Source organism: Salinihabitans flavidus, assembly GCF_900110425.1.
In the GTDB taxonomy this organism is placed as follows: domain Bacteria; phylum Pseudomonadota; class Alphaproteobacteria; order Rhodobacterales; family Rhodobacteraceae; genus Salinihabitans; species Salinihabitans flavidus.
In genome coordinates this window covers 1-47,074 of sequence record NZ_FODS01000026.1, presented here as the reverse complement: position 1 = coordinate 47,074, position 47,074 = coordinate 1, and the positions used below count along the sequence as shown (strand labels likewise).

The following is a 47,074-nucleotide window of genomic DNA, read 5'->3' as shown; positions in this document are numbered from 1 at the left end:
CGTGTTCTGCTGGAGAATTACTACCTGCCCGGTCATCTCGAGCGACAGATCGGGGACTTCGTCGACTACTACAATAACCAGCGCTACCACGAGAGCCTGAAAAACGTCACACCCGCTGACGTCTACTTTGGTCGGGACAAGGCCATTCTGAGAGAAAGGGAGAAGATCAAGAACCTGACGATCCGACAGCGCCGCTTGCAACATCAAAAACAAGCAGCATAATCAATCACACAACCGAACCAGAGCCTCCAATGTTCAAGCCGCTCTGATGTCCCATTTTATATGACGACGGACACTTGCTCGTAATCGATCCCGTCGAATGGCCGACGAGGGCAGCAATTGTGCTTTCTGTGAAGCCAAGATCATTCGCCGTGCTGGCGAAGCTATGCCGAAGAATGTGGGCGGTGAAGTCGGGAATCCTGCGTCCGCCAAAGATCCTGTTCCAATGGTTTGGAAAACTTCCAAAGGTCTGTGACGCTCGTGTCCCAAGAAAAACGTAGTCGCCAGAAACCGTCTTTCGGCGGTCTTCGAGCAATTCGATGACAGGTAGTCCGATCGGTCTAGTCGATGCACCTTCCTTGGAGTCCGCAAGTCGCAGGCAGCTGTTCTCAAAATCGACTTCGCTCCATTTCAGGCCAAGTATCTCGCCGCGTCGACAGCCGGTGAGCGCGAGAAGCCGTGTGATAGCGATTGTAGGAGCGAGTTCATGGTCCTCGCCAGCCTCGCGAAGCATCCTGCCAAGCTCGCGGTATTCGTCATCGCTCAAGCGCCGATCCCGCACCTGATCTTTCGGCTTTCGAATACCATGGGCGACGTTGTGTTCGATGATCCCGATGTTAATTGCATAAGTAAGCATCGAGCCTGTCAGGCCGACGCATTTGCTCGCCGTTCCACGACCGCCGCGCAGAATAGAAACACCTCGCTTCTTGCCAGTCCTTTTGACAGCGCGCGTTTTCCCGGCAATCACGTCGTTCATCATTTTCGTCACGTCTGCCTTGGTGAGGTCACGCACGCGGCGTTGGCCGATCAGGGGGATGATGTGTCCGTTCAAAGCACCGATGTTCGTATAAATCGTGGACGGTCGTTTTGGGCGTCCGCCTTTGCCCATGATTAGCCCGGCTTCCATGGCCTTGACGTATTGCTCGGCCAGTTCCTTTACGGTCATCGCTTTGCGGTCGAGCTGCCGGTTCTCGGCAGGGTTCTCACCGCGGGCGACCTGGCCGAGCTGCGCCATCGCTTCCTTTCGGGCGGTCTCGGGCGTCCAGACTCCATGAAGGCCGATCGCGTAGCGCCGCGAGCGACCGGCTGCACGATATTGTATCACGTAGCTGCGTCTTCCTGAGGCGAACACGCGCAGCCCGAAGCCAGGCAACTCATCATCCCATACGACATAGTCCTTGTCGCGGATCTCGACCGCATCGACGAAACGTTTCGTAAGTTTTGCCATCCGAATTCAGACCTTTCCGATCGGCCGACAGCCTTCTCACGTAAGCACTACGTAAGCACACGGGCGAAAGCTGCGACCTGTTTCTGGATAGAAGCTTCGGAACAGCGAAACGGAAATACAAATATATTCAGTATCTTATCGTGCTCCGTCGCGCTCTATCGCGCAATTAGGAAAGGTGTCAATAGCGCCTCCGAAGGCAGAGGCCATAGGTTCGAATCCTATCAGGTGCACCAAGTTCCCGAATACACGAATCATCTGGCGATTGGGTTTGCCGGGAGTCGGAGCCGGTCCGCCATCCCTTCGGCGTCGTCGCTTCAAGCGCGCCCTTTGTCATGAGCCCTGTCGAATCCTGAATGCGCGGCGATGGGCCGACATGACGGCTTGTGGCCAAGCCAATGGATCTCTTTGACTATATTGCCCTGATCATGGAGACTGAGAGAATGAATATGAATGGAGGTTTCACCATGCGCATGACATCGCTTGTCGCGGCTCTCGGCCTGAGTGCCGCGCCGGTTTTCTCCGAAGAGATGCCTGTCGGACTCGAAAAGGGTGTACCCTCTGTCACGGTCCCGACGGACGACGGGCCGGTTGAGATCTCACGTATTCAGGACACCGACAACGAGATCACCGGCGATTGGGCGCGTACCTCGCGGCCGTGCCCCGATTTCTGTATTCAGCCCATGGTCGCGGCAGAAGGCGTCACCACGATCGGCGAGCTTGAACTCATCGAAATGCTTCAGGACCCGGACGCGATTGTCGTGGACAGCCGGACGCGCGACTGGTTCGAAGGAGGGACCATTCCCGGCGCGGTTTCGATCCCCTACACGCAGATTGTGGATCACCTCGCGGATCTGAACTGCGAGATTGACTTTGACGGGTGGGACTGCACCAACGCCCGGCCAGTGGCCCTGTTCTGCAACGGGATCTGGTGCGGACAGTCGCCAAGCGCGATCCGGAACATGATCGCCGAAGGATACCCGGAGGAGCAGATCTTCTGGTATCGCGGCGGAATGCAGGTCTGGCGGCTTCTGGGTCTTACCGTGGTCGGTGACGAGGAGTAAATCCGCGACCTTCCCAAGCCGAAATGCGTGACCATTCAGGCCGCGCAATTCGGTGGGAAGGTGGCGATTCCTGTTGCCGGGCAGGCTTTATCGCTTTTGCCTTTTGGGCGGTTCCTGTCCGGCGCCCTGCTTCGGTTTCCGGCTGACGGATTTCGTCGCGGCGGCTTTTGCCTTGGCCGGTTTGCCCGGGCGCTCCATGCGCTTTGAGGTATCCGCTGCACCGGGACGCGCCGTCGCGGGTTTTCCGGTAGCCTTTTGTTTGGAATATCCGCTGGACGGGTCGGCGGGTTTTCCCGAGGGCTTACCGGAGTGGGGTGCCCCGCTTCCCCCCTTGCGATCTTTGGCCGGGGCGCGTTTGGCACTTGCTGGGCCGTGCGCCGCGTCCGCGTTGGGGTGGGATCGCCGTGGTTTGTCGGCCTTCTCGGGGGCTTTCTGACGCGGCTTATCTCCGGGCGGATCGTTTGCTGGCTGGTGTGGCTTCGCTTTTCGGTCCGGGGCGGGGCGCGCGCTTGTATCTCGCGCCTTCTGCGGCCCTGGGCCGCGCGACTGCGGCGACAGATCCGGCGGCCCGTCGAGTTTCCGGGCGGTGATCCCTTCTTCAAGCTCTCCGTTCGGACCGAGGGCCGAGAGAAAGCTCTGAAGGCTGCCCTCGGACAGTTCCACGAAAGTTTCGGACGGCTGCACCCGGATCGCACCGATCGCATCCTTGCTCAGGTTTCCCGCACGGCACAGAAGCGGCAACAGCCATCGGGCCTCGGCTTTGTCCTTGTGCCCGACCGACAGCGAAATCCAGACACTCGGGCCGAAGGGTTTACGATCCTTTGGCTCGGATTTCGCGTCCGGCGGGCTGAGGTCCTCTGGCGCCGACTGGCGGGCGCGGTAGAGGCGCAGGTAGGCTGCGGCGATCTTCTCCGGTGTGTGCAGATCAAGAAGTTTCGCGGCGAAGGCGTCCTGTTCTTCGGTCGTATCCTCAGTCCAGACAGGATCGGACAACAGACGCTCTTCGTCGCGGCGCAGGATTTCCTCGGCCGTCGGGGCGGTGGACCAATCGGCGCGAATCTTGGCGAATTTCAAGAGCCTCTCGGCCTTCTTTGTGGTTCGCGGTGTGACGATCAGGGCCGAGATCCCCTTGCGACCCGCACGGCCCGTCCGGCCCGAGCGGTGCAGAAGGGCCTCGGCGTTGGTGGGCAGATCGGCATGGATGACCAGTTCGAGCTTGGGCAGGTCGATTCCTCGCGCGGCGACATCGGTGGCCACGCACACACGCGCGCGCCCGTCGCGCATGGCCTGAAGCGCGTGTGTCCGCTCTGTCTGGCTCAACTCACCCGACAGGCTGACCACGGAAAACCCCCGGTTGGAAAAGCGCGCCATGAGCCGGTTGACCGCCGCGCGGGTGTTGGCGAACACGAGCGCATTCTGCGCGTCGTGAAAGCGCAGTACGTTGATGATCGCATTTTCCGCGTCGGTCTCGGCCACGCGAAGAGCCTGATAGGCGATGTCGGCGTGCTGGCTTGAGCCGGTTTGCGTGGTCACGCGCACCGCGTCGCGCTGAAACTGCTTGGCCAGTGTCGCGATCATCGGCGGCACCGTGGCCGAGAACATCAGCGTGCGGCGATCCGCGGGCGCGGCCCCCAGCATGAACTCCAGATCCTCGCGAAATCCCAGGTCGAGCATCTCGTCAGCCTCGTCGAGCACGACGGCGCGCAGGTCACCCAGATCGAGAGAGCCGCGCTGGATATGATCGCGCAGGCGGCCCGGTGTGCCCACGACGATATGCGCCCCGCGTTCCAATGCGCGGCGTTCGTCACGCATGTCCATCCCGCCGACACAGGAAACGACCCGCGCGCCCGCACCCGCATAGAGCCAGCTCAGCTCGCGCATCACCTGAAACGCAAGCTCGCGCGTCGGCGCGACCACCAGCGCAAGCGGGGCGGCCGCCGGTCCCAGGCGTTCGGCGGTTCCCAAAAGGGTGTGCGCGATGGCCAGGCCGAAACCGACCGTTTTGCCCGATCCTGTCTGCGCCGACACCAACAGGTCGGCCTCCTGAAGTTCGGGGGCGGTGACGGCCTCCTGAACCGGGGTCAACGTGTCATACCCTCGCTCAGCGAGTGCATCTGAAAGTGTCTTGATCATGGGAAGGTGTATCCGTGAGTTTAAGGCGCGGCACAGGCCGCGAATCTGCAAGCGGCGCCGCAGGAGAAATGTCCCCTTAACGCCGACGGCGCCGGATGTATACAGACAATCCGACGCGGGCGCAGCCGCCTGCTATCGCGGGTCAAGGCGCGCACCTGCGATGCAGGCGCCCAACACTCGACCGGGGTTCGTAGCCGTTGGAACTGGCGCTCAGCCGCCCCAACTGCGGACCGGGCCACAATCCATATGCACAAAGTTGGACCTGGAATAACGCCCGACACCTCCGGCACGGCAAGCCTGTGCCGCCTTCGCCATCTGGTTGACGGACCGGGACGCCAGTCTCAGATCGGCCGCCTCTCCCTTCATGTGCAGGGAGTTCTTTGCGACACCGCGTGACCGGCGGCGCAGCATGGCGTTGGTCTCCGGACTGCGATAGCCCGAAAGAAGCATATAGGGCTCGCTCACATCCAGAAGATTATGCGAGGCCGCCATGATATCGATGGTACGCATGTCGATCGGTTTGACCTTATCGTTGCGCCAGTCCCGCATGAAATGAGTGATTTCATTGACGGCATCGCGGATATAGTCACCCTCGATCCAGTAGATCATGTCCAGTTTCTCGCCAGTGCGGGGGGAATACATGCGAAGCCTGCGGATATCGCCTCCGCCTCGTAGAAATCCTGCCGCGTTCGAGAAAGTGGGGGCCGCCGCAATCGCGGATGCCGCAAAGGCGCGCATCAATCCGCGCCGAGTCATGCTCAGAGAGCTTGAATTTGCCATGTTTTAGCGCCTGTCCCGTCGCTTGCCTGCCGCCACGATGTTACGCAGCGATCAATTGTCATCCCCAGATGCCGTTTTTGTATGGCATAACGCGAATCGCAAACAAAGTGCCGAATCCGCAAAACCTGTCTCTCTCAAGAGCTTTAGGCGAATTTTTGCTGAATTTTCGTTAATCGTGTCTTCGCTGCGCAGAGCCATCCACGGGCGCGGTCTGGTTGCATCACCTTCAGAACGATCGTGGGCAATGTCCGAATTGTGAATGGACAAGTCGCGGTGACGACCTGAAAACTTGGACATTCATACTCTGTATTGCGCGAGGACAATTCATGCTGCTGCTGCTTCGACGGGCCGGATTACTTCAAATCATGATCGTGACTGGGGCGATTTTGATCATGGCGCTGACAACACTGTCTCCAGTGTCGGCGCAGGACAGGAGCATGGCATTCCGTCAAGCGGTGGCGGAAGCGGCCGCGCGCGACGATGACCTGTCAGCCCACTACCGCGAATCGGGATATGAGCCGGTCTGGACTGGTGCGGGCGACGCGGATCGCGCAAGGCGCAAGGCGCTGATCACGGCGCTGCGCGAGGCGGAGAACCACGGGCTGCCGGGCGTCCGCTATGATGCCGACGGGCTGCTTGCGAAAATGAGCGAGGCCAGAACGCCGCGCGATCTGGGGCTGGTCGAGGTGGCCTTGTCGAAGGTGTTCCTGACCTATGCGCGCGATGTGCAGACCGGACTGGTTGTTCCGGGCCGCGTCGATGACGGAATCAAGCGCGAGCCTCCCTATCGCAACCGCCAAGCCTATCTGGGCGCAATCTCGCAAAGCTCCCCCGAGGCCGTCATGCGCGCGTTGCCACCGCAAACGCCTGAATACGCGCGCTTGATGAAAGAGAAGATGCGGCTTGAACGTTTGATGGCGTCCGGCGGCTGGGGGCCGATGGTGCAGTCGGGAACACTCAAACCCGGTGAAACCGGGCAGGGGGTCGCCGCGCTGCGGAACCGGCTGATCCGCATGGGGTACATGAAGCGCAGTATTACAAATACCTACGATTCCGCGATCCAGAAGTCGGTGCAGAAATTTCAGTCGATGCACGGGCTTGAGGCCGATGGCGTCGCCGGTGAGAGCACGATGGAGGAACTCAACAAGAGCGTCGAGGATCGCCTCAAGTCGGTGATCGTGGCGATGGAGCGTGAACGCTGGCTCAATCATGAGCGTGGGGCACGGCATGTTCTGGTCAACCTGACCGATTTCACCGCGCGGATTGTGGATGATGGCAAGGTCAGCTTTGAAACCCGCTCTGTTGTGGGCAAGAACGCCCATGACCGGCGCAGCCCCGAGTTTTCGGATGAGATCGAGCACATGATCGTCAATCCGACATGGCATGTGCCGCGCTCCATTGCGACCAAGGAATATCTGCCCATGTTGAAGCGCAATCCCAATGCGGTCAGCTATCTGCGGCTTGTGGATGTGCGCGGACGGACGGTCAATCGGTCCAACGTGGATTTTTCGCAGTTCAACGCGCGCAACTTTCCATTCGACATCAAGCAACCCCCAAGCAGAAGCAACGCGCTCGGGCTGGTGAAGTTCATGTTCCCGAACAAATACAACATCTACCTGCATGACACCCCGGCCAAGAACCTGTTTTCAAGAGAGGTGCGCGCCTATTCACATGGCTGCATCCGCCTTCAGGATCCGTTCGACTTCGCCTATGCGCTGCTGGCGCCGCAGGAGGCCGACCCCAAGAACGTGTTCCATTCCGCGCTGAACACGGGGCGCGAGACGCAGATCGACCTTGAGACGCATGTGCCGGTTCATATCATCTACCGCACCGCGATTTCCTCTGCCAAGGGGCACATGGAATACCGCCGCGATGTCTATGGTCGCGATGCCCGAATCTGGGACGCGATGGCGAAGGAAGGGGTGGAATTGAGGTCCTATCGCGGATAAACCGTCCCCTGACTGGCAGGGGATATGATGGCCTATTCCATTCAGGAGATTGCGGTGGCGCTCGGGGCGGAGGCTCTTGGTGACACGGAGCTATTGATTTCGGCCCTGGCCGAACCTGTCGATGCGGGTCGGCACGATCTCGCCTTGGCGACAAACCCCAAATACGCAGAGACATTGGCGCAGGGCCACGCGCAGGCGGCGCTGCTCTGGCCCGGGGCGGATTGGCAGGCGCTGGGGCTGCGGGCCGCGATCATCGCGCCGCGTCCGCGCTATGCCATGGCGGGCCTGACGCGGATGATGGATGCCGGGCAGGGCTTCGGCACCGGCATTCACCCCACGGCGGTGATTGACCCCACGGCCGAGATCGCCGATGGCGTGAGTATAGGGCCGCTGACTGTGATAGGCGCGCGCGCACGGATCGGCGCGGGCACCATCATCGGACCGCAGTGCCACATCGGCATGGATGCGACACTGGGCGAGGGGGTCTTTCTGCGCGAACAGGTGAGTATAGGCGCGCGTGCGACGCTCGGCGCGCGCGTTATTGCGCAACCCGGCGTGCGGATCGGCGGTGACGGGTTTTCCTTTGTCACGCCCGAGAAAAGCACCGCCGAGCAAGCGCGCGAGACCTTGGGCGATACCGGAGAGGCCGCCGCACAACCCTGGGCGCGGATTCACAGCCTCGGCGCGGTGACGATCGGAGACGATGTGGAGGTCGGCGCCAATTCATCGGTGGATAACGGCACGGTCCGCGATACCGTGGTGGGCAGCGGCACCAAGATCGACAGCCTTGTTCAGGTGGGTCATAACGTGGTCATCGGACGCGACTGCCTTCTGTGCGCTCAATCGGGGGTCGCGGGATCGACGACGCTTGGCAATAACGTGGTGCTGGCCGGCCAGTCGGGCGTCGCGGACAATCTTGTCATTGGCGACAATGTGGTTGTCGCCGCCTCAAGCGCAGTGTTGTCGAATGTACCGGCGGGACGCGCCGTCATGGGATATCCGGCGGTCAAGATGGACAACAACGTGGAAATCTACAAGGCAACGCGCCGCCTGCCGCGTCTTCTTTCCGATGTCGCGGCGTTGAAGAAAGCTGTTCTCAAGGCTGGCGGCAGCAGTTAAATCACGCCTGAGGGCGGATCTGGAAGGATGGAAGTCATGGAGATCAGGGACAAGGTGATCGCAATCATCGCCGACCAGGCCGTGCTGGAGCCTTCGGATGTGACGATGGACAGCACGCTCGAGGATCTGGGAATCGACAGCCTCGGACTGGTGGAAAGCATTTTCGCGATCGAGGAAGCATTCGACATCTCTGTGCCGTTCAATGCCAATGATCCGCAGGAAAGCGATTTCGACATCTCGTCGGTCGCCTCCATCGTTGCCGGAATCGAGAAGCTCGTGGCGGAACAGAAGTGAGCGACAGGGCAGGGGGCCGACAGGCATGAAACGGGTGGTCATCACCGGCGCGGGCACGATCAACGCGCTGGGGCACGACGTGCCCGAAACGCTTGAGGCGATGCGCGAGGGGCGATGCGGTATCGGCCAGCTTGAAATGCGCGATCTCGACCGGCTTGCCATTAAGATCGGCGGTCAGGTCAAGGGCTTCGAGGCCGAAGGCATTTTCAACCGGCAGCAGATGGCACTCTATGATCGATTCACGCAGTTCACGCTTGTCGCCGCGCGTCAGGCCATCGCGCAGGCCGGGCTGGAGTTTTCGGGCGAGATGGCCGCGAAATGCGGCGTGATCCTGGGCACATCGGGCGGGGGGATGACCACGCTCGATGACAACTACCGCTCGGTCTACGAGGACGGCAAGAACCGGGTGCATCCCTTTGTCGTGCCCAAGCTCATGAACAATGCCGCGGCGAGCCATGTGAGCATGGAATTCAACCTCAAGGGGCCGAGTTTCACCGTCGCCTCCGCTTGTGCGTCCTCGAACCATGCGATGGCGCAGGCGTTTCAGATGATTCGCTGCGGCATGGCGCCGGCGATGGTCACGGGCGGATCGGAATCCATGCTCTGTTTTGGCGGCGTCAAGGCATGGGAGGGTCTGCGCGTGATGTCACGCGATGCCTGCCGTCCGTTTTCGGCCAACCGCAACGGCATGGTGCAAGGCGAAGGGGCGGGTGTCTTCATTTTCGAGGAATATGAGCACGCCAAAAAGCGCGGCGCCGAGATTATGGCCGAGGTGGCAGGGTATGCCATGTCCTCTGATGCCTCCGACATCGTGATGCCGTCAAAACGCGGCGCAGCGCGAACAATCGCCGGAGCGCTGGCCGATAGCGCGATCGACTGCGAAGAAGTCGGTTACATCAACGCCCACGGCACCGGCACCGCCGCCAATGACAAGACCGAATGCGCCGCCGTGGCCGATGTGTTCGGACCCCATGCCGACAAGCTCATGATCTCCTCCACAAAGTCGATGCACGGGCACCTGATCGGCGGGACCGGGGCGGTGGAGCTTCTGGCCTGTATCATGGCGCTGCGCGACGGGGTGATCGCGCCCACCATCGGTTATCAGGAGCCAGACCCGGAATGCGCGCTCGATGTTGTTCCGAACGAGGCGCGAGAGGCGAAGGTCAACGTCGCTCTGTCCAACGCCTTTGCCTTTGGCGGGTTGAACGCCGTGCTGGCGCTGCGCCGGGTGTGACCGGCCAACGCAAAGGGCCACCCCAAAGGGTGGCCCGGTGGTCTTTCGACCTCAAGAAATGGTCACGGATCAGTTTTGGGTTGGCGTCGGGGCGGGCTGCTCGACCGGGGTGGACTCTTCATAAGCCTTGGTGAAACCGGACAGAGAGATGTCGAGATCCACCGTCTGATCAGGCGCCACGGCGGGCACGATGGTCGCCAGGGCGACCTGCCCCTTCTTGTAGGCTTCCAGATCCTGCTCGGTAAAGCCGATGCGCGCGACACACCCAACCTGCGTGCAATAGGCGAAGGGATAGCGCTTCGCGGCACCACCATCGATCGCGATGGTAAGTTGCGCGGTCAGCAGCGTCTCAAGCGGCACGATGATCGTGGCCCCGGCTGCGGCCATGCCGCCGTTGGCCAGCCGGAAGATATTGACCTCGGCCACCGGGTTCTCGTTCTCATCGAGAAGTAGCTGATGCATCGAACAGGGCCCCTTTTCGCCATCGATCATCTGGCACTGCAGTTCCCAGTCACCAATCGCCTCTCGGCTGATATTCTCGGCGTCGTCCTCGGCTATGGCCTCTCCCATCGACAGGTCGGAATCGGTCTCGACGTCTTGTGCGATGGCACCGCCGCCCAACGCGACAAGTGCGAGTGCGGGCAGGAATTTGAAAATGCTGGACATGGATCGCCCCCGATTATGTTGATGTCAGAAGTCACCCTGCCTCTAGCACGATGGCAACGATCTGTCATGCAGTTGATGGCCGTCAGTATGGTGCATGGAGCAACAATCCGCCAGCCTAAACGCCTTTGAATGAACAATGAAAAAGGGGCCACGACAGCCCCCTTTCCTTTTCGCTCCCCGTCGGACTGGCCGACTTATTCACTGATAGAACGCTACGAAGAATGGGGGCGTCCGTCAATATGTAATATGGCCACTTCGGCACCAACTCCGGTGTCCGGGTAGCGAAAAAGACCGTGCCCGGGGGCACGGTCCAGTCTGACAGGGAGGAAGATGGCCCCACGGCCAAGAGGACAAGGCGACGGGACCGATTGAACCCTCGCAGAGAATGGTTAACGTTGTCTTCGAAAGCGCCGTGCGCTGCACAGGGTAGAAGGGAAAAGTCGTGGAAAATTCGATCTTTATCGGTGGCGGTGGTCCCGACTACGGGCAAAAGCAATATCTCGCGCTAAACTATGCGAACCGCCACGGGCTGATCGCCGGGGCGACGGGAACGGGCAAGACGGTGACGCTTCAGATTTTGGCCGAAGGGTTTTCCAATGCCGGCGTGCCGGTGTTTCTGTCGGATGTGAAAGGCGATCTTTCAGGGCTGGCGGAAGCTGGATCGCCGGATTTCAAGCTGCATGGCGCCTTCACGGAACGCGCGGAGAAAATCGGTTTTGACACCTACGCCTATCAATCCTTCCCGGTCACATTCTGGGATCTCTTCGGTACGCAGGGCCACCCGGTCCGCACCACAGTGGCCGAAATGGGGCCGCTCCTTCTGTCCCGTCTGCTTGACCTGAGCGAAGCGCAGGAAGGCATCCTTAACATTGCGTTCCGGCTCGCCGACGAGGAGGGGATGCCGCTTCTCGATCTCAGGGATCTTCAGTCGCTGCTGGTCTGGGTAGGGGAGAGCCGTGCCGATTTTTCACTGCGTTATGGCAATATCGCGGTCTCGTCCCTCGGCGCGATACAGCGACGGCTTCTGGTGCTCGAGAACCAGGGCGGGGACAGGTTGTTCGGAGAGCCGGCGCTTGAATTGTCTGACATTTTGCGCACCGATTCCGACGGTCGCGGTCGCATCAACATCCTGGCCGCCGATACGCTCATGCGCTCACCGCGCCTCTACGCGACTTTCCTGCTCTGGCTGTTGTCGGAGCTTTTCGAGGAATTGCCTGAGATCGGCGATCCGGACAAGCCAAGGCTGGTGTTCTTTTTCGACGAGGCGCACCTGTTGTTCGATGACGCGCCAAAGGCGCTGATCGACAAGGTAGAACAGGTGGCACGCCTGATCCGCTCCAAGGGGGTGGGTGTCTACTTCGTCACGCAGTCCCCCGATGACATCCCCGAGGATGTGCTCGGACAACTTGGCAATCGGGTGCAACATGCGCTGCGGGCCTTCACCGCGCGGGACCGCAAGGCGCTGCGGCTTGCCGCGCAAACCTACCGGGAGAATCCGCGCATCGACACCGAAGTCGCGATCCGCGAGGTCGGCGTGGGCGAGGCCGTTACCTCCATGCTTGAAGACAAGGGCGTACCCGGCATCGTCGAACGTACCCTGATCCGACCGCCCTCGTCGCGGCTCGGTCCGATTGAAAGCCCGGCGCGCGCGGGGTTTGTCGCCACATCGCCGATTGCCGGGAAATACGAGACGCTGCGTGATCGTGTGTCCGCGCTTGAGATGCTCAAGGATCGGGCCGAACGTGCGGCGGCAGAGGCCGAAGCCGCCGTGCAAGACGAAGAGGCAGCCTCCCCCGCTGAGCGGGAATACAATGCCGCGCGCCGCTATTCTGGCGCGCGCGTGACCCGCTCGGGATCGGGACGCAAGACCGCCGACAGCTTCGGCACCGCCATGGGAAAAATGGTGGCGAAGGAACTGACCGGCACCACTGGTCGCCGTATCGTGCGTGGCATCCTTGGCGGTCTGTTCAAAGGCCGCTGAAGTGTCAGACAATTCGCCACGTCGGCTTCGCACCCGTCAGCCACCCGTTTACCTATTTCTCGGGGATCAGCCCCCGTGGACTGAACCGCAGCATCAGCAACAGGATTAACCCCATTGTCAGAAGCCGCATATGGGCCACGCTGTCGATCAGATGCAGTTTCAGCGCGTTGTCATCGGCCATTCCGGAGGTGAGAACAGTCATCAGGAAGGCGCCGATCGGCTCGACTTGCACCCAGAGGAACCAGATCAGGAATCCCCCCAGCACCGCGCCTAGATTGTTGCCCGATCCCCCGACAATCACCATCACCCAGATGAGGAAGGTGAACCGCAGCGGCTGATAGGTGCCGGGCGTGAGCTGCCCGTCCAGCGTGGTCATCATCGCCCCGCCAATCCCGCAGACGGCGGAACCGAGAATGAAGACCTGCAAATGCCGGCGTGTGACATCCTTGCCCATCGCCTCCGCCGCGACCTCATTGTCGCGGATCGCGCGCATCATCCGGCCCCAGGGACTCTTGAGGGCGAGCTGTGCCAGAACGAAAATGATCACCAAAACCACGACGAAATGCACCGAATACCCCAACTTCACGAACAAGGAGGACGCCGGAACAGGGTCCATGCCAATGGCCTGCACCTGATCGACGAAGGTGGGGGTGTTCTGAAGGTCCACCTCATCGGGCACCGGGCGCGGCAGGTTGCTCACGTTCTTGACCCCGCGCGCCAGCCAATCCTCGTTCTTGATGACGGCAATGATGATCTCCGCGATGCCGAGCGTTGCTATGGCAAGATAATCGGAGCGCAAGCCAAGCGCGGCCTTGCCGATGATCCACGCCGCACCGGCGGCCAGGACGCCGCCCACGGGCCACGACAGCAGCACCGGAAGACCCATCCCGCCAAGATAGCCGGTCGCCGACGGGTCCACCGATTCAACGGCCTGCACACCGCCGTCAAAGACCGCGCGAAACACGAAGAAGCCGACGGCGAGCAGGACCAGCATTGCCAGTACACGATTTCGCCCCGGCGGCATCCGGTTATAGGTCAGGATTGCCGCGACGATGGTGGCGGCCCCCAGCGCCAGACCCAGCAGGATACGTAGCCCGCCGGCGGCCCAGGCTTCCGCCACCGGCGGCATGGAGATCAGGACCACGGCAAGCCCGCCAAGCGCGATAAACCCCATCACGCCGACGTTGAACAGCCCGGCAAAGCCCCATTGCAGGTTCACCCCCATCGACATGATGGCCGAAATCAACCCCATGTTGAGGATGAACAGCGCGGTGTTCCAGCTCTGAAAAATTCCGGTGATCACGATCAGCGCGGCGACGATCACGAACAGAAGGGTGTTTTTCACGCTCTCACTCATACTGATTTCCCCCGGAAAAGGCCGGTCGGCCGGAACAGAAGAACGATCAGCAGGATCACGAAGCTGACCGCGAATTTGTATTCTGTGCTCAGAAGCTGGACGAGCCCCGATGGTTCAAGGCTCTCGAATGGCACAAGGTAGACGATCACCTTCTTCCAGGCATAGGTCACCATCACCTCGGAAAAGGCGATGATGAACCCGCCCGCGATGGCGCCGAGCGGGCTGCCGAGCCCGCCAACGATGGCTGCAGCGAACACCGGAAGCAGAAGCTGGAAATAGACAAAGGGTCGGAACGTTTTGTCGAGTCCGTAGAGAACCCCGGCTATCGTCGCCAACGCAGCCACGATCAGCCACGCATACATCACCACGCGTTCGGGGTTGATTCCCGACAGAAGCGCCAGATCCTCGTTATCGGAATAGGCGCGCATGGATTTGCCGGTGCGTGTGCGATTGAGGAACCAGAACAGGAGAGCCACTGCGATCACGGCGACCACGACGGTGATCCCCTGCGTGGTCTTGATCGCCATCCCCTCATCAAGGCCCGTCATCGTCTTGAAATCGCCCGCCGTGATGATGAAGCGTTCACCATCGGCAAAGCGTTGATCGTCCGTTCCGATGATGAAGCGCACCAGACCATTGAGAACGAACATCACGCCCATCGACACGATGACAAGGATAACCGGCTTGGCCTTCTGCGCCCGGTAGAAGCGGTAAACGACCCGGTCGGTGAACAGCAACAGCGCCATGCAGCCGACGATCCCCAGCGGCAGCGCCAGAAGTGCCGTGGGCAGGGGGCCGAAGCTGATCCCCATGGACTGGAACCACCATGTGACCAGAATCGTGACCATCGTGCCAAAGGCCATCGTGTCGCCATGCGCGAAATTGGAGAACCGAAGGATGCCGTAGATCAGTGTAACGCCGAGCGCTCCAAGCGAGAGTTGGCTGCCATAGGCGATCGCGGGGATGAGAACGTAGTTCGAAAGCGCCACGATAGCGTTGAGAAATTCCATACCTCAGCCCCCCAGGAAGGATTTGCGCACTTCGGGGTCGGCCAGAAGTTCCTTGCCCGTGCCGGAATAGGCGTTCGCCCCTTGCACCAGCACATAGCCCTTGTCCGCGATCTCAAGCGCCTGCCGCGCATTCTGTTCGACCATCAGGATCGGGATGCCGGTGCGCGCCACCTCTATGATACGGTCGAAAAGCTCGTCCATGACGATCGGTGACACGCCCGCCGTCGGCTCATCGAGCATCAGAACCTTGGGCTGGGTCATGAGCGCCCGGCCAAAGGCCACCTGCTGACGCTGCCCGCCGCTCAGCTCTCCGGCGGCCTGATTGCGTTTTTGCTTAAGGATGGGAAAGAGATCATAGATTTGCGCCATCGTGCCCGAGAAGTCGTCGGTGCGGATGAAAGCCCCCATCTCCAGATTCTCCTCCACCGTCAGTGAGGTGAATATGTTGGAGTTCTGGGGTACGAAGCCCATACCCCTGACCACCCGGGCCTGCGGCGAAAGATCCGTGATGTCCTCGCCGTCCAGACGCACAGAGCCTTGACGCAGGTCCAGCATCCCGAAAACGGCCTTCATCGCGGTGGATTTTCCCGCGCCGTTAGGGCCCACGATCACCGCGATCTCTCCGGGGTTCACCGCCACCGTGCAGTCATGCAGGATATCGGGCCCCTTGCCATAGCCGCCGGTCATGCTGTCACCGACAAGAAAGGCCTCGGATGTGGCCATCACCTTGCCCGTCCCCGGATGCGCGCCCAGTTCCGCGCCGCCTTCACGAGTGATCGTCCGGTCCTTGTTGCCGCGATCGTCCTGATAGGGATTGGAACCGCTCATGTCTGACCACCCGGTTTCGACACCGACACCATACCGACGCGATACCGACGTTCTGCAGACAACAATCTCATGCGTCGGCCCCCACCATTTTCCTGTTCTTCAATCCTGTTCCCAGATAGGCCTCGATCACCTGTTCGTTGGCTTTAATCTCGGCGAGCGATCCCTCCGTCAGCACCTTGCCCTCGGCCATGCAGATCACCGGATCGCAGAGGCGTTCGATGAAATCCATGTCGTGCTCGATCACCACGAAAGTGTAATTTCTCTCTTTGTTCAGACGGATAATGGCATCGCCTATGGTATTGAGAAGGGTTCGGTTCACACCGGCCCCGACTTCGTCAAGAAACACGATCTGCGCATCGACCATCATTGTGCGGCCCAGTTCCAGAAGCTTTTTCTGCCCGCCCGAAACCTCCGCAGCCTTTTGGTCGGCCAGATGGGAGATTGTAAGAAATTCAAGCACTTCATCAGCTTTTGCCCGAAGCGCCCGCTCTTCCTCCGCGATCCGCTTGCGCCCGAACCAGGTGTTCCAGAGCTTCTCTCCCGTCTGATTGCCCGGCACCATCATGAGGTTCTCTCGGCAACTCATGGAGCTGAATTCATGCGCGATCTGGAAGGTCCGCAACAGTCCCTTGTGGAACAACTCATGAGGCGGCAGACCGGTAATGTCGTCGCCAGCCATTGTCACACGGCCTGATGTTGGTTTGAGAACGCCGGCTATTACATTGAAAAGGGTTGTTTTTCCCGCTCCATTTGGCCCGATCAAGCCCGTGATGCTTCCCGCTTGGATCGATAGCGTGGCACCATCGACCGCATGAAACCCACCGAAATGCTTGTGAACGTCCTCGACGACGATCATCGGTATCTCCCCCTGAATTATTATTCCCGACTGTGAATCGGTTTGGCGCGCTCATTATATATCGATATGGAGTGGTTCAATCCTAAAATACCTGCGGTCCCTCTCCGAAACGAAAACAGCCCGGCAGAACCTGCCGGGCTGAACCTTCAAAGTCTCACATGATCAGCGATACTGGACCGTCGTGATCTTGCCGTCCTTGATTTCATACTGACGGTAATTACCGGCGCTTTCGCCGCCACCAATCAGTTCCACCGCCGTGGCGCCGACATAGTCTATTTCGCCGCCATTCTTGAGGATTTCCAGACCCTTGGCAAGCTCACCGGGATAGATTTTCTCGCCCGGTGCGTTGGCCACACCCATGACTTCACCCTTGTAATCTGCCGATTCAACCGAACCTGCGGCCTGCATCGCGAGCAAGATCAGGGCAGCGGCATCATAGGATTCGCCGACGAAGGAAGAGGTGCCGTCAAAGTCGTTGGCCTCACCGAGTTCCTGCATGACCTGAGCACCGGGGCTATCGGTGCCGGGCACCTGACCCGTCGAGCCGTTGATTTCGGTCCCGAAGTTGGTTTCAAGGTTCGCGCCATACATCCCGTCGGGGAAGTGGAACGTGTCAAACGCCCCCGTATCGAGCGCGGCGCGCACAATACCGGACCCACCGCTGTCGAGGTAGCCAGCCACAACCAACCGCTCACCGCCAGCTGAAGCCATCGCCCCGACCTCGGCCGAATAATCCGCTTTCTGATCTTCATGCGAGGAGCTGATTGTAATGGTGCCACCAGCGTCCTTGAACGCCGTTTCGAAGCTGTCGGCAAGCCCCTTGCCGTAGTCGTTGTTCACATAGGATACGGCGACTTCCTCGATGCCCAGATCCATCAAAATCTCGGTCATCACAACGCCCTGGCGCGCATCCGATGGTGCGGTACGGAAGAACAGGCCATTGTCCTCCGTCTCCGACAGCGCCGGGGACGTGGCCGAGGGCGAGATCATCACAACGCCATTGGGCATCGCCACATTGGACAGGATTGCACCCGTCACGCCGGAACAGTCACCGCCGACGATACCCTTTACCCCGTCCGAGGTCAGCAGTCGCTCGGCCGCAGCCGTTGCCGCGCCCGAATCGATGCAGGTCGAATCCGCCCGTACCGGAGACACCGTCATGCCGTCGAGCAGCATTCCGCTCTCGGAGATTTCACGCATGGCCAGTTCAGCCCCGTCAGCCATATCCGGAGTCAGCGATTCAATCGGGCCGGTAAAACCGAAGATGATCCCGAGTTTAACTTCATTGGAATGGCTACCTGCTCCTGCGACGGACGCCATGAGCGCGGTCGCGGCAGAGGCCATAAGCAGTTTTTTCATTATCTCTCTCCCAGTCTGGTGTTGCTTGTTCCGAACATTCCATGCGTGAGCCTAAGCGGGCTTCCGCCAAAAGAAAAGAGTGGATCGGAAAGGGGATGCCGACAGCGAAGACGCGCGTTCAGGCTGTGGGCATGCTATGGTAAATGCCACGAAGAAGGAGGAACTGAGCAGGAGAAGGACCATGCACAAGACGATCCTTTTGGGTGCCGCCCTTGTTCTGTTGACATTTCAGGCGATGGGTTCAACGATTGAAAGTGGCGATAATCGCATGCGGATCACGCAGGTCGCTGATGGCTTCGATACGCCCTGGGCCCTAGCCTTCCTGCCCGAAGGGGGCGTGCTGGTGACAGAGCGGGAAGGGCGCCTCTGGATTCTTGGTCCCGATGACGGGCGCACGCGAATCGATGGTGTTCCGCGCGTTCGGGCGCAGGGGCAAGGCGGGTTGCTCGACGTGATGGTGCCGCGTGATTTCGGGCAAAGCAGAGAGGTTTTCCTGAGCTATTCCAAGCCACAAGAGAATGGGGGCGCGGGAACCGCGCTGGCCGTGGGATGGCTGAATGCAGCCCGGAACCAACTTGAAAACCTACGGGTCCTTTTCGAGATGCGTCCCGGAAGCCGTGGCGGACGCCACTTCGGCAGCCGCATCGTGGAAGCGCCCGATGGCACGATCTTCCTGACCATCGGAGAGCGTGGCGACCGGCCATCCGCACAAGATCTCACACGCCACAACGGGAGCATCGTCCGGGTCCGGCGCGACGGATCAGTGCCCGAGGACAATCCGTTTACCGATCACGCCGAGGCACAACCCGAAATCTGGTCCTATGGGCACCGCAATCCGCAGGGTGCCGCGCTCGACCTTGAAGGGCAGCTATGGGCGGTGGAGCATGGCGCGCGGGGCGGAGATGAGATCAACCGCATTCAACGCGGCGCGAACTATGGCTGGCCGGTTGTTTCCTATGGAACCCACTATTCCGGGGAGAAGATCGGCGAAGGCACGTCGAAAGAAGGGATGGAGCAGCCCGCCTTCTATTGGGATCCCTCGATCGCGCCTTCCGGCATGATGATCTATTCCGGCAAGCTCTGGCCCGACTGGCGTGGCCAGATGTTCATCGGAAGCCTGAAGTTCGACCACATCTCGCGGCTTGGTGGCGAGCCCATCAAGGAGCTTGACCGAATGAGCAGCGACGAGACGGAGCGCGTGCGCGATGTCATTGAAGCGCCCGATGGTAGCATCTGGTTCATTTCCGAAGGCCGGGGCGCGATATACCGTCTTGACCCGCAATGACCTGCCGCAGAGGAGTCGCGCAAGCGAGCCGGCATCTCAGATCGACAAGCGCGCGGAATGCGATCCGCGTTCGCGGTAGGGGGTCGTATCATAATGGGCCCGGTAGCACTTCGAGAAGTGCGAGGGGGAGGCAAACCCGCAGGCCAGAGCGACATTGATCACGCTCATGTCGGTCTGCATCAGAAGGTTGCGCGCTTTCTGAAGACGCAGTTCCATGTAGTAGCGCTTGGGACTACGGCTGAGGTAGCGGCGGAAAAGCCGTTCCAACTGCCGCGTGGACATTCCGACGTTCTTTGCCAGGATCGACGGGCTGATCGGATCCTCGATATTGCTTTCCATCATCTGGATGACCTGGCTGAGCTTCGGATGCCGAACACCGATCCGGGTCGGCACCGAAAGCCGCTGTGTATCCTGATCCGTTCGGATCGAGGAATAGATCAACTGATCGGCCACCGCGTTCGCAAGTTCCTCTCCATGATCGTTGGCGATCACCTGAAGCATCAGGTCGATCGAACTTGTCCCCCCCGCCGTGGTCATACGGTTGCCGTCGATCACAAAGACCGACTTCGTGAGAATCACATCCTCGAACTCCTCGGCGAAACTGTCCTGATTTTCCCAATGGATCGTTGCGCGCTTGTTGTCGAGCAGACCAGCCATGGCAAGCGTATAGCTGGCAGTGCAAAGACCGGCGACCTGAAGCCCCTTGCGCACCTCGCGGCGCAACCAGTTGAGAAGGCGTTTTGTCGTGGCCCGCTGAATATCAATCCCGCCGCACAGCATGATCACATCGTCCCGCTGCAACTCGCACAGATCGTCTTGCAGGCGAAACTCGGTGCCGGCGGAACACTTGATCGTGTCGCCGCCTTCGCCAATAATAATCCACTCATAAAGCCGGGTCGCGGACATCCTGTTGGCAATGCGAAGACTCTCGACAGCGGCCGCAAAACTCAGAAGAGTAAAATTGTCCACAAGGACAAACACAAAGCGTCGCGGCTTCGTCGAAGCGGCCACCGGAATCTGGGTGGGTTGCGTGGACATGGTGACCCTTTTCCAGTCGTGTTCGACTCAGTGTGTCGCAGGCGACATAGCGACGCAACTGTGCTGAAGCACAAGGCAAGGTCAAGAGTCACGAAAAAATTCATATCTGGCCAGCCCAACGGCCTTTGGATATACACGCGGAAACTTAAAATTCGCTTAATACCGGAGTTTCGAGATGAGGACATGGCACAAGACCGACTGGCGAGGCAAGCCGCGGGTTCAGATGCCTGACTATACGGATCAGGATGCGCTGGAAGCCACGGAAGCCCGGCTCGCAAGCTATCCGCCGCTCGTCTTTGCCGGTGAGGCGCGCGCGCTGAAATCGAAACTCGCGGCCGCATCGCGTGGCGAGGCGTTTCTTCTGCAAGGCGGGGATTGTGCCGAGAGCTTTGAGCAATTCAGCGCAGACCATATCCGCGACACGTTCAAGGTCATGCTCCAGATGGCAATGGTGCTCACCTACGGTGCCAAGGTTCCGGTGGTGAAGGTGGGCCGTATGGCGGGGCAGTTCGCCAAGCCACGCTCGGCGCCGGTCGAGGTCAAGGGGGGGGTGGAGCTTCCCAGCTATCGCGGTGATATCATTAATGAATTGGAGTTTGCCCCGGATGCGCGCATACCTGATCCGGAGAAAATGCTTCAGGCCTATATGCAGGCGGCGGCAACGCTGAACCTGCTGCGTGCCTTTTCGACGGGGGGCTTTGCGGATGTGCACCGGGTCCATAGCTGGACGCTTGGATTCACCGATCGCGAGGAGTCCGAGAAATACCGCGCGATGGCGGAGCGGATCAGCGACACGCTTGACTTCATGACCGCGGCCGGGATGACGGCGGAGACGAACCATGAGCTTCAAACCGTTGATTTCTATACGAGTCATGAGGCTCTGCTTCTCGAGTACGAAGAGGCGCTGACCCGTATCGACTCCACTTCGGGCAAGTGGCTGGCAGGCTCCGGGCACATGATCTGGATCGGTGATCGGACGCGGCAGCCGGATGGGGCGCATGTGGAGTTTGCGCGGGGGGTGTTGAACCCCATCGGGTTGAAATGCGGGCCAACGATGACAGCCGATGATCTCAAGCTGTTGATTCACAAGCTCAACCCGGAGAATGAGCCCGGGCGACTCACACTGATCGCCCGATTCGGGGCCGGATCGGTGGGTGAGCACCTTCCACGGCTGATCAAAACCGTGCAGGAGGAGGGGGCCAATGTGCTGTGGTCCTGTGATCCGATGCATGGCAACACGATCAAATCCTCAACCGGCTACAAGACCCGGCCATTCGACTCCATCCTGCGGGAAGTAAAGGAATTTTTCGCCGTCCACAAAGCCGAGGGCACGGTGCCGGGCGGGGTACATTTCGAGATGACCGGCGAGGATGTGACCGAATGCACGGGAGGAGTACGGGCGGTCAGCGAGGAGGATCTGAGCGATCGCTATCATACCGCCTGCGATCCGCGGCTGAATGCCAATCAATCGCTTGAACTGGCCTTTCTCGTGGCCGAGGAATTGTCCGATCTGCGTGCGGCGCGACATGCGGTGACAGGTTAAGAGAGTCGTGTAACGCTCTGAAATATAACGGAAAGTGTTTTCCACTGCGATTCCAGACTCCGCGTTCTGGCGCCGCTGTATGCGCCTTGGGGCTGTCGTGGCCCGGGCGGTGCGGCGCGAAGGGTTAACGGCGCGGCCCGACGGCCCATTCCCGGTTGCGGTATAACGTCGGTAAAACGTCGGTATTGCGTCGGTATCGAAAACCGAAATCCCATGAAATGAAGGGGTTCAAGGCAGCGGGCGTTGCAAACCGGCGCGCAACAGCGCGCGTTGCGCGGCGCCGGTCACTCCCCGGTCACAACGAGCCGGAGATAGGGGCGTTCCGAGCCATGCCCGCCACTCTCTTCCGCCGTGCCGGTTGTTACCGCGGTGCGGGACGGAGCGTCGTCAACCGGAGCGCGGTGCGGGGCCGGGGTGTGCATTCCGGCATCGGGGCGCAGCGCGCCAAGCGGTGTGAGCGTGGAATGCACGATGTCGAAGCGACGCGAGGTGGTGCCGACCATCCCCTGAAGCGAGAGACAGCCGATCATCCGGCTGATGTCGCCCAGATCGCTGCGCAGGGGCAGCAGGAGCAATTGCCCGTCAAGTGGTCCACGCCCGAATCCGGTTTCGGCGCTCAGCGCTATCCGCGCGCGGGCAGGGGTGGTGAGAACCCGGTCGCAGAGCGCCGCGAGCTGCTTGCGCGCGCCGACGGTGAAAAGCGCCGAAAAGGGCATCCCGCGCACTTCCATGCCCATCACGTTATTCAGCACCGAACCGGCCACGCGAATCCGGGTCATGCCCGGCGCGATGCGTTCGAGGATGAAGGCATGGGCCAGCGCGCCCTGAATGCCGCGCGGGTCCACCTCGGAGCGCAGCGGCATGTCGCGCCCCTCGCGCAGGGCGTCCCAGTAGCCTTCGACCTGGCTCAGCACCGGCACGGAAAGAAATTCTACACCACCAGACATCTTATCGGTCTCCCATCCCATCGCCCCCGACGGCCCCCGACCATGGCATGTTCGCGCGGCCGAAGGGTTAAGATTGGGTTAATATGCCAGATTTGAACGGTATTGCGTGAAAAACCCCGGCAAATGGTTAACGCCCCTTTCGGCGCCGCCCGGCGCGGCTTGCCCGTAGACGCGATAGGCTTTAGGTCGAGAGGGCATGGAACAAGAGGGAGCCGGGCGGTGTGCTGTATTCGATGACAGGATTTGCCTCGGCAAGGGGCACGGGGCAGGGGCTGAGCTGGAGCTGGGATCTGCGCAGCGTGAACGCGCGCGGCCTTGATCTGCGGGTGCGGGTGCCCGACTGGATCGAGGGGTTGGAGCCCGCGCTGCGCGCGCGGCTTGGCAAGGCGCTCTCACGCGGGTCGGTCACGCTGTCGCTGCGTCTGGGGCGTGACGAGGGCGCAGGCGGCGCGGCCACGATCAACCCCGCGGCGCTTGACGCGATGCTTCTGGCCGTTCGGCAGACGGAGGCGCGCGCGGCGGCGCAGGGCGTGACGCTGGCACCCACGCGGGCGGCCGATATTCTGGCATTACGCGGCGTGATGGAGGCCGATGGCGGGGAGACCGACGCGGCGGCCCTGCGCGCGCAGCTTCTGGAAGAGCTTGAGCCGCTTCTGGCGGCCTTCGTGGAAAATCGTCGGCGCGAGGGGATCGCCCTTGAAACCGTGCTGTCGCAGCAAGTGACGCGGATCGCGGAACTGACCGAGCAGGCCGCCCAAGCCGCCGAGGAGCGGCGCGCGGAGATGCAGGGCGCGTTGCGCGCAAACCTTGCGCGGGTGATGGAAAACACCGACGGCATGGAGCCGGACCGCGTGGCACAGGAGCTGGCGCTGATCGCGGTCAAGGCCGATGTGACCGAGGAGATCGACCGCCTGCGCGCGCATGTGGACGCCGCGCGCGACCTGTTGGAAAAAGGCAGTCCGGCGGGGCGCAAGCTCGATTTCCTGATGCAGGAGTTCAACCGCGAGGCCAATACGCTATGCGCCAAGGCGCAGGCGGCGGCGCTCACGTCGGTGGGGCTGGAGCTGAAGGTCGTGATCGACCAGATGCGCGAACAGGTTCAGAACGTGGAATAGACATGACCCAGCGACGCGGCCTTCTCATCATTCTCAGCTCACCCTCGGGCGCGGGCAAATCGACACTGTCCCGGCGGCTTCTGACGTGGGATCCGACGCTGAGCTTTTCGGTGTCGGCCACGACGCGCGCGCCGCGCGCCAGCGAGGTGGACGGGACCGACTATCATTTCCTGACCGAAGAGCAGTTCAAGCGCGATGTCTCCGAAGGCGGGATGCTGGAACATGCGCATGTGTTCGGCCATTTCTATGGCTCCCCCAAGGCGCCGGTGCAGGCCGCGATCGAGGACGGGCGCGATGTCGTGTTTGACATCGACTGGCAGGGCGCGCAGCAGATCGTCAATTCGGAACTGGGGGCGCATACGCTGTCGATCTTCATCCTGCCGCCGTCCATCGCGGAGCTGCGGCGGCGGCTGGTGAACCGGGGGCAGGACAGCGAAGAGGTGATCGCCAAGCGGATGCAGAAAAGCTGGGACGAGATCAGCCATTGGGGCAGCTACGATTTCGTGCTGGTCAATGATGAGTTGGACCGGACCGAGGCGCAGCTTCGCACCATCGTGGAGGCGACGCGGATGCGCCGGAGCCAGCAGCCCTGGCTGACAGATCATGTGCGCCGGTTGCAGGCGGAATTCGAGGAGGAGTGAGATGCTGTATCGTCTGGACGGGGTCGCCCCGGAGATTGCCGAGGATACATGGGTGGCACCGGACGCCAATGTGATCGGGCGCGTGGTGCTGGAGGCCGGAGCGTCGGTGTGGTTCGGATCGACGCTGCGCGGCGACACCGAGGAAATCCGCATCGGCGCGGGATCCAACGTGCAGGAAAACACCGTGATGCACACCGACATCGGCTATCCGCTTATCGTGGGGCCGGGCTGCACCATCGGGCACAAGGTGATGCTGCACGGCTGCGTGATCGGGCAAAACAGCCTGATCGGCATGGGGGCGACGGTGCTCAATGGCGCAAGGATCGGGCGGAACTGCCTGATCGGGGCCGGGGCGCTGATCACCGAGGGTAAGGAGATCCCCGACGGCAGCCTTGTGATGGGCGCGCCGGGCAAGGTGGTGCGCACGCTTGACGCGACGGCCATCGAGGGCCTGCGCCAGAGTGCCCTGCATTACCAGGACAACATGCGCCGGTTCCGCGCGGGGCTGGAGCCTGTCTGAGGTGGGGCAGGAGGGTCCGCTTCGCGCCTGTCTGGATGCGATTCCGATGCCGGCGCTTTTCGTCGGGCGCGATCTGCGGATCGTGGCGGCCAACAGCCGGGCGGTGGAGCTTGCGCCCCGCGCGGCGGAGCACGTGCCGCTGGTGATGGTGTTCCGGCAGCCACCGCTGACGCAGGCGATCGAGGACTGCCTGCGCAGCGCCACCCCGCAGCAGGCGCGCTATGTCCATACCGAGGGGCCGCACGAGAGCCGCTATGACGTGCGCTGCGCCTATGTGCCCGGTGACGGGTTCGAGGGGGTTCTGGCCTGTTTCGAGGATGTCACGCAGCTTCGCCAGACCGATCAGATCCGGCGTGATTTCGTCGCCAACGTGAGCCATGAGCTGCGCACGCCGCTGACCGCGCTTCTGGGCTATATCGAGACGCTTCAGGGCCCGGCGCGCGAGGATGCGGCGGCGCGGGAACGGTTTCTGACCTCGATGCAGGCGGAGGCGCAGCGGATGAACCGGCTGGTGGGCGATCTTCTGTCGCTGAGCCGGGTGGAGGACGAGGCGCGGATGCGCCCGACCGACCGGGTGGACGTGGCAGCGGTGGCGGGTCAGGCGGTGCGGCGGATGATGCCGCTGGCGCAGGAGGGCGGCGTGACGCTCGCCGCGGAGATGCCGGAAGAGGGGATGGTTCTGCCGGGAGATCACGATCAGCTTTTGCAGGTGTTCACCAACCTGATCGAGAACGCCATCAAGTACGGCGGGCGGGGCGCTGACGTCACGGTGAGCGCCGGGCCGGTGGACCGCGATCCCTATCTGCGCAAGCCGGCGGTGCGCATTGATGTGCGCGACACCGGCGCGGGGTTCGATCCGCTGCATATTCCGCGCCTGACGGAGCGATTCTACCGCGTCGATTCGCACCGCTCGCGCGAAAAGGGGGGCACCGGGCTTGGCCTTGCGATCGTGAAGCACATCGTCAACCGCCATCGCGGGCGGCTTCGGATCGAGAGCGCCCCCGGACAAGGCAGCCTTTTCTCGGTGATCCTGCCGCGGGAATAGAGTTTTTTGCGTGAAATGTTCGCCCCGGCCCGCCATCTGTCATACAGATGTTACGTCCTTGTCACAGGAACGGGACGCAGAATGAACGCGCAGCCGGCATGGGGCCGGTTCCGGAAAAAATCAGGAGTTCATCGCGTGTCCGAAGAGCTGATATCCTCTGGAACGGCCCACAAGGGCCGGGCCGCGCGGACCCGACGCGCCGGGGTATTGCCGCCGGGCGCGCATCGAAATCATTTCACAGGCCCTATCGGGCAAGGATTCATGTCATGACCGACTCTCATATCGTATCCGCGTTTGACCGTGACCTGGAGAAAATCCAGGCGCATATCATGAAGATGGGCGGGCTTGTGGAGTCCGCGATCCTCGATGCGTCCAAATCGCTCAAGACCCGGGATGAAGAACTGGCCGAGAAGGTGCGCCGGGACGACAAGGCGATTGACGAGCTTGAAGAGCTGATCAACGAAGACGCCGCATCGCTTATCGCCCGGCGCTCGCCCACGGCGGGCGATCTGCGTCTTGTGCTGTCGGTTCTGAAGATCGCGGGCAACCTTGAGCGCATCGGAGACTATGCCAAGAACATGGCCAAGCGCACGACGGTGCTCATGCATCTGTCCACGGTGGAGGGCGCGCGCGGGTCGCTGCGCCGGATGGCGCGCGAGGTGCAGCTTATGCTCAAGGATGCGCTGGACGCCTATATTCAGCGCGATGTGGAGCTGGCGCGTGAAATACTTCAGCGCGATCGCGAGATCGACCAGATGTATAACGCGCTGTTCCGCGAGTTCCTGACCTTCATGATGGAGGACCCGCGCTATATCACGCCATGCATGCATCTGCATTTCATCGCGAAGAACACGGAGCGCATGGGCGATCACGTCACCAATATCGCCGAGCAGGTGATCTATCTCGTCACCGGGGAGATGCCCGAGGACAGTCGCCCGAAGGACGATCTGACCTCGCGCGATCCAGAGCTTGGCATGATCAAGGAGTAAGACGGGGGCATGGCAGTGAGCAGCGAACACCCAACGGTCCTTGTGGTGGAGGATGAACCGGCGCAGCGCGAGGTTCTGTATTACAACCTGCAGGCCGAAGGCTTCGAGGTCGTCACCGCGGCCGATGGCGACGAGGCGCTCTTGCTGGTGGAGGAGGAAGCGCCCGACATCATCGTCCTCGACTGGATGTTGCCGGGTATCTCGGGGATCGAGATCTGCCGGCAGCTCAAGACCCGGTCAGAGACACGCGGGATTCCCGTGATCATGCTCTCGGCCCGCTCTGAAGAGGTGGACCGGGTGCGCGGGTTGGAGACCGGCGCCGACGACTACGTGATCAAGCCGTATTCGGTTCTCGAACTGATGGCGCGGGTGCGCAATCAGCTTCGGCGGGTGCGGCCCGCGACGGTCGGCCAGCGCCTTCAGTATGACGACATCGTACTGGACGCCGAAACCCACCGGGTGACGCGCGGCGATCATCCGCTCAAGCTCGGCCCGACGGAGTTCAGGCTTCTGACAACATTCATGGAAAAGCCGGGCCGCGTCTGGAGCCGCGAGCAGCTTCTTGATCGGGTCTGGGGACGCGATATCTATGTCGACAGCCGCACGGTGGACGTGCATATCGGGCGGCTGCGCAAGGCATTGTGCCAGCATGGCGGGGATGACCCGCTTCGGACGGTGCGCGGCGCGGGCTATGCGCTGGGGTGATATGTGACGGGCAGGGCGGCGATCCACCCCGGCCCCGGTTGCATCCTCAGCCGGCTTTCTTGCTTGCCACGAAGCGTTCGATGGCGCTGCGCATCTCATCGGTGCGGCCCAGAATGCCCTGCTCAAGGCTTTCCCCGTCCAGCATGGCGCTCAGGTCCGATTCGGAGGCGGCGGTGATCAGCCGCTTGGTCGCTGCCACAGACGCCGGAGCCCGTGCGGCGAGGCTTTCGGCGATGGCGCCGGCCTCGTCCAGGAGCGCCTCGTCTTCGGTCACGCGCCAGACAAGGCCCCAGCGTTCGGCCTCCTGCGCGGTGATCCGGTCGCCCAGAAGCATCGCGCCACTGGCACGGATCCGGCCCGCCAGCCGGGTCATGAAGATCGTGTTACCCGCATCCGGCACGAGCCCCAGCCCTATGAACGGTTCGTAGAAGAACGCCGACCGACCGGCCAGAACGATGTCAGCGGCCAGAGCGACGCCGACCGAGGCGCCGGCGCAGGGGCCGTTGACCGCCGCGATGATCGGCAACCGCGATTGCCGCATCTTGCGGACCAGCGGATTGAAATGCGCGTCGAGCACGGTGTCGAGTTCGGGCGTGCGCGACATGTCGATCGCGGGAAGATCGTATCCGGCGCCGAAGCCGCGCCCCGCCCCCGTCAGGATGACCGCACGCACGGAGGGGTCGTCCTCCACCTCGCTCAGTCCCTGCTTGAGTTCATCGGCGGTCTGATCGCGCATGGCGTTGAGCTTGTCAGGGCGGTTGATGGTCAGCCGGGCGATGCCCCCCGACACCTCAATGGCTACGTCTTGCAGCATGGTCGTCTTCCCCTTTGATCAAGCCCTCGGGCTGTTTGAACAGTCCGCCCACCACGAAATCCATGTAGGCGTCTATGACATGGTCCGGCGGCTCCACCACCTTGCCGTCGCGCATGCAGAAATGGCCGCTGATGTAGTCGCGCGAGGCCATCAGCATCCGCACGAAAACCGACAGTTTGGCAGGGTCCGTGACCCGCAGATGTCCGCGCCGCATTTCAAATCGCATGGCGCGCTCGTAGCTGGCGGTTTGCATTTCAACATGCTTCTGAAACCCGATTCGGGTGTGGAATTCGCCTTCGTGCAACATGGTGAACAAATGCGGGGTCTGGCGCAGGAATTCGAAGAATCCGGTGATCCGGGCCCGCTCCCGGGCGATGGGATCGTCGGGCGCCGCCATCACCTTTTCGCGGACGTGTTCGAGCAATTCGAGACTGATCATCGGCAGCAGTTGCTCAAGAAGATTCTGACGTGATTCAAAGTAGTTATAGAAGGTGCCTTGCGCGATTCCGGCGCGATCGGCGATCCGCGCGATACTGGCCCCGGCATAGCCGTATTCGCCCACCGCCTCGATCGAGGCTTCGAGAATCTTCGCGCGTGTCGCCTCGGCGCGTTGCGCGCGGTTGAGGCGCTTGTGCGGGCGCGGGTCGTTCAGAGGTGGCATCCGGTCAGGACTCCCTCGGCGTCGGCGGTGTTTTCAGCATAGGGCGCCTTGATAGGCCAGTTCAGAAACCGGGTCAATCTGCATGAGTCGTGAATCATTGCTCATTTTATGGTTGTCAGACGGCAATTCCTGTTACTATAGTCGAACTACTAATGAGACATGCTCAGCTTCTCATGCTTGGTGATAGTGGAATATACGCAGGTTTTCGAAGCCTCTAATAAAGTCCATTCACTTGCATGCGGAAGGCGCTTCGATCTCGCGTCCTGGGGAGGAATGCAACGTGACATCATGCTTTTGGACCTGCGTTGAGTGGTCGGCGGGCCTGCGGGACACCGGTCCTGGATGGGAGGACACATGAGCAGCCCCGCGGTGGCCGGACAGGACACGCCGGTGTTCGACCCCTACGATAGCGATACTGTGCGCGCGCAGTTGCTGGCCTTTCTGGGCGAGGAGACAGGTGCGCGGGTCGAGGTCAGAAACCTGACGCGGTTCACCGTGGGGTTTTCATGGGTCACCTATGGGTTTCGTGCCGCGTGGAATGGCCAGAGCCGTGATCTGATCCTGCGAATCGGCCCGCCGCGAGGCATTTTCGCCCCCTATCTGGCACGGCCCGAGTTCGTGACTCTCAAGACCCTGAGGCAGGCGGGAATGAAGGTGCCCGATGTCTATTGGTATGACGATAGCGGCCGGGTCTTCGGCGCGCCCTTCTTCATCTGCGAGTGGGTGGCGGGCGACGTGCCGATCCCGTGGACAGAGGACGGCAAGCCCGCCTTCGACGAAGGCGCACGCCGCACGCTCGGGGCGCAGTTCTTCGACATTCTCGCGGATCTGCACAATTTCGACTGGCGCACCACCGAAGTGGCGGAGCTGGACGCGGGCGTGACCCCCGAGACCGCGGCAACCGGGCAGATCGACGCGTGGGTGTCGCGGATGCGCGGCTGGTCTGAGGTGCGGTATCCGATGCTGGAATGGGCGGCGGCGTGGTTTCACGATCATGCGCCCGTCGCGCAGCGGGTCAGCATCGTGCACGGCGATTTCCGGATCGGCAACTTTCTGGAGACCGATGGGCAGATACAGGCCTTTCTCGATTGGGAGCTGGTGCATTTGGGCGATCCGCTGGAGGATCTGGGCTGGACCTGTATGCGCGCATGGCGCGGGCGGTCCGAATATATGTGCCACCTTCTGACGCGCGACGCGTTGCTTGAGCGGTATTGCGCGCGCACCGGCCTTGAGGTCACGCTTCGCGATCTGGCGTACTGGGAAGCCTTCGGCACGTTCAAGCTCGCGATCATGCATCTGGCGGCCTTCCACTGTTTCGAGAAACGCGGCTTCAACGACATGCGCATGGCCGGGATGGGGGCGCAGATCCCGCGTATGCTGTTGCAGGTGGAAAAGGCATTGGAGGAGGCGCAATGAAACCGTCAGTTGTCCGCTTGATCGAGGGAATCGTCACGACGTTGCGCGATGATATCGTCCCTCATGTGTCCGACCCCTATGCCCGCGGGCAGGCGGTCGGGGTGATCGATCTGCTGAACAATTTCGGCGACCGGCTGGAATGGGACGCCGAACAGGTTGCGAAAAGCCTCGACGCCAAGCGACGGGCGCTGGCCGAGGCGAAGGCGCTGGCGGCCGGAGAGGTGCCGCCCGAACCGGAAGCGACCGAGCCTGTCGCCGTCCGGGACCTTCTGGCGCAATGCCACGATATCGACAGCGAGATCTCCGACCGTCTGATCGAATGGTCGCGTCTGGAGGGGGACGCGGTCAGGGCGGCCGGCGAGAGGCTTCGCCGGCACATGCACGACGAGTTGGAAGAAGAGATGAAGATGACCAAACGACCCCTGTTTGCCGAGATCGCCAAGGGCGGCTGAAGACAAAGAGGATTGGGGGGACACCATGACCGACCATATTGATCCGCGCCTGCCTGCGCCCGAAGCCTGCGTTCAGCGGTATTTGCTGGAGCGCAACGCCGAGGCGCAGCCCGACAAGATCTTCGCGCGCTTTGCCGATGGCGAAACATGGAGCTATGCGCGCACGCTGGAGCATACGATCCGAACGGCCCATGCCTTGCAGGCGCTTGGTGTCGCGCAGGACGAGCGGGTGCTGGTCTGGTTGCCGAACTGCGCCGATGCCATCCGGGTCTGGTTCGCGCTGAACTACCTTGGCGCCGTGTTCGTTCCGATGAACATCGCCTATCGGGGCGGTCTTCTGAGCCATGCGGTGACCCTGTCGGAGGCGCGGCTGGCGATCGTTCATGCCGAGCTGGCGCCGCATCTGCAGGGGGTGGAGACCGGGCAACTCAGCGATGTGGTGGTGCTCAGGGGGGACGCGCCCGATCTGGGCGGGCTGGCGGTGCATCCGGCCACGGCCCTGGACAGCGACGAGACCGCGCCGATTGCGCTGGACCGGCCGCTGATGCCATGGGATCTTCAGTCGATCATCTTCACGTCGGGCACGACGGGGCCGTCCAAGGGGGTGCTGTCGTCCTATTTCCATCTGCACCAGATGGCCGACTCGGCGCCGTTTCTCGATAGCGACGACCGCTACATGATCAACCTGCCCATCTATCACAGCGGCGGGGTGATGCCGGTCACGGCGATGCTGATCCACGGCGGGTCCATCGCGATGATCGAGAGCTTCAAGACCGAAACCTTCTGGCAGACGGTGCGCGAGGCGCAGATCACGACGACGATCATCCTCGGGGTGATGGGTAATTTTCTGTTGAAGCAACCACAGAGCGCGGATGACCGCGATCACAGCCTGCGCAGTTGCACCTATGTGCCGCTGAACGCCTCGGCGATGGAGTTTCACGAGCGGTTCGGCACCGACGTGCACACTCATTTCAACATGACGGAGGTGTCCATGCCGCTGGTGTCGCCTCCGAACCCGACGGCCCTTGGCAGCGCGGGACGGCCCCGGCCCGGCATCGAGGTGCGGATCGTCGATGAGAATGACTGTGAACTGCCGCCGGGCGAGATGGGCGAGCTTGTGGTGCGCACCGATTGCCCTTGGGCGATCAGCCACGGATACGCGGCCAACCCGCAGGCGACGGCGGACGCATGGCGGAACGGGTGGTTTCACACCGGCGACGGGTTCAAGCGCGACGAAGAGGGCAATTTCTATTTCTGCGACCGGCTGAAGGACGCGATCCGGCGCCGGGGCGAGAATATCTCGTCCTTCGAGGTCGAAAGCGAGATCGCCGGGCATCCCGCCGTGCGCGAGGCGGCGGCGGTTGCTGTCAGGAGCGAGGAGGCCGAGGACGAGGTTCTCGCCGTGATAGCGATGCGCCCGGGCGAGACGCTGGAGCCGGCCGCGCTCATCGAGTTTCTGCGGCCACGCATGGCGCATTTCATGATCCCGCGCTTCGTGCGTTTCGTGGACGAACTGCCGCGCACGCCGACCGCGAAGATCAAGAAGGTCGAGTTGAGGGAAGAGGGCATCACCGCGGACACATGGGACCGCGAGAAGGCCGGGATCGTGGTCAAGAGAGACACAATCAGCACCTGAAAGGTGAAACGGATGTTTGCGGAACTGGACGACAAGACCAAGGCGCTGAAAGAGACGCTGACCGAGTTCATGGGGGCGTATGTCTATCCCAACGAGGCGGAGCTTCTTGACGAGTCGCGGCAGGAGGGTCGCTGGGCGCATAGCGCGCTGCAACGCGACCTTCAGGCCAAAGCGCGTGAGCAAGGGCTGTGGAACCTGTTCTACAATCACGGACCCGAGGGGCAGGGGCTGTCGAACTATCAATACACGCATCTGTGCGAAACGCTTGGCCGATCCCTCGCGGGGCCGGAGATCTTCAACTGCAACGCGCCAGACGTGGGCAACATGGAGATCCTGTCGGTTTACGGCACGGACGCGCAGAAGGAGCGGTGGCTCAAGCCGCTTCTGAACGCCGAGATCCGGTCGTGCTTCGCGATGACCGAGCCGCAGGTCGCCTCTTCGGACGCGACGAACATCGAAACGCGCATTGAACGCGATGGCGATGAATATGTCGTTACCGGCCGCAAATGGTGGACGACCGGGGCGATGGCCGATGCCTGCAAGGTCGCCATCGTGATGGGCAAGAGTGACCCCGATGCCCCCAAGCACAAGCAGCAATCCATGATCCTTGTGCCGATGGACAGCCCCGGCGTGACGGTGACGCGCCCGCTGGCGGTTTACGGGTTTCAGCATCCGCCGCTGGGCCATGCAGAGGTGGTTTTCGACAAGGTGCGGGTGCCGACGGACGCGATGCTTCTGGGCGAAGGCAGGGGGTTCGAGATTGCGCAGGGGCGGCTTGGCCCCGGGCGCATCCATCACTGCATGCGGTTCATCGGCCTGGCCGAGCGCGCCATGGAGGCGATGTGCGCAAGAGCCGGCGCGCGCACCGCGTTCGGCAACCGCCTGTCGGAGATGGGCGGCGTGCGGCAGGTGATCGGGCAATGCCGCACCGAGTTGGAGGCAGCGCGCCTCATGACACTCAAGGCGGCGTGGTCGATGGACCGGCTGGGCAACAAGGCGGCGCGGCACGACATCGCCATGGCGAAGATCTTCGTGCCGACCGTCACCGGCCAGATCATCGACCGGGCCATTCAGGTCCATGGCGGCAGCGGGCTGAGCGAGGATTTCTTTCTGGCGATGGCCTTTGCCGAGACCCGGTTCCTGCGGATCGGCGACGGACCGGACGAGGTGCACCGCGAGGCGCTTGCACGGACGGAACTTGCGCGCGGTGGCGCCACGGACAATGCGGCCTGAGCGGCCCGAGAAAAAGGAGCGATAGTGATGAGCAACTTCCTGATGCGCCGCGAGGACGAATACAATCACGCCCCCGATCCGGTGCCGAATTTCAACGAAAGCGTCTATTCCAACGGGTTCGATTTCAGGCAAAGGGTCGGCGGCTGGATGCGTCTTGGCAACCGGGTGAACGAGGGCCGGGCGGAGCTCTCGGTCTGTCTCTACTTGCCCGACGGCCGGGTCGCCTGCCAGTTTCAGCGGCCACGGATCGAGCACAACAATGCCTTCGATGCGGGCGGTCTGTCCTATGAGGTGATCGAGCCGTTCAAGTCCATTCGGATGCAGTACGAGGGCGATCTGCTCATCGTGGACAATCCCGACGACCTGCGCGAGCCACAGCGGCTTTTCGCGGAGGGGCCGCGTTTGCCGGGGCGGGTGGATTTCACGCATGTGGCGTCGTCCCCAATCCACGGGGGCGAGCCGACCGACGATGTCACGCCGACGATGTACGGGCGTGATTTCTCACGCGGGCATTTCAACCAGCATGGCAAGGTCGATGGCGTGATCGAGGTCGGCGCCGAACGCTGGCAGATCGACGGGCGCGGCTGGCGCGATCATTCATGGGGGCCGCGATACTGGCAGGCGATCTACTACTACCGGCTGTTCATAGCCAACTTCGAGGATGGCGACGGATTCATGCTGCTGCGGATCACCGACGAGGCCGGAAAGACCCGGCGTCTGGGCGTTCTGCTCGTGGATGGTGAATACGAGGAGGTTACCGATCTCAACGTGATCACCGACTGGACCGACAAGCATGACCCGCATCGTGTCAGGCTCAGCGTTGCGACGGACAAGCGCAAGGCGTTGATCGACGCCGAGGTGCTGACCCTCGCGCCGCTGCGAAACCGCCGTCAGGTCGATGGCGAGACGCTGATTTCACGGATCGCCGAAGGGTACTCGAAGTTCACCTGGGACGGCCGCGAGGGGTTCGGGATGACCGAATACATCGAGCGCGTCGAAGATGGCCAGATGGTCGGATACCCGCTGTGACATTGGAGAGAGCACCATGCTGAACCGGCTCAATCAGGAACGGATCGTCCTTCTCATCTCGGTGATCCTGTTCATCGGCTTCTCGGTCGGGCTCGACGGTTTTCTGAGCGGCGGCAATATCCTGTCGCTGGTGCAGAACGTGTCGATCCTCGGGATTCTGGGGACGGGAATGGCGATCGGGGTCATCGGGCGCGGAATCGATCTGTCGATGGTGTCCACCATGGTGATTTCCGTCGCGTGGATGCTTGTGATGGTGAACGACGGCACGAACCTCTGGGTGGCGTTCGGTCTCGCCCTCGGGTTTGCGGTTGTGATCGGTCTGATCAACGGGGTTCTGATCGCCTATGTCGAGATCCCGGCGATCTTCGCCACGCTCGCCATGGGCGTTGCCATCTACGGCTTTGGAAAATCGTTCCTTGTCGGAACGGACGTCGTCTATCTGCCGCAGGGCGAAAGCTGGTTCTATCAGATCGGCAGCGGTCGCTTTCTCGGTATTCCGAATCCGGTCATCGCCTTCGCGCTGGTCGCGCTGATCGTGCATGTCTTCCTGCAATTCAGCAAATACGGCCGCTACAACTACGCCATCGGCGACAACCTGTGGACCGCGCGCATCACGGGGATACCAGTGCGGCCGGTGATGATGCTTCAATATGTGCTGATCGCGGTCATCGCGCTTTTGGCCGGGGTGGTGATCGCCACGTCGGTGTCGAGCATGAACACGCGGCTGGCGCTGTCGACGCAGGTGTATGACGTGATCCTTGTCGTGGTTCTGGGTGGGATCGGCCTTTCGGGAGGGAAGGGCGGTGTCCGCAATGTGATCGTCGGCACGCTGCTGATCGGAATCCTGCTCAACGGGATGACGATCCTAAACCTGAGCTACACGGCGCAGAACATTTTCAAGAGCATAATCCTTCTGGCGGCCATCGTGATCGACACGATGCTGAACCCGAGGGACGAGCAAACCGCGCAGCACGGAGATATCTGACCGCTTCGCGGACAACAGCAGGGACAGAAACTGTCCAATCAGGGAGAAGAGAATGAGACTTAGAACAACTTTCAAGACGGTGGTGACTGCGGCGACGCTTGGCCTGACCGGGCTTGCCGGGAGCGCGATGGCCGAACCCTTCGATGATGGCCAGTCAAAAGACTACTACGCGGCGTTGAAGGGCAAGAAGGTCGGGTTTGTGCCCCTGTCCATGGGGTTCGACCTGACAGAAGGGTGGAATGCCGGCTTGCAGAACCAGGCGGACGCCCTGGGCTATGAAGTGATGGTGCGCGATCCGAACTGGAACACCGAAGCCGGGGCGCAGGCCGCCAATGGCTTCATCGCCGAAAAGCCGGATGTCCTCATCCTGCATCCTCTTGACATGCAAGCCTACAACCGGATCGTTCAAAAGGCGATGCGGGCCGGGATCAACGTCATTCAGATCAACCTGAAGTCTGTGACCAACGGCGATGTCTATGTCGGAACCGACTGGTACGAAATGGGCGTCAAACAGGCCGAAGCGGTCGTCAATGCCTGCGGCGAGGGATCGGGGCGCAACGGCAAGGTTGCCTTTGTCCAGGGCATGCTGGCCAATCCGACAGCAACGATCGCGGGACAGGCCGTCAACGATGTCTTCTCGGCGCATCCCGAGATCGAGCTTGTCGCCACGCAGGCGGCGGATTTCGATTCCTCCAAGGCGCAGGCCATCACGTCGACCATTCTCAAGCAGCATCCGGACCTTTGCGGTATTCTGGGCATCTGGGATGGGCAGGACATCGGCACAGCCGCAGCGATCCGCGAAGCCGGACTTGAAGATCAGGTGTTCCTCGTGAGTTCGGGCGGAGGCAATCAGGCGGCGGCCTGCGACAATATCGAGAACGGCAACTTCGACGCCTACTACAGCTATGACGTGCCCGGACAGGCGCGTGATCTCAATTCGGCGCTGAAGATCCTGTTGCAGACCGACCCGGAGCCCGGATCGGCGCCTTTCGCGCTCTACACGCCCCTGAAGTACATCACGAAGGAGAACATGACACCCTCTTCGTGCTGGACCCTGGAAGAGCTGAAGGCCCACGGCGGCTGATAGCAATCGAGACCACGGGGCGCGCGTTCGCGGGCCCCGTGACCGCCCGGATTCAAGCCGGGCCGGGGCAACTTATGGAGTTATGGACATGGCCGCATCCGAGACCTGGGCAAAATGGCGTTACCGTTTGGTGCCGGATCACGCGCTTGGCGAGATTCTCAGCAAGAACTGGATCGATACGCTGATCCCGGCCTTCATTCTGGTGCTGGTCCTGATCTTCTTCGGCACGCAGATGCCCAATTTCCTGTCGGCAGCCAATCTCAACGATATCGGGCGGATCTACGGGGAATACCTCTTTATCGCGATCGGCATGACGATCGTAATGATGGCGGGCGGAATCGATCTTTCTGTGGGCTCGATCTTTGCCTTGTGCAACTTCGTCTCGCTTGCCCTGATCAACTATCTTGAGCTTCCGCTGATCCTCGGGATTCCGGCGGTTATCGCGGTTGGCGGGGCGGTCGGGCTGATCAATGGCATCCTGATCGGGTATCTTGGTTTGCGCGCCTTTCTGACGACCCTGGTCATGCTGATCATCGTGCGGGCAAGCGTGGATATGCTTCTACTTGATTACGCCATGATCATCGGCCGGGGGTTCAATGCCTCGCTGGCGTGGGAGTTCATGGCGCTTGGCAATATATTCGGGATTCCGTCAAGCCTTGTCGCCGTGGTCGTCGTTGCCGTTGCCGCGCATCTGGTTCTGACACGCTTTCGGTTCGGCTGGCATCTGATGGCGGTCGGAGGGTCGCGCAGGTCGGCCTATAACGCGGGCATCCGCGTCAAGCGGACCGTCTGTGCCACCTATGTCATCTCCGGGATGTTGTGTGGACTGGCCTCGACCTTTTACGCCGCGCGGCTTTCGAGCGCGAGCGCCGGCGTCGGCCTCGGGCTCGAGGTGACGATCCTGACCGCCGTCGTGCTGGGCGGGATCAGCCTTGGGGGCGGGCGCGGCTCCATCGTCAAGGCGGCCCTCGGAACGGTCATCATCATTCTGGTGCAAAACAGCCTGATCCGCATGGGGCTCATGAGCGGAGCCAGTTCACTTGTTCTGGGCTCTGTGCTTCTGCTCGCGGTGGCCATCGACGTGCGCTGGATGAAAAACCGCAGCAAGATCCTTGCACGGTCCTATGTCTCGCCGACCTATTTCAAGCTGCCGCCGCTTCCCGAGACGGCAATAGGGTCGGACTCTCCCTATGCGCTCAACGACAAGCTGCGCGGTGTGGAGGCGATCGGGCTTGGTGAACTGGACGGTCCCGAGGACATGATCTTCGACCGCGAGGACAACATGTATTGCGGCAGCCGGCATGGCGACGTGATCCGGATCTTCGCCCCCGACTACACCCGGATCGAGGTCTTTGCCCATATCGGCGGTCATCCGCTGGGCATGGCCTTCGACGCAAGGGACAATCTGCATGTCTGCGTTGGCGGGATGGGGTTGTTCATGATTGCCCCCGATCAGACGGTGACCAAGCTCTCGGACGAAACCAATCGAAGCTGGTTGTCCATCGCCGACGATTCACGGTTGCGGCTGGCGGATGACCTCGACATCGCACCGGATGGCCGCGTGTTCTTCAGCGAGGCGACGGTACGCTACGAGATGTATGACTGGATGGTCGATGCGCTCGAAGCACGCGGCAACGGGCGGATCATCTGCTATGATCCCAAGGACGGCTCCTCGCGGACCGTGCTGCCGAACTTGCAGCTTCCAAACGGGATTTGCGTCGAGTTCGAGGGGCAATCGCTGCTCTATGCCGAAACATGGGGCTGCCGGATCACCCGCTATTGGTTCGACGGTCCCAGAAAGGGGCAGCGCGACGTCGTGATCGCCAACCTGCCGGGATACCCGGATAACATCAACCGTGCCTCTGACGGCACCTACTGGTGCGCGCTTTGCGGAATGCGCTCGCCCGTGTTCGACCTTGCCCAGCGGATGCCCGGTTTCCGGCGCCGGATGGTGCAGAGCGTGTCGCGGGACGACTGGCTTTATCCGAACATGAACACCGGCTGCGTGATCAAGTTCGACAAGGACGGGAACGTTCTTGACGTGCTCTGGGATCTGGGCGGCGAGGCGCATCCGATGATTACCTCGATCCGCGAGCACAAGGGATACCTGTATCTGGGCGGCATCTACAACAACCGGATCGGGCGCTATCCGATCCCCGATGCCGACCCGAACTGGACCTCTCACGATTCTTATTGGGGAGAGCTGACATGATCGCCTTCTTTCAGCGAAAGCTCGACAAGATTCGCGGCAGTGGGGACGCGGCTGTAACGGTGCCGTCGATGGATGGGGCACTGCGCCCCAACCAGCTTGTCGAGGAGGCGGAGCCGATCTGCCGCACCGAGCAGCCCGACATGATTTGTGAATGCGGCGGGGAAATCCTGTTCTCGACGGGAAATCAGGTTTGCGCCCTGTCGGACGGTCGAGAGCGGTATGCCTTTGATACAACGGTATCTGCGCTGGCGGCCGGGTCGGACGGGGCGTTGGCGGTCGGGTTGGCGAATGACGGGATCAGACTGATCGGCGGGCCGCACGACGGAAAAGATCTGGCGGCAATGCTCGGACGCACGCTGAACTGTCCCGTTGCCTTGTTGTTTGACGGGGCCGACACACTTTTTGTTGCCAACGGCTCTGAGAATTTCAGTCCCAATGACTGGAAGCATGATTTGATGTCACGAGGACAAACAGGGAGCGTCTGGCGCATTGATCTGGCGGCGGGGTCCGCAGAACGGCTGATGGGTGATCTGGCCTGGCCCTTTGGTCTGGGCCTTGGCGCGGACGGGTTGGTCATCACGGAAAGCTGGCGTCACCGGGTACTGCATCGCACGAGGGATGGGGGGGTCAAGACACCGCTATGGGATTTGCCGGGGTATCCCGCGCGGATTTCGCCCGCGTCAGGGGGCGGCTGGTGGCTGGCAGTCTTCGCCCCGCGCAATCCGCTTATCGAATTCATCCTGCGGGAGCCGGGCTTTCGCGAGCGAATGATCGAAGAGATCGACCCCGACTACTGGGCTGCGCCGTCGCTGGAGGCGTCAACGACATTCCTGCAACCGTTACAGGGCGGGGCGCAGGTGCATCTCGGCGTGGTCAAACCGTGGGCGCCGAGCCAGTCCTACGGGTTGGTGATCCGGCTGGATGAGATGTTTCGTCCCGTCGCCAGCCAGCACAGCCGCGCCGACGGAAAGCGGCACGGGATTACGTCCGTGGCAGAGGTCGACGGACAGTTACTGGCCGCATCCAAGGGCGGCAATCTGGTCTTGCGCCTGATGCAAGACAGGGGGGTGGTTCAGACATGAGTGCACTGATTGAAATGAAAAACGTCACCAAGGAGTATCGTGGCGTTCCGGCGATCACCGACGTGGATTTCGAGCTTGAGGAAGGCAAGGTTCACGCGCTTCTGGGCGAGAACGGAGCGGGGAAGTCCACCCTGACGAAAATGATGTGCGGCGTCACGCAAAGAACCCGGGGCGAGATGCTGATGAATGGCCAGCCCGTCGATTTCCAGACCCCGGCCGAGGCCCTCGACAACGGGGTGGCGATGGTCTTTCAGGAAACAAGCCTCGTGCCATCGATGACCGTTGCTCAGAACCTGTATCTGGGCGACGAAAAGCTGTTCAACCGCATACGAAGCCTGAATATCTCGGCGCAGACGTTTCTCCAGTCGCTGAATTTCAACGTTAACCCGACCACGATGGTCGGCGCGCTGGGTGCGGCGCACAAACAGATGGTCGAAATAGCCCGGGCCGTGCGCAAGAATGTTCAGGTCATTATCTTCGATGAACCGACCGCGGCTCTGACCCCGGAAGAGAAACACCACTTCTTTTCACTCGTGGAGCGTCTCAAGGAGAGGGGCGTGTCGATCATTTTCATCAGCCATGCCCTTGAGGAAGCGCTGCAAATTGCCGATCTGATCACGGTGCTGCGCGATGGTGCGCTGATCGAGACCGGACCCGTCGAGACATTCGACCGCGAGCGGATCGTGCGCGCCATGGTGGGCCGCACGCTCGAATCGTCCAGCCATGGGGCGCACCGCAATTCCAACCGTGTCGGACAGGCCAAGGTCCTCAGCCTGCAAAACGTGTCCATGGGAACGATCGTGAAAAACACATCGTTTTCAATCTATGCGGGGCAGGTGACCGGAATGTTCGGATTGATCGGATCGGGGCGCACGGAGACGGCCAAGATCATCGCCGGGGTGGTCAAGCGGAATTTCCTTAACGGCGGAGAGATACGCTTGCACGACAGATCTGTAAGGTACCGTGTTCCGCGCGAGGCGGTGCGCGACGGTATTGTCTATGTCACCGAGGACCGCAAGGCCGAGGGCTTCTTCGAAACCATGTCGATCTCCGAAAATCTGAACATGGGCCGACTTGCGGCCGGTCTCAGCCAAGGTGTGGTTGTGACCCGAAGCGAGATGAAGGCGCTGGCCGATGAATGGACCTCATCGCTGAACATCCGGGCAATCGACACCGACGCGAGGGTAATCGAACTGTCCGGAGGCAATCAGCAAAAGGTCGTGATCGCCAAGTCTCTGGTCCAGAAGCCGGAAATCGTCATATTCGATGAACCCACGCGCGGGGTGGACGTCGGGGCGATCGCGGAGATCCATGAGTTGATCAACCGGCTTGCCGACGAGGGTATGGCGGTGGTGGTGATTTCGTCTTATCTGCCCGAAATCTTCAGCATTTCGGATCGTATTCTGGTTTGCCGGGCAGGTCGTGTGGTCGAGGAGTTCGATCCCTTGGATGCAGATGAGGAAAGGGTCATGTTTGCCGCGGTTCACTGAACTGCGCCGGACGGGGTCGGATCAAGGGCCAATGCTGGTGCATGAGGGGTTGGCGGTCCCATGCCCATTATTCGCATAATCAGTATTATGTTAATATTTCATACGAGTTAGATATCAATGGGTTGGTAAGTTCAGCTCATCCACCGCATGAATTCGCTAGTATGGCAGACCGACGTAATTCTGCGCAAAGACCTTTTGTGCATCCCGGCTGTCGCGCAGGAAATCAAGTTCCGCTCTCTGCATCTTGAGGTCAAACTCGGTCTGTGACGGGAAGCGGTGCAGCAGGTTGGTCGTGTTCCAGCTGAACCGTTCGGCCTTCCAGACGCGAGCCAGCGCACGTTCGGAATAGCGATCGATCCCGTCGCTGTCGCCATCCTCATAGAACTGACGCAGACCTGTGTAGAGATAGTGTACATCTGAGGCGGCGGTATTGAGCCCCTTGGCCCCTGTCGGTGGCACGATATGGGCCGCGTCACCGCAGAGAAACAGCCGGCCCCAGCGCATCGGCTCTGTCACGAAGGATCGCAGCGGTGCGATTGATTTCTCAACGGATGGTCCGGTCACGAGTCGGTCGGCATCTTCTTCGGGAATGCGGCGTTTCAGTTCGTCCCAGAACATGCGGTCGGTCCAGTCGTCCGGACTGTCGTTCAGGGCGCATTGAATGTAGTAGCGGCTGAGACTGGCGTTGCGCATCGAACAGAGCGCGAAGCCGCGGGTCGAATTGGCATAGATCAGCTCTTCGTGGACAGGCGGCGTTTCCGACAAAACACCAAGCCAGCCAAAGGGATAGGTCTTTTCGTATTCGTGGCGCACCGAGAGTGGTATGGCCTGACGGCTGACACCGTGGAACCCGTCGCAACCGGCGATAAAATCGCAATCGATCCGGTGGTTCGTTCCGTTTTTCTCATAGGTCAGATACGGCGCAGACCCGTTGGCATCGTGAATTTGCACGTCATCGACGTTGAAGTCGATGGCGCCGCCCATCTTCTCACGCGCCTCATACAGATCGCGCGTCACTTCGGTTTGACCATAGACGACGACATCTGTCCCGGTATGTTCGCGAAAGTTGACGCGGAATTTCCTGTTGTCATAGGCAATCATCGTGCCTTCGTGAATGAAGCACTCGCGGTCCATGCGCTCTGCGATCCCGGCCTCGCGCATCAGCCCGACAAAACCGCTTTCGAGGATACCGGCGCGGATGCGGGCCAGAACATGCTCTTTGGAGCGGCGCTCGATCACGATGGAATCGATTCCCCGCCGGTGAAGCAGTTGAGACAGCAGAAGCCCGGACGGGCCACCGCCGATGATGGCCACTTGTGTGCGGCGTCGTTGAGCGGTGCTCATCTTCTGACCTCCTGATCTGTGCAGGAGATTACCATAACCACCAGCATTGAAAATTGAGATTCTGGCAGATATTCATGAGCCGAGGGTTATGTCAGTTGGTAACCTGATGCAGATCACTTGCCGCAACGGCGCGCAGGCAGTCGGTGAGTGTCTTGCGCTCTATCATGGGCTGAGCATCTTCGCGCTGGCTGATTCCGACGGGTCCGGCGAGTATCGGCGCCTTCATCTTCAACGTGCGAAGCCTGCCGTTGCCAAGTTCGTCTGACACCACACCGCGCGAGATGAACCAGATCGCATCCGAGCCGACGAGCGTCCGGCGTCCGAACGCCAGAGAGACGGTTTCGAACATCGGGGCCGGGTCCCCAGCCCCGATGCTGGTCAGGAAGCCGCGCACGGTGGGCCGGATCACCGCCCCGCGCGGCGGCAGAATAAGTGGATATGTCAGAAGCTGATCGGCATCCACGTCACCGTGCAGCGGATGATCGGCGCGCACCACAGCCACCACATCTTCGAGGTAGAGTTGTTCGAAAGACAATCCGGCCATGAGATCGGGCTCCGCCATCCGCCCGACAACAAGATCGAGCGTGCCTTCCCGCAGTTGCGATAGCAAAAGCCAGTTCGGCCCGGTCTGCACCCGTAGAACACAACCGGGATGGGCCTCATGAAAGGCCAGCGCCGCGCGGGGGGCCAGTTCCGTGGCGGCGGTCGGCAAAGCCCCGAGTGACAACCGGCTCTGACCGAAATGCGCGCCGCGCACCGTGTTCTGGGCGCGCTCAAGTTCTGCCATGCCAACGCCCGCGAACTGTTGAAACGCGCGGCCTGCGGCATTCAGCCGCAGGCCGCGCCCGCTACGGTCGAAAAGCCACTGACCGAGGATGTCTTCCAGTTCCCGCAACGTCTTGGAGACGGCTGGCTGTGTTACGGCGAGCCGGTCAGCCGCCGCCACGAGCGAGCCCGCGCGCGCGATTTCGAGAAAACAGGCGATATGACGAAGTCGAAGGCGGGGGTCCATGGACATAACCATACGGTAATGTGAAATAGCGGAAAACTCAATTTCATTCGCCTTTGGTTATGATAGCCTCTGCGCAAGCGAAGGAGGTCGCCCAGTAAGGAGATCGCCCATGAGTGAGAGATACGCGACTGGTATGAAGGTGCGGCGCCGGATTCTTGGCGAGGGTCACGTTGTGCGCGCGGAAGAGGCCAAGACCGATTTCGACGCCCCGTTTCAGGAGCTGATTACCGAGGCTGCCTGGGGCACCGTCTGGGCAAGTGACGGAATCGATTTGCGCGAACGCTCCATGCTGACGCTTGCGATCCTCGCGGCGATGGGGAACTTCGAGGAAATACCAATGCACATTCGCGCCACCGCCCGAACAGGGGCAAGCAAGCGCGACGTGCTGGAGACGTTTCAGCATGTGGCCATCTATGCCGGTGTGCCGCGCGCCAATCAGGCGCTGAAACTGGCCAAGGCCACCTATGACGAGATGGAGCGGGCACAGGCCCCGGAAATGCGCGCAGCCGATAGCTGAGAGGAGACAGACAACATGCCGAAGCCCGGCGAATTCTATCAGCGCGACCGGATGTGGCACCCCCCTGCCCTGACGCGCGATTACAAGACATCGGTGGCGCGCTCGCCGCAGTATGCGCTTCTCAGTCTGGACAACACCGTGTCGGAGATCACCGGCCCGGTTTTCGGGCACAATGACATCGACCCGATCGACAACGATCTGATCCTGAATTACGCGCAGTCTGGCGAAATGCCGATCGGAGAACGGATCATCGTGCATGGCCGCGTTCTGGACGAGAACGCGCGCCCCGTGCCAAACACGCTTGTCGAGATATGGCAGGCCAATGCGGGCGGGCGGTATCGGCACCGCAAGGATACCTATCTTGCACCCATTGATCCCAATTTCGGGGGCTGCGGGCGCACGTTGACCGATGCGGACGGGTACTATCATTTCCGGACGATCAAGCCCGGTGCCTATCCCTGGCGCAACTGGAGGAATGACTGGCGCCCGGCGCATGTTCATTTTTCGGTATTCGGAAGCGGGTTCGCGCAGCGGCTGATCACGCAGATGTATTTCGAGGGCGATCCGCTGATCGCGCGCTGCCCGATCGCCAACACGATCCCCGGCCCGGCCGCGCTGGAGCAGTTGATCGCGCCGCTCGATCACAAGGCGACCGTGCCGTTCGACAGCATCGCCTACAAGTTCGACATCGTGCTGCGCGGGCGTCGGTCCACGCTGTTCGAAAACCGACCGGAGGGGAACTGATGGCGCAACCGCTTGATTATCTCAGGGAAACGCCGTCGCAGACCGCCGGGCCCTATGTCCATATCGGGCTGGCCCCCGGGGCGGCGGGATTTGACATCTATCGCGAGGAACTGGGCTGGGACATCGCCGGTCCCAACGCAGCGGGAGAGCGTATTCGTGTCGAGGGGCTGGTGATCGACGGCACCGGAAGCCCCGTCAAGGATGTGCTTCTTGAGGCGTGGCAGGCCAATGCCGCCGGCATCTATGCCCATCCCGAACACGCCGGAGAGGTTGAGCAGGGGTTTCGCGGCTGGGGCCGCGTGATCACCGACTTCGACACGGGCGAATGGGCCTTCGACACGATCAAGCCGGGGCCTGTCACCGATTTCAACGGTGGTGTCATGGCGCCGCACATCAACCTCTGGATCGTGGCGCGCGGTATCAATCTTGGCCTGCACACGCGGCTTTATTTCGGCGACGAGGCCGAGGCGAATGCCGCCGATCCCGTCATTCGTTCGATCGAGTGGGAAAACCGGCGCGAAACGCTTGTCGCGCACCGGTCAGAGCGGGATGCCGGGGCAGTCTATCGCTTCGATATCCGCTTGCAGGGCGAGGGTGAAACCGTGTTCTTCGATATTTGACTGCTGGTGCGCGCGGAGGAGACGACATGAGCAAACCCTGCATCATCTGTGTTGCCATCACCGGTTCGCTGCCCCGCAAGGAGGACAACCCCGCTGTGCCGATCACTGTCGAAGAGCAGATCGAAAGCACGCAGGAGGCCTTTGAGGCGGGGGCGAGTATCTGCCATACGCATGTTCGCAATGACGATCAGACGCCGACAGCGGACCCGGAGAAGTTCGCGCGGCTGATGGAGGGGCTGAAGACGCATTGCCCCGGCATGATCATTCAGCTGTCCACGGGCGGGCGCACCGGGGCGGGCAAGACGCGGGGCGGGATGCTTGCGCTGCGCCCTGACATGGCGTCGCTTTCGGTCGGATCGAACAATTTTCCAACGCGCGTGTATGAAAATCCCCCCGACCTGGTGGATTGGCTCGCCGCTGAAATGCGCAAACACGAGGTGACGCCCGAGGTCGAAGCCTTCGATCTGAGCCACATTCTTCAGGCCATCCGCATGCATGGCGAAGGCGCGCTTTTCGGCAGGCTCTACGTGCAGTTCGTGATGGGGGTGAAGAACGCCATGCCCGCGGATCGCGACGTGTTCGACTTCTATGTGCGGATGATGCGCGAGCGTGCGCCAGAGGCGGAATGGTGCGCGGCCGGAATCGGTGCCAACCAGATCGTGGTGAACGAATGGGCGATTGCCGCGGGTGGTCATACGCGCACCGGGCTGGAGGACAACGTGCGCCTTGATCGCGACACGCTCGCGCCCTCCAACGCGGCGCTGGTGCAACGGGCGGCGGCGCTTTGCGAGACATACGAACGCCCGGTGGCCAGTCCCGCGCAGGCGCGCGAGATACTGGG

The 47,074-nt window shown here is 61.5% G+C and carries 43 protein-coding genes and 1 pseudogene; 29 read left to right on the top strand and 15 right to left on the bottom strand.

The features are described 5' to 3' along the window. A pseudogene (locus tag BMW66_RS16495) lies at window positions 1-222 on the top strand (IS3 family transposase); the annotation flags it as partial. A gap of 4 nt (window positions 223-226) precedes the next feature. Here BMW66_RS16495 and BMW66_RS16490 read toward each other — a convergent pair. Further along, window positions 227-1,447 (bottom strand): tyrosine-type recombinase/integrase, encoded by a 1,221-nt coding sequence (locus BMW66_RS16490; protein ID WP_093120073.1) that lies wholly within the window; start codon window positions 1,445-1,447, stop codon window positions 227-229. A 440-nt stretch (window positions 1,448-1,887) separates the two neighbouring features. Here BMW66_RS16490 and BMW66_RS16485 point away from each other — a divergent pair, with 440 nt between their 5' ends. Beyond that, window positions 1,888-2,508, top strand: coding sequence for a rhodanese-like domain-containing protein (locus tag BMW66_RS16485; RefSeq protein ID WP_245729520.1), 621 nt, complete (start codon window positions 1,888-1,890; stop codon window positions 2,506-2,508). A gap of 87 nt (window positions 2,509-2,595) precedes the next feature. Here BMW66_RS16485 and BMW66_RS16480 read toward each other — a convergent pair whose 3' ends face one another. Beyond that, entirely contained in the window at window positions 2,596-4,641 is a 2,046-nt protein-coding gene (locus tag BMW66_RS16480) for a DEAD/DEAH box helicase (RefSeq protein ID WP_093120072.1), read from the bottom strand. A gap of 210 nt (window positions 4,642-4,851) precedes the next feature. Next, window positions 4,852-5,397, bottom strand: coding sequence for a peptidoglycan L,D-endopeptidase MepK (gene mepK / locus BMW66_RS16475; protein ID WP_425441339.1), 546 nt, complete (start codon window positions 5,395-5,397; stop codon window positions 4,852-4,854). 389 nt (window positions 5,398-5,786) lie between these two features. On the opposite strand from mepK, the gene BMW66_RS16470 reads away from it, so the two are divergent. From BMW66_RS16470 to BMW66_RS16455, 4 genes are read left to right on the top strand one after another with little or no spacing between them, the layout of a single operon-like run. Beyond that, the gene (locus tag BMW66_RS16470) at window positions 5,787-7,370 is read left to right on the top strand and encodes a L,D-transpeptidase family protein (RefSeq protein ID WP_093120081.1); all 1,584 of its coding nucleotides are present in this window, start codon (window positions 5,787-5,789) and stop codon (window positions 7,368-7,370) included. A gap of 27 nt (window positions 7,371-7,397) precedes the next feature. Further along, window positions 7,398-8,489, top strand: coding sequence for a UDP-3-O-(3-hydroxymyristoyl)glucosamine N-acyltransferase (gene lpxD / locus BMW66_RS16465; RefSeq protein ID WP_093120069.1), 1,092 nt, complete (start codon window positions 7,398-7,400; stop codon window positions 8,487-8,489). A 36-nt stretch (window positions 8,490-8,525) separates the two neighbouring features. Further along, the gene (locus BMW66_RS16460; RefSeq protein ID WP_093120067.1) at window positions 8,526-8,783 is read left to right on the top strand and encodes an acyl carrier protein; all 258 of its coding nucleotides are present in this window, start codon (window positions 8,526-8,528) and stop codon (window positions 8,781-8,783) included. A gap of 25 nt (window positions 8,784-8,808) precedes the next feature. Then, window positions 8,809-10,017: a beta-ketoacyl-[acyl-carrier-protein] synthase family protein gene (locus BMW66_RS16455; RefSeq protein ID WP_093120066.1), complete on the top strand. Its 1,209-nt coding sequence runs from the start codon at window positions 8,809-8,811 to the stop codon at window positions 10,015-10,017. A gap of 69 nt (window positions 10,018-10,086) precedes the next feature. Here the strand turns inward: BMW66_RS16455 and BMW66_RS16450 are convergent, their stop codons facing one another. Beyond that, entirely contained in the window at window positions 10,087-10,683 is a 597-nt protein-coding gene (locus tag BMW66_RS16450; RefSeq protein ID WP_093120064.1) for an invasion associated locus B family protein, read from the bottom strand. A gap of 442 nt (window positions 10,684-11,125) precedes the next feature. Between BMW66_RS16450 and BMW66_RS16445 the strand changes: the two genes are divergently transcribed. Then, window positions 11,126-12,664 (top strand): helicase HerA-like domain-containing protein, encoded by a 1,539-nt coding sequence (locus BMW66_RS16445; RefSeq protein ID WP_093120063.1) that lies wholly within the window; start codon window positions 11,126-11,128, stop codon window positions 12,662-12,664. Window positions 12,665-12,716: 52 nt separating this feature from the next. Here BMW66_RS16445 and BMW66_RS16440 read toward each other — a convergent pair whose 3' ends face one another. The 5 genes from BMW66_RS16440 to BMW66_RS16420 form a co-directional block, all read right to left on the bottom strand. Continuing rightward, window positions 12,717-14,021 (bottom strand): branched-chain amino acid ABC transporter permease, encoded by a 1,305-nt coding sequence (locus BMW66_RS16440; protein WP_175483281.1) that lies wholly within the window; start codon window positions 14,019-14,021, stop codon window positions 12,717-12,719. Then, window positions 14,018-15,031, bottom strand: coding sequence for a branched-chain amino acid ABC transporter permease (locus BMW66_RS16435; protein ID WP_093120061.1), 1,014 nt, complete (start codon window positions 15,029-15,031; stop codon window positions 14,018-14,020). Before BMW66_RS16435 ends, BMW66_RS16440 begins: the two co-directional genes overlap by 4 nt. Window positions 15,032-15,034: 3 nt before the next feature. Continuing rightward, complete coding sequence (locus BMW66_RS16430; protein WP_093120060.1) at window positions 15,035-15,859, bottom strand: ABC transporter ATP-binding protein; 825 nt, start codon at window positions 15,857-15,859, stop codon at window positions 15,035-15,037. Between the two features lie 67 nt (window positions 15,860-15,926). Next, window positions 15,927-16,715 (bottom strand): ABC transporter ATP-binding protein, encoded by a 789-nt coding sequence (locus BMW66_RS16425; protein WP_093120058.1) that lies wholly within the window; start codon window positions 16,713-16,715, stop codon window positions 15,927-15,929. 162 nt (window positions 16,716-16,877) lie between these two features. Beyond that, the gene (locus BMW66_RS16420) at window positions 16,878-18,074 is read right to left on the bottom strand and encodes an ABC transporter substrate-binding protein (protein ID WP_093120057.1); all 1,197 of its coding nucleotides are present in this window, start codon (window positions 18,072-18,074) and stop codon (window positions 16,878-16,880) included. 181 nt (window positions 18,075-18,255) lie between these two features. Here BMW66_RS16420 and BMW66_RS16415 point away from each other — a divergent pair, with 181 nt between their 5' ends. Beyond that, entirely contained in the window at window positions 18,256-19,359 is a 1,104-nt protein-coding gene (locus tag BMW66_RS16415) for a PQQ-dependent sugar dehydrogenase (RefSeq protein ID WP_093120055.1), read from the top strand. A gap of 36 nt (window positions 19,360-19,395) precedes the next feature. On the opposite strand, the gene BMW66_RS16410 is transcribed toward BMW66_RS16415, so the two are convergent. Then, window positions 19,396-20,397 (bottom strand): GlxA family transcriptional regulator, encoded by a 1,002-nt coding sequence (locus tag BMW66_RS16410; protein ID WP_093120054.1) that lies wholly within the window; start codon window positions 20,395-20,397, stop codon window positions 19,396-19,398. 175 nt (window positions 20,398-20,572) lie between these two features. Here BMW66_RS16410 and BMW66_RS16405 point away from each other — a divergent pair, with 175 nt between their 5' ends. Continuing rightward, window positions 20,573-21,940: a class II 3-deoxy-7-phosphoheptulonate synthase gene (locus BMW66_RS16405; RefSeq protein WP_093120053.1), complete on the top strand. Its 1,368-nt coding sequence runs from the start codon at window positions 20,573-20,575 to the stop codon at window positions 21,938-21,940. Window positions 21,941-22,224: 284 nt separating this feature from the next. Here BMW66_RS16405 and BMW66_RS16400 read toward each other — a convergent pair whose 3' ends face one another. Then, complete coding sequence (locus BMW66_RS16400; protein ID WP_175483280.1) at window positions 22,225-22,887, bottom strand: PAS domain-containing protein; 663 nt, start codon at window positions 22,885-22,887, stop codon at window positions 22,225-22,227. A 233-nt stretch (window positions 22,888-23,120) separates the two neighbouring features. On the opposite strand from BMW66_RS16400, the gene BMW66_RS16395 reads away from it, so the two are divergent. The 6 genes from BMW66_RS16395 (at window position 23,121) to phoB (ending at window position 27,902) form a co-directional block, all read left to right on the top strand. Further along, a complete protein-coding gene (locus BMW66_RS16395; protein ID WP_093120050.1) occupies window positions 23,121-24,002 on the top strand; it encodes a YicC/YloC family endoribonuclease in 882 nt (293 codons plus the stop codon). A gap of 2 nt (window positions 24,003-24,004) precedes the next feature. Further along, on the top strand, window positions 24,005-24,643 hold the full coding sequence (gene gmk, locus BMW66_RS16390; protein WP_093120049.1) for a guanylate kinase: 639 nt from the start codon (window positions 24,005-24,007) through the stop codon (window positions 24,641-24,643). Between the two features lies 1 nt (window position 24,644). Next, on the top strand, window positions 24,645-25,163 hold the full coding sequence (locus tag BMW66_RS16385; RefSeq protein WP_093120047.1) for a gamma carbonic anhydrase family protein: 519 nt from the start codon (window positions 24,645-24,647) through the stop codon (window positions 25,161-25,163). A 1-nt stretch (window position 25,164) separates the two neighbouring features. Further along, window positions 25,165-26,208 carry an ATP-binding protein gene (locus BMW66_RS16380; RefSeq protein ID WP_281242644.1) on the top strand — a complete coding sequence of 348 codons (1,044 nt, stop codon included), beginning with the start codon at window positions 25,165-25,167 and terminating at the stop codon, window positions 26,206-26,208. Window positions 26,209-26,474: 266 nt separating this feature from the next. After that, complete coding sequence (gene phoU / locus BMW66_RS16375; RefSeq protein WP_093120046.1) at window positions 26,475-27,197, top strand: phosphate signaling complex protein PhoU; 723 nt, start codon at window positions 26,475-26,477, stop codon at window positions 27,195-27,197. Between the two features lie 9 nt (window positions 27,198-27,206). Then, window positions 27,207-27,902, top strand: a complete 696-nt coding sequence (gene phoB / locus BMW66_RS16370) for a phosphate regulon transcriptional regulator PhoB (RefSeq protein ID WP_425441338.1) — start codon at window positions 27,207-27,209, stop codon at window positions 27,900-27,902. Between the two features lie 46 nt (window positions 27,903-27,948). On the opposite strand, the gene BMW66_RS16365 is transcribed toward phoB, so the two are convergent. Then, a complete protein-coding gene (locus BMW66_RS16365; protein ID WP_093120045.1) occupies window positions 27,949-28,716 on the bottom strand; it encodes an enoyl-CoA hydratase-related protein in 768 nt (255 codons plus the stop codon). Then, complete coding sequence (locus BMW66_RS16360; protein ID WP_093120043.1) at window positions 28,694-29,377, bottom strand: TetR/AcrR family transcriptional regulator; 684 nt, start codon at window positions 29,375-29,377, stop codon at window positions 28,694-28,696. The genes BMW66_RS16365 and BMW66_RS16360 overlap by 23 nt, the downstream gene beginning before the upstream one ends. Window positions 29,378-29,731: 354 nt before the next feature. Between BMW66_RS16360 and BMW66_RS16355 the strand changes: the two genes are divergently transcribed. The 10 genes from BMW66_RS16355 (at window position 29,732) to BMW66_RS16310 (ending at window position 41,996) form a co-directional block, all read left to right on the top strand. Continuing rightward, window positions 29,732-30,793, top strand: a complete 1,062-nt coding sequence (locus tag BMW66_RS16355; protein WP_175483279.1) for a phosphotransferase family protein — start codon at window positions 29,732-29,734, stop codon at window positions 30,791-30,793. Beyond that, window positions 30,790-31,245: a hypothetical protein gene (locus BMW66_RS16350; RefSeq protein WP_093120041.1), complete on the top strand. Its 456-nt coding sequence runs from the start codon at window positions 30,790-30,792 to the stop codon at window positions 31,243-31,245. Before BMW66_RS16355 ends, BMW66_RS16350 begins: the two co-directional genes overlap by 4 nt. A 25-nt stretch (window positions 31,246-31,270) precedes the next feature. After that, window positions 31,271-32,881, top strand: a complete 1,611-nt coding sequence (locus BMW66_RS16345) for an AMP-binding protein (RefSeq protein WP_093120039.1) — start codon at window positions 31,271-31,273, stop codon at window positions 32,879-32,881. A gap of 12 nt (window positions 32,882-32,893) precedes the next feature. Then, a complete protein-coding gene (locus tag BMW66_RS16340) occupies window positions 32,894-34,114 on the top strand; it encodes an acyl-CoA dehydrogenase family protein (protein WP_093120038.1) in 1,221 nt (406 codons plus the stop codon). 27 nt (window positions 34,115-34,141) lie between these two features. After that, a complete protein-coding gene (locus BMW66_RS16335) occupies window positions 34,142-35,143 on the top strand; it encodes a DUF7064 domain-containing protein (RefSeq protein WP_217639327.1) in 1,002 nt (333 codons plus the stop codon). Window positions 35,144-35,159: 16 nt separating this feature from the next. Next, the gene (locus BMW66_RS16330; protein ID WP_093120035.1) at window positions 35,160-36,128 is read left to right on the top strand and encodes an ABC transporter permease; all 969 of its coding nucleotides are present in this window, start codon (window positions 35,160-35,162) and stop codon (window positions 36,126-36,128) included. A gap of 52 nt (window positions 36,129-36,180) precedes the next feature. Continuing rightward, the gene (locus BMW66_RS16325) at window positions 36,181-37,212 is read left to right on the top strand and encodes a sugar ABC transporter substrate-binding protein (RefSeq protein ID WP_093120034.1); all 1,032 of its coding nucleotides are present in this window, start codon (window positions 36,181-36,183) and stop codon (window positions 37,210-37,212) included. A gap of 88 nt (window positions 37,213-37,300) precedes the next feature. After that, on the top strand, window positions 37,301-39,424 hold the full coding sequence (locus BMW66_RS16320; protein ID WP_093120076.1) for an ABC transporter permease: 2,124 nt from the start codon (window positions 37,301-37,303) through the stop codon (window positions 39,422-39,424). After that, on the top strand, window positions 39,421-40,506 hold the full coding sequence (locus tag BMW66_RS16315; RefSeq protein WP_093120032.1) for an SMP-30/gluconolactonase/LRE family protein: 1,086 nt from the start codon (window positions 39,421-39,423) through the stop codon (window positions 40,504-40,506). Before BMW66_RS16320 ends, BMW66_RS16315 begins: the two co-directional genes overlap by 4 nt. Continuing rightward, a complete protein-coding gene (locus tag BMW66_RS16310; RefSeq protein WP_093120031.1) occupies window positions 40,503-41,996 on the top strand; it encodes a sugar ABC transporter ATP-binding protein in 1,494 nt (497 codons plus the stop codon). Before BMW66_RS16315 ends, BMW66_RS16310 begins: the two co-directional genes overlap by 4 nt. A 156-nt stretch (window positions 41,997-42,152) precedes the next feature. Here BMW66_RS16310 and pobA read toward each other — a convergent pair whose 3' ends face one another. Both pobA and pcaQ read right to left on the bottom strand, forming a co-directional pair. Next, window positions 42,153-43,340, bottom strand: coding sequence for a 4-hydroxybenzoate 3-monooxygenase (gene pobA / locus BMW66_RS16305; protein ID WP_093120029.1), 1,188 nt, complete (start codon window positions 43,338-43,340; stop codon window positions 42,153-42,155). Window positions 43,341-43,431: 91 nt separating this feature from the next. After that, window positions 43,432-44,352 carry a pca operon transcription factor PcaQ gene (gene pcaQ, locus BMW66_RS16300; RefSeq protein WP_245729518.1) on the bottom strand — a complete coding sequence of 307 codons (921 nt, stop codon included), beginning with the start codon at window positions 44,350-44,352 and terminating at the stop codon, window positions 43,432-43,434. Between the two features lie 109 nt (window positions 44,353-44,461). Between pcaQ and pcaC the strand changes: the two genes are divergently transcribed. The 4 genes from pcaC to BMW66_RS16280 form a co-directional block, all read left to right on the top strand. After that, window positions 44,462-44,869 carry a 4-carboxymuconolactone decarboxylase gene (pcaC, locus tag BMW66_RS16295; protein WP_093120028.1) on the top strand — a complete coding sequence of 136 codons (408 nt, stop codon included), beginning with the start codon at window positions 44,462-44,464 and terminating at the stop codon, window positions 44,867-44,869. 15 nt (window positions 44,870-44,884) lie between these two features. After that, window positions 44,885-45,613 carry a protocatechuate 3,4-dioxygenase subunit beta gene (gene pcaH / locus BMW66_RS16290; protein WP_093120026.1) on the top strand — a complete coding sequence of 243 codons (729 nt, stop codon included), beginning with the start codon at window positions 44,885-44,887 and terminating at the stop codon, window positions 45,611-45,613. Beyond that, window positions 45,613-46,233, top strand: coding sequence for a protocatechuate 3,4-dioxygenase subunit alpha (gene pcaG / locus BMW66_RS16285; RefSeq protein ID WP_093120025.1), 621 nt, complete (start codon window positions 45,613-45,615; stop codon window positions 46,231-46,233). Before pcaH ends, pcaG begins: the two co-directional genes overlap by 1 nt. Before the next feature lie 26 nt (window positions 46,234-46,259). Then, the coding region (locus tag BMW66_RS16280; protein WP_093120023.1) for a 3-oxoadipate:acetyl-CoA acetyltransferase at window positions 46,260-47,074 on the top strand (815 nt) is incomplete at its 3' end.

Coding starts and splice junctions, on each gene's coding strand:
- BMW66_RS16350 (WP_093120041.1), top strand. CDS start 30,790: ATGAAACCGTCAGTTGTCCGCTTGATCGAGGGAATCGTCACGACGTTG.
- BMW66_RS16485 (WP_245729520.1), top strand. CDS start 1,888: ATGAATATGAATGGAGGTTTCACCATGCGCATGACATCGCTTGTCGCG.
- BMW66_RS16360 (WP_093120043.1), bottom strand. CDS start 29,377: ATGCCACCTCTGAACGACCCGCGCCCGCACAAGCGCCTCAACCGCGCG.
- gmk (WP_093120049.1), top strand. CDS start 24,005: ATGACCCAGCGACGCGGCCTTCTCATCATTCTCAGCTCACCCTCGGGC.
- BMW66_RS16320 (WP_093120076.1), top strand. CDS start 37,301: ATGGCCGCATCCGAGACCTGGGCAAAATGGCGTTACCGTTTGGTGCCG.
- BMW66_RS16415 (WP_093120055.1), top strand. CDS start 18,256: ATGCACAAGACGATCCTTTTGGGTGCCGCCCTTGTTCTGTTGACATTT.
- BMW66_RS16395 (WP_093120050.1), top strand. CDS start 23,121: ATGACAGGATTTGCCTCGGCAAGGGGCACGGGGCAGGGGCTGAGCTGG.
- BMW66_RS16385 (WP_093120047.1), top strand. CDS start 24,645: ATGCTGTATCGTCTGGACGGGGTCGCCCCGGAGATTGCCGAGGATACA.
- pcaQ (WP_245729518.1), bottom strand. CDS start 44,352: ATGGACCCCCGCCTTCGACTTCGTCATATCGCCTGTTTTCTCGAAATC.
- pcaH (WP_093120026.1), top strand. CDS start 44,885: ATGCCGAAGCCCGGCGAATTCTATCAGCGCGACCGGATGTGGCACCCC.
- BMW66_RS16425 (WP_093120058.1), bottom strand. CDS start 16,715: ATGATCGTCGTCGAGGACGTTCACAAGCATTTCGGTGGGTTTCATGCG.
- BMW66_RS16335 (WP_217639327.1), top strand. CDS start 34,142: ATGAGCAACTTCCTGATGCGCCGCGAGGACGAATACAATCACGCCCCC.
- BMW66_RS16355 (WP_175483279.1), top strand. CDS start 29,732: ATGAGCAGCCCCGCGGTGGCCGGACAGGACACGCCGGTGTTCGACCCC.
- BMW66_RS16310 (WP_093120031.1), top strand. CDS start 40,503: ATGAGTGCACTGATTGAAATGAAAAACGTCACCAAGGAGTATCGTGGC.
- BMW66_RS16435 (WP_093120061.1), bottom strand. CDS start 15,031: ATGGAATTTCTCAACGCTATCGTGGCGCTTTCGAACTACGTTCTCATC.
- phoU (WP_093120046.1), top strand. CDS start 26,475: ATGACCGACTCTCATATCGTATCCGCGTTTGACCGTGACCTGGAGAAA.
- BMW66_RS16420 (WP_093120057.1), bottom strand. CDS start 18,074: ATGAAAAAACTGCTTATGGCCTCTGCCGCGACCGCGCTCATGGCGTCC.
- BMW66_RS16340 (WP_093120038.1), top strand. CDS start 32,894: ATGTTTGCGGAACTGGACGACAAGACCAAGGCGCTGAAAGAGACGCTG.
- BMW66_RS16315 (WP_093120032.1), top strand. CDS start 39,421: ATGATCGCCTTCTTTCAGCGAAAGCTCGACAAGATTCGCGGCAGTGGG.
- BMW66_RS16455 (WP_093120066.1), top strand. CDS start 8,809: ATGAAACGGGTGGTCATCACCGGCGCGGGCACGATCAACGCGCTGGGG.
- BMW66_RS16480 (WP_093120072.1), bottom strand. CDS start 4,641: ATGATCAAGACACTTTCAGATGCACTCGCTGAGCGAGGGTATGACACG.
- BMW66_RS16330 (WP_093120035.1), top strand. CDS start 35,160: ATGCTGAACCGGCTCAATCAGGAACGGATCGTCCTTCTCATCTCGGTG.
- BMW66_RS16460 (WP_093120067.1), top strand. CDS start 8,526: ATGGAGATCAGGGACAAGGTGATCGCAATCATCGCCGACCAGGCCGTG.
- pcaG (WP_093120025.1), top strand. CDS start 45,613: ATGGCGCAACCGCTTGATTATCTCAGGGAAACGCCGTCGCAGACCGCC.
- BMW66_RS16440 (WP_175483281.1), bottom strand. CDS start 14,021: ATGAGTGAGAGCGTGAAAAACACCCTTCTGTTCGTGATCGTCGCCGCG.
- BMW66_RS16450 (WP_093120064.1), bottom strand. CDS start 10,683: ATGTCCAGCATTTTCAAATTCCTGCCCGCACTCGCACTTGTCGCGTTG.
- BMW66_RS16325 (WP_093120034.1), top strand. CDS start 36,181: ATGAGACTTAGAACAACTTTCAAGACGGTGGTGACTGCGGCGACGCTT.
- BMW66_RS16405 (WP_093120053.1), top strand. CDS start 20,573: ATGAGGACATGGCACAAGACCGACTGGCGAGGCAAGCCGCGGGTTCAG.
- pobA (WP_093120029.1), bottom strand. CDS start 43,340: ATGAGCACCGCTCAACGACGCCGCACACAAGTGGCCATCATCGGCGGT.
- mepK (WP_425441339.1), bottom strand. CDS start 5,397: ATGACTCGGCGCGGATTGATGCGCGCCTTTGCGGCATCCGCGATTGCG.
- BMW66_RS16345 (WP_093120039.1), top strand. CDS start 31,271: ATGACCGACCATATTGATCCGCGCCTGCCTGCGCCCGAAGCCTGCGTT.
- BMW66_RS16410 (WP_093120054.1), bottom strand. CDS start 20,397: ATGTCCACGCAACCCACCCAGATTCCGGTGGCCGCTTCGACGAAGCCG.
- phoB (WP_425441338.1), top strand. CDS start 27,207: ATGGCAGTGAGCAGCGAACACCCAACGGTCCTTGTGGTGGAGGATGAA.
- lpxD (WP_093120069.1), top strand. CDS start 7,398: ATGGCCTATTCCATTCAGGAGATTGCGGTGGCGCTCGGGGCGGAGGCT.
- BMW66_RS16400 (WP_175483280.1), bottom strand. CDS start 22,887: ATGTCTGGTGGTGTAGAATTTCTTTCCGTGCCGGTGCTGAGCCAGGTC.
- pcaC (WP_093120028.1), top strand. CDS start 44,462: ATGAGTGAGAGATACGCGACTGGTATGAAGGTGCGGCGCCGGATTCTT.
- BMW66_RS16430 (WP_093120060.1), bottom strand. CDS start 15,859: ATGAGCGGTTCCAATCCCTATCAGGACGATCGCGGCAACAAGGACCGG.
- BMW66_RS16470 (WP_093120081.1), top strand. CDS start 5,787: ATGATCGTGACTGGGGCGATTTTGATCATGGCGCTGACAACACTGTCT.
- BMW66_RS16490 (WP_093120073.1), bottom strand. CDS start 1,447: ATGGCAAAACTTACGAAACGTTTCGTCGATGCGGTCGAGATCCGCGAC.
- BMW66_RS16365 (WP_093120045.1), bottom strand. CDS start 28,716: ATGCTGCAAGACGTAGCCATTGAGGTGTCGGGGGGCATCGCCCGGCTG.